The following is a 56,559-nucleotide window of genomic DNA, read 5'->3' on the forward strand; positions in this document are numbered from 1 at the left end:
ACGACCGTGACGGTCGCCTCCCCGTACCGCATCTTCTTCAGAATGCGACGAGCTGCGTACAGGCCTACGTACCCACCGCCTACTACGAGGATCCTGGGACGCTCCGTGGTGCTCATGCCATCGAGTATCCACCCCACTCCGAGGGGGTGCTCGTGAGCCCCTTCACAAGCATGGGGGGACCCTCTGCTACACTCCGCCGCCCACGTGATCCAGGTCATGACACCCCGCGGGAACACCGGCCCGGCGGCAGACGTTGCCCAGGCCCGCTGAGCTGGCCCCACGCTCCCCCGGGAAGGCGACCCGGGGCCCGTTTCACCGTGTACGCCACACGGCGGTCACCTGCCGGAGCACGGTCGAACGGGCGGAGTCGGTCACGAAAACAGGCCCGGCGGGCCCTCCGGTGGCACTTTCGACGGCCACCCGGACCCTTTTCCTTGTGAAGAACTTCACGAAGTTTCCTGCGGACGGCGCGCCGACGGCCGGAAGACACCCCCTGCTCCGGGTCGGCAGCCACCCTGTCGCGCATCAGATCAGCGCCGGTGCACCGCTCGCCCTCGCGGGCCGGGGCGGGCGACCGGCGACAACCCCACCGCCCGCCGCGACGCCCCACCCACCCGGCAGCGGCACCGCCTCAGCGCGCCCCGGCGGCGCAGCTGTGAGCGATGCCGTCGAGGATGTCGTGCTCCGAGACGACGACCTCCGGCGCCCCGGCACGGTCCATGACCGCGAGCAGCACCAGGGCACCCGCGGTGATCACGTCCACCCGCCCGGGGTGCATCACCGGGATCGCGGCCCGCTCGTCGCGGGTGGAGCGGACCAGCCGCCCGGTGATCTCCGCGACCCGGTCGCGGGAGACCCGGGAGTGGTGGATGGCCCCGGAGTCGTAAGCGTCGAGGCCCAGCGCGATCCCCGCGACGGTGGTCACCGAGCCGGCCAGGCCGACGAGCGTGCCCGCCTCGCGGATCGGCACGGTCTCCCCGGCCAGGTCGAGCGCCGCCTCGATGTCCGCCCGGACCGCGGCGATCTCCTCCGGCGCCGGAGGATCGCCGCGTATGTGACGCTCGGTCAGCCGGACGCAGCCGATGTCGACCGAGCGGGCCGCCTCGACCCGGTCCCGGCCGATGACGAACTCGGTCGAACCGCCGCCGATGTCCACGACCAGCCGCTCCTCGTCGCCCGCCAGTCCCCCGGTGGCACCGGTGAAGGAGAGTTCGGCCTCCTGGTCGCCGCTGATCACCTCGGGCTCGACCCCGAGGATGCCGGCCACACCGCTCACGAACTCGCCGCGGTTCTCCGCGTCCCGGGAGGCGGAGGTCGCCACGAAGCGGATCCTCCCCCCGCCCCCGGCGGAGGGCACCTCGATGCCGTGCTCCTCGATGACCCGGGCGTACTCCCGGCAGGCCGCGAAGGTGCGTTCCAGCGCCTCGGGGGCCAACCGCCCGGTGCGGTCCACGCCCTGCCCGAGCCGGACGATGGTCATCCGCCGGTCCAGTTCCACGAGTCCACCCGTCGAGGGGTCCACGTCGGCGACGAGCAGGCGGATCGAGTTGGTGCCGCAGTCGACGGCGGCGACGCGGGTCATGCGGCGCCCCGCGTTCCCGGGTGCGCTCCGCCGTCCGCGCGGTCGCCGGCCCCCGCCGCCACGCACGGGCCCTTGGCCCACCACTCCGGAAGCAGCGCGATGGCCTCGTCGCCCAGCGGGTTCACCCCGGGGCCGGCCGCGAGCGAGTGGGCGACCAGGACGTGCAGGCACTTCACCCGGTCCGGCATGCCGCCGGCGCTCGGGAAGCCCTTCAGCTCCTCGACCTCGTCCCGGCGCCGGAGGTAGTCCTCGTGCGCCGCCCGGTACGCCTCCGCCAGGTCGGGGTCGCTCTGCAGGCGCTCGGTCATCTCCCTCATCACGCCGTCAGCCTCCAGCGTGCCGATGGCCGAGGCCGCACGCGGGCAGGTCAGGTAGTACAGCGTCGGGAAGGGGGTGCCGTCCTCCAGCCGCGGTGCCGTCTCGACCACGTCGGGCCGCCCGCACGGGCAGCGGTGGGCGATGGCCCGCAGACCGCGCGGCGGGCGGCCGAGCTGCTCCTTGAACGCGGCGATGTCCTCCGCGGTGGGCGGGGTGGGCGCGGTGCTCGGCGGGGGCGTGTCCATGCGATGTGTACGTCTCTTCGTCGGTTCGGTGAATGGGCTGGGGACTGTCCCCGGCGCCGCGCGTCGGTCCGGTCGACGCGCGGTCGCAGTCCTGGCTAACCTCGCGCGTCGGCCCGGTCGACGCCGTCCCAGACGTTCGAGTACCAGGGCCGGCCGCGGCCCTGCTCCTCGACGCGGGGCGTCCGGTCCGCCCGCGGGTCGGCCATGATGTAACCGGTCTCGCCGGGCAGCACCATATGCAGATGCTCACGGGCCAGCCGCATGACGTACGCGTCGTCCTGGAGGCGGGCCTTCTCGTCCCGGAGCCGCTCGACGCGCTCGCGGGCCGCGGCGGCGAGCCGCCGCTGCTCGGCGATCTCGTTCCGCTGCGACACGTACGCCCGCATCGGATAGGCGAGTGCGACGATCATCGAGCAGACGACGAGCGCGAGGAAGGCGGCCCGGCCGGTGAGCCGGGAGCGCCGGGCCTGGCGGCGGGTCTGCGAACGGTAGACGCGGGCGGCGGTCTGCTCACCGAGCAGCCGCAGCCTGGTCGCGGTCGAGAACCGGTCCCGGGCCATCTGTGCGCCTCCCCTTCACGTGCGTACGTCCCCGCACACGGTACGGGACCGTGTGCGGGGACGTACGCAACCGGCCTTGCGCCGGGCCCGGGCGGAGCCGTCCGGGCCCGTGCCGGACGAAGCCCGTGAAGCGCGCGTGCCGGCTCAGCCCTCGAAGGGCATGCGCCGGGCTCAGCCCTTGAAGCGGGGGAACGCGCTGCGGCCGGCGTACACCGCGGCGTCGTCGAGGATCTCCTCGATGCGCAGCAGCTGGTTGTACTTGGCGACGCGCTCGGAACGGGCCGGGGCGCCCGTCTTGATCTGACCGCAGTTGGTGGCGACGGCCAGGTCGGCGATGGTGACGTCCTCGGTCTCGCCGGAGCGGTGGGACATCATGCACTTGAAACCGCTGCGCTGGGCCAGCTCGACGGCGTCCAGGGTCTCGGTCAGCGAGCCGATCTGGTTGACCTTGACCAGGAGGGCGTTGGCGGCGCTCTCGTCGATACCGCGGGCGAGACGCTCGGGGTTGGTCACGAACAGGTCGTCACCGACCAGCTGGACCCTGGCGCCGAGCCTCTCGGTGATCGTCTTCCAGCCGTCCCAGTCGTCCTCGAACAGCGGGTCCTCGATGGAGACCAGCGGGTAGGCGGAGACGAGTTCCTCGTAGTACTCGGTCATCTCGGCGGCCGAGCGGGTCTTGCCCTCGAACTCGTAGGCGCCGTCCTTGTGGAACTCCGAGGCGGCGACGTCGAGGGCGAGCGCGATGTCCTTGCCCGGCGTGTAGCCGGCCTTCCTGACCGCCTCGAGGATGAGGTCGAGGGCCTCCCGGTTGGAGCCGAGGTTCGGGGCGAAGCCGCCCTCGTCGCCGAGGCCGGTGGAGAGCCCCTTCTCCTTCAGGACCTTCTTCAGGGTGTGGTACACCTCGGTGCCCCAGCGCAGGGCCTCGGAGAAGGACTCCGCCCCGATGGGAGCGATCATGAACTCCTGGATGTCCACGTTGGAGTCGGCGTGCGAGCCGCCGTTGAGGATGTTCATCATCGGAACGGGCAGCAGGTGCGCGTTCGGGCCGCCGAGGTAGCGGAACAGCGGCAGGTCGGACGCCTCGGAGGCGGCGTGCGCGACGGCGAGGGAGACCCCGAGGATCGCGTTGGCGCCGAGGGAGGACTTGTCCGGCGTGGCGTCGAGGTCGAACATCGCCTGGTCGATCAGGCGCTGCTCGGTGGCGTCGTACCCGACCAGTTCGGGGCCGATCTGCTCGATGACGGCCAGGACGGCCTTCTCGACGCCCTTGCCCAGGTAGCGGTTCGGGTCGCCGTCGCGGAGCTCGAGGGCCTCGAAGGCGCCGGTGGACGCGCCGGACGGAACGGCAGCACGGCCGGTGCTGCCGTCGTCGAGGCCGACCTCGACCTCGACCGTGGGGTTGCCTCGGGAGTCCAGGATTTCCCGGGCTACGACGACGTCGATGGACGGCACGAGCATCTCCTTCTGGGATGTGACGCGTGAGGTGACACAGGCGGAGCCGTGTCGGTGCAGGGTCCCTTTGGCCTTGCGGCAAGAGCCTAACCGCCTGGCGGGCATCGGTCGGCAGATGCCCGCCCCGTGGGACGAAAAAGCGGACCGAACCGACAAAGGCCCCGGCTTGCGGCCTTCCCGGCGGCCGGCGCGAGCGCGGGGCACGGACGGGGAGGCCGCGCCGGGCCGGGGGCGGGGCCAGGCACGGGGACGAGGACCGAGACCGGGCCAGGGCCGCGCGCGGTCCGGTGGCCCGGCGGGACCACCGGAGCGCGGTCGGCCCCGGAGGCGCCGCCGGAGGGAGCCGCCCGGTCTCGCGCGCCGCCGGGCACCGGCCGGACGGCGCGGGACCGGTGCCCGGGGCCGGGCGTCAGCTCAGGTGGAGCTTCTGGCCGGGGTAGATGACGTTCGCGTCGTCCAGGATGTCCTTGTTCAGCTCGAACAGCTTCTGCCAGCCGCCCTTGACCCCGCGGTCCTCGGCGATCCTGCTGAGGGTGTCGCCGGCCTTCACCGTGTACTCGCCGTCGCCCTTCTGCACCGGGGCGGCCGGACGCTCGGAGCGCGTGGTCGGGGCCTCGGCCCGCCTGGGGGCGGGTTCGGCCTTCGGCTGGGCGGCCTTGGGGGCGGCCGGGGCGGCCGCGGCGGCGCCGTCGTACGCGGCGTTCGACAGGCCGGTGCCGCAGTGCGGCCAGGCACCCTTGCCCTGGCCGGCCAGGACCTTCTCGGCGATCTGGATCTGCTGCGCCTTGGTCGCCTTGTCGGCGGTGGAGGCGAACGCGGTCCCCCCGTAGGCGGCCCAGGTCGAGGCCGAGAACTGCAGCCCGCCGTAGTAGCCGTTGCCAGTGTTGATCGACCAGTTGCCGCCGGACTCGCACCGGGCGACGGCGTCCCACTCGGAGGCGGTTGCGGCGGACGCCGTGCCCGAGGCCATCAGCGGTGCGGCGATGGCGGCGCCGGCGACACCGGCGAGCGTGACGACACGGGTGGACCGCTGGAAGACCGTCGGGCGACGGCGCTTGCCCTTGCCGGAAAGCAGCATCGGAGTTCTCCTCACCGACGCCTGCGAGGTGAGCTGTCGGGTTCGGGCCGATGTGGTGCCCGGCCGTGCGACGAGCGCACGGCTCCACCCCTAGCCGGGCAGCCCTCCTCGGGCCGGTCCGGCACTTACCTTGGGTCCCCCGCTCCTGCCTTCGGCGCTGGCGCGACGACTGTTCCCGGCGGCCGCCGGCAGGATTCGGCGTGCGGTCGACGGGGCCCGCGTTGCGAGCGGTTCAGACGGTAGGCACACGCCTCCCCGATGTTCAAAGACGCACATCGGGGAGGAATCGCCCATATCTGATGCGACAACATGTCCGTTTTCGCAGGTGAGAACCCTGGCGATCGAAGTTGACCGCTTCGCGGCACCAGTTGACCGGAAGAGACTCATATCTCACTCGCACAGACCCGGACATAAGCGCCCGAACTACTGCGTCAACTCGCTCTCCTCCGGGCCGAGATCGAGGCTCTGGCCAGGCAGGATGAGGTTCGCGTCGGCGCCGACGACATCCCGGTTCACCTCATAGAGGGCGGGCCAGCCGCCGGGCACCTTGTTGGCGTCGGCGATCGACGAGAGGCTGTCGCCGGTGCGGACGACATAACCGTCTCCGGCGACAGCGCCGTCCCGCGCGGACTCGTCCCCCCTGGAAGCGTGGCGTCCGGAATCGCGCTCGTCGCCGGAATCGCCCGCCTGTGCCCCTTCTGCGGCCCCTTCGGCGGCCCCCTCGGCGGCCCCCTCCGCGGCGGGGACGCCCCGGTGCTTGCCCGTGCCCCCGTCGGCGGCGCCACCGGACGCCTGCGGACCCTCGCCCTGGCCGGCGGGCTCCGAGGACCCCGCCGAGGGCTCGGCGGACGGCGCGGGCTCCGAAGGCCCGGACGGCTCGGCGGACGGCGCGGAACCGGCGGCCGACGGAGACCCGGCGTCCGGCTCGGACACGGCGGCCGCCCCGTCACCGAACGAGGGGGCCTTCACCAGGCCGCCCAGCGGGTCGGTGGACGGGGTGCCGGCCGGCTGGGAGCCGCCCGTGGTCAGCCCCGTGATCACGCCGCAGCTCTGCCAGGCGGAGGCGCCCTGGGCGGCGAGCACCATCTCGGCGACGGAGATCTGCTCCGAGGGGCTGGCGAGGTCGGCGCGCGGCGCGTAGGCGGTGCCGCCGTAAGCCTCCCAGGTCTCCTGGGACATCTGGAGCCCGCCGTAGTAGCCGTTGCCCAGGTTGGCGCCCCAGTCGCCGCCGCTCTCGCAGTCGGCGACCCGGTTCCAGGTGGCGGTGTCGGCCGCTGACGCGGTGCCCGCACCGAGCAGCGGGATGGCGATGGCCGATCCGGTCACCCCTGCCGCGACGATGAGGGCGGGGGCCTGACGAGGTCGGCGGTGGCGGCCGTTCCCGGACAGCATGCGGTGTGCCTTCCGTGTGACTACAGAGAACGTCCGGGACGATCGCGGCGGTTGAAACCTCGACGGCCCGGAGTCGGGGTGAACGTAGCCGCAGTCCCGCCTCTGTCACAAGCCGATGCAGCGGAGATCACGTGAAAGTCACAAAATTGACGTAGCGTCAGATTCAGCGGGGGGTGAATTCAACGGGCAGAGTGCGCAATCCGCGCATGATGAGCCCCCCACGCCACCGCAATTCGGATGGATCGACCGCAAGCCGCAAGTCCGGCAAACGGCCGAGGAGCGCCGCCAGCGCGGTCTGCCCCTCCAGCCGTGCGAGCGGCGCGCCAAGGCAGTAGTGGATGCCGTGCCCGTACCCGAGGTGCGGGTTGTCCCGGCGGGCGAGATCGAGGGTGTCGGGCTCCGCGAACCGCTCCGGGTCCCGGTCCGCGGCGGCGAGCACGACGAGGACGGGGTCGCCGGTGGAGATGTCCCGCCCGCCGAGGGTGAGCGGCTCGGTCGCGAAGCGCCAGGTGGCCAGCTCCACCGGCCCGTCGTAGCGCAGCAGCTCCTCGACCCCGGTGGCCAGCAGGCCGGTCTCGCCCGCGGCCAGCGAGTCCTGGAGCCGCCGCCGCTGCCCCGGATCGCGCAGCAGCGCGTACGTACCGTTCCCGATCAGGTTCACCGTGGTCTCGAACCCGGCGAAGAGGAGGATGAAGGCCATGGCCGCGGCCTCGTTCCCGGTCAGGTGCTCCCCGTGGTCGGAGGCCCTGATGAGACCCGAGATCAGATCGTCACCGGGCGCCTCCCGCTTGCGGTGGATCAGCTCGGCCAGATAGCCGCGCATCCTCTTCACCGACCGGGCGACACCGCCCCGCGGACCGCCGCCGTGACGGATCATCATCCCGGCCCAGTCCCGGAAGTCGTCCTGGTCCTCACGGGGGACCCCGAGCATGTCGCAGATGGCGTAGATGGGGAGCGGAAAGGCGAACTCGTGGATGAGGTCCGCGTGGCCCCGCCGGGCGAAACCGTCGATCAGCCCGTCCGTCAGCTCCTGCACCCGCGGGGCGAACCCGGCCACCCGGCGCGGGGTGAACGCCTTGGACACCAGCCGCCGCAGCCGGGTGTGGTCCGGCGGGTCGATGTTCAGCAGATGCGTCATCAGCTCCGCCTTGCGCTCCCCCGGGATCCCCGTCTTCCCCTTCGCGTGCGCGGGCTCGTCGTGGTGCGCCGGGTTCTTGCTGAGCCGCTGGTCCGCGAGCGCCTGCCGGGCGTCCGCGTACCGGGTCACCAGCCACGCCTCGACCCCGCTGGGCAGCCGGGTCCGATGCACCGGCGCGTGCTCCCTGAGCCAGGCGTAGGCGGGGTACGGGTCGGTGGCGAACTCCCAGGTGAAGAGTTCGGGGGCGCCGGGGATGCCGGGGATGCCTCGGGCGCCGGGAGCGGCGGGGACGCGGGACGGCTGGTCGTGCATGCCTCGACGTTAACCCGAGGGCGTTCGGTCACCCGTTCGGCCGACCTCTCGCCGTTCCCCGTGGGTACGCCGACCGTACCCACGAGACTCCGTCAACCGTTCCGGTCCCGGGCCGCGGCCTCCACGGCGCGGATCGCGTCACGGTAGGCGCGGGCGGCGGCGCGGAGGGCTGCCTCCGGGTCCTGGCCCTCGGCCTCCGCACGTACGGCCATGGCGAGCAGCCGGTACCCGACGGCGCCGGCACCGTCCTCCGTGGGCGGTTCCACGTCCAGCCCGGCGGTCCGCACCCGGCCCGCCAGTTTCGCGGCGAGAGCGAGTCCCGGCTGGCCGAGCGGAACACCGTCGGTCACCGACTCACGCCGCTTCTCGACCGCCTTGGTGCGCAGCCAGTGCTCCTTGACGTCCTCCGGTGTCTCGGCACGGGCGTCACCGAAGACGTGCGGGTGGCGGTGGATGAGCTTGTCGACGATGGCCCCGGCGACGTCGTCGATCGAGAACGGCTCGTCCCCCTCCGCACCGGTCGCCTCCTGGGCGATGCGCGCGTGGAACACGACCTGGAGGAGCACGTCGCCGAGTTCCTCCCGCAGTTCGTCCCGGTCCCCGTCCTCGATGGCCTCGACGAGTTCGTACGCCTCCTCGATGCCGTACTTGGCGAGGCCCTTGTGGGTCTGCCGCGAGGACCACGGGCACTCGCGGCGGATCCGGTCCATGACCTGGACGAGATCGAGAAGCCGGGCGCCCGGGAGATCGTAGGAGCCGGGCAGAAGTTCCAGCGCGGGCATGGACACCCGGCCCGAGCCGGCGATGCGGGCCAGGCCGTCGGTGAGTGCCCGGTCGCCCTCACCCGTCGCGAGGACCACCGCGGTCCGGCCTCCCGCGCAACCGTCCAGGAGTTCCCGCGCGGTGGGCGCGGCGATCTCCACGTCCACGCCCGCCTCCCTCAGGTACGGCAGTTGCGGGTGCTCCGCGTCGGCGCACAGCACGCGGTCGGCGGCACGCAGGGTCTGCCACGCCGGCCAGGACAGCAGTCCGGGCGCGACACGGTGGCTGGCGGTGAGCAGGACGACACGACCCGGCTCGGCGGGCGCTTCAGCGTTCACCCCTCGACCCTACGTCGGGCGCACGGGCCGCCGGGGCCGGGCCCGGTGGTCCGGCTTGGACGGCCTCGGGAGCCGTCCTGCGGGGTCGCGTCCGCCGGGACGCCTCACCGGCCGCCCCGGACAACCCACCCGGACAACCCACCGGACGCCCACCGGGACGCACCACCGGGACGCACCACCGGACGCACCACGGTCGGCGGGACCGGACGCCCGCCGGCCGCGCCACCGTCCGGCGGGACCCCGCGCCTCGGGGACGGCTTCCCGCTCGACAGGGCCGCAGCCCACCGGGACGCACACCGGCCTCGCGGGCGGGCCGCCGTCCCCGCTCCCACCGGAACTCCGAACCGGCCCGGCGGGACGGGGCGGAGTGGTGCAGGGCGGGACGGGACGGGACGGGGCAGGGCGGGACGGGGCGGCGCCGCGTCCCGGGCGGCTGTGCTACGCCCCGGCCTGGATTCCCTCCCGCGGCCCGGTGACCTGGGTGATCCACGGAGCCTTGTAGTCGCCGAGCTGGATCTTGGTGTCATCCCAGGTGCCGTACCGCGGGTTGACGTCGATGGCGAGTTGCCTGGAAGCGGCCGTCAGCGCGGCACCGACCTTCTGCTGGCCCTCCGGGGTGCCGAGGTCGGCACCCAGCGCCCGGGCCAGCCCGGTCAGCAGGACCTCCTCACGCACCGCCCGGTCGATCTGGTCCGGGGCGACCCCGCGCTGCTGAAGCAGCATCGCGGCGAGCTGCTCCTCTCCGCCGGACTGCCCGGCCGCGGCCGCCCGGGCGTCCTGGACCTGCTTGCGTGAGGCGGTGACGCCGTTGTCCGAGGCCGCCTGCTCCAGGATGCGACCGAAGATCATCCCGTGCAGCTTGGCCCGGCTGAGCTGCCCGGTGTTCCTGATCAGCTGAGCGCCCTCGGGCGACGCCTCCTGGGCCGCCCGCACGTCCCTCACCTCGGCCTGGAGCGCCGACACCTCGATGCGGTCGGCCCCGACGACGGCCGCGGCGCCCGGGCGCGCCTCGTTACCGCAGGCGGCGAGCAGGGGGACCGCCGAGACGAGCGCGGCGGAGAGGGCGAGCGCGGTGCGACGGCGGCGGTGCAAAGGGGCCTCCCGGCGTGCGGTGGTGATCGTGACGCGCAGCGTTCGTGACGCGGAGCGTTTGTGACTCGGTGCACAAAGACCTTGCGGTGATCGATGGTAGGCAGTCGGCGTGGTGCAGGCCACCACTTCGCCGTCACCGGTTCGGTCAACGACTCGGGAGCGCCCGGGGTGCGGGGCCGCGCACCGGTTCCGTGCCGGCACGCCTGAACGGCGACGGCCGGGGCATCCGTAGGACGAGAGGGAGGCCGGGCTATGGGTGCGGTGAGGTCTGTGTCGTGGTGGGTGAAGGTGCCGGTCGGCGTCCTGCTGGTGGCCGTGCTGCTGCTGGCGGGGGCACAGCTTCGAGGACTGCCGGGGCTGCCCGGGCTCGGCGAACTGTTCGGCGAGCAGACGCGGGACCGCTCGGGGCCGGCGGTCCTGGAGTCCGTCCAGGACCTGAGCCGCTACCAGGCGGCCACGGGGAACTTCCAGGTCGTGGTGGACCTGGAGAAGGACACCAGATACGTGCCGGACGCGCTGCGGGGCACCCGGGTCCTGTACGTCGGGGCGGGCAGCGTCGACGCGTATGTCGACATGGGAGCGCTCGGGGAGAAGGACGTCACCGTGGACGAGGAGCGCACCTCCGCGACGATCCGGCTCCCGCATGCGGTCCTGGACCGACCGGCGCTGGACCCGGACCGCTCCTACGCCGTCTCGAAGCAGCGCGGACTGCTCGACCGGCTCGGCGACCTCTTCTCCGACAACCCCAACAGCGAGCAGGCGGCCCAGCAGCTCGCGGTGCGGCATATCGCCACCGCCGCGGAGGAGAGCCGCCTGACGGCGCAGGCGGAGCGGAACACGAAACGGATGCTGGAGGGGCTCCTGCGCTCGCTCGGGTTCAGCAGGGTGACGGTGGTCTACGGGGCGTGAGGTCCGGACGGCGGGGGCGCGGGCGACCGGGCACGCGAGCGCTCGGACGACCGGTCGAGTCCGTGCTGCCCCGCACCGGCATCACCGACCGGCACGCGAGCGCGCTGGCGACCGATCTGGGTGCCCGTTGTCCCTGCCGGCCTGCGCGACCGGCACGCGAGCTCGCGGGCGACCGGGCGACCGGGCGCGCGGGCCTCTGCGGCGCGGCCGAGCGAGGCGGTGAGCCGACTCGGCGCGCGCAGGCGCACATCAATCGTGGTGTCCTGGCCGTCCTCATCCTCGATCCTTCGAGCCGGCTAAGCGCGCGCGCAGGCGCGCAGGCGCGCGGGCCTCCGTCCGCCGGGCCCTGAGGATCGCCAGGACCGTGAGGACGGTCGGGGCCGTCAGGGCCGTCAGGGCCGCAGTGGAAGGCAGGGCCGTCGGGGCAGCAGTGCGGGCAGGACAGCAGTGCAAGGCAGGACAGGGCCGGGCAGGGCAGGGCCGGGCAGGTGCGTCGGCGCCGTCGGCAGAGGACGCGGCGGCGGTACCGGCCCACCCGTGACGAGGACCGAGCCGTTACCCGCTGTACGGGACGGCCAACGGAAAGACACCGAGACTTCACCCGAATGGCCCCCGTTGGTGGCCCCTTGAGCGGAAATCGCGGCGTAACCTCCCGGCCATGCCTTCCCTCCTGAGCAACCGGCTGGCGAAGCGAATGCTGCGTCCGGCGTTCTCACTGGTGGAACAGCGCCTGGAGCGTGCGACCACCGCACTCCAGGCAGACCTCGACGCCCTCCACCACGAAGTAGCCGACCTGCGGCGGCAGAGCTACGGGCTCGGGCTGCTGCTCGACCACGCGGGGCGGGACGGCCACCGGATGGCCACCGCCACCCAACTGGACACGCTGGTGCGGGAGGTGACCACCGTGACCGGCGCGTCCTGCGAGCACGCCCGCCGCGATCTGACGGTGGCCTACCGCACGGTGGTGGCCCTCGAGGCGCTGGGCGTCGGCCGGATGGCGGGCTCGACCTCGGACATCTGCGGGAAGCTGGCGACCGTGCCGCTGCTGGCTCCGCCCAGCGAGGAGGTGCTGGAGATCGGCACCCAACACGGGCTGTTCGCGGCCGCCCTGCTGCGCATGCTCCACCGCGCGGGAGTCGAGCCGCGGCTGACGGTCGTCGACCCGCTGGCCGGCGCCCTCGCGCCGCCGGGCACCGCGCCCGTCCCGGTCAGGGAGGACGTCGTGCGTGCCAACCTGGCCCTGTGCGGTAGTCGTTCGGGAGCCCGGGCCCGGCTGCTCCGGGGCGGGTCCGGCGACGCCGACGTACGCGCGGCTGTGTCCGATCGGCGGTACGGCGTGGTCGTGCTGGCCGGTGCCCCCTCCGTGGCGGGTGTACTGGCGGATCTCCGCCTCGCCGAGGAACTCGCCGACGACGGCGCCGTCGTCGTCCTCGACGGACACGGGGACGACACGCGCCCCGGCGTCGGCGAGGCCCTGGCCAAGCGCGTCGCCGACGGTTCGCGGCTGAGGACCCTGGGCGTGGTCGCGGGAACGGCGTACCTCCGGGCCGGGTGAGGCCGGGCCGGGTGACGACGTATCTCCGACTCGGGTGGCGTACCTCCGGGCCGGGTGACGGCGTACCTCCGGGCCGGGTGACGGCGTACCTCCGGGCCGGACTGAGTGAAAGCCCGACCGACGGTCTTCACATTCTTCGAATTCCCCTCACATTCCCTTCACAGCCGGAGATACTCTCTCCGGAAGCTCGACGTCTGCCGTTCGAGCGCTGCACCGACCTGGGGAGGGTCCTTGAAGCTCCGCTACGCCGCCTCGGCCGCCGCCGTCGCCGCCGCAACCGCCACCGGTCTGCTGACCGCCACTCCGGCCCAAGCCGCCGGGGGCGTGAGCATCTACCGCGTGTACTACAACTCGCCCGGTTCCGACACCGGTTCGAACACCTCGCTGAACGGCGAGTGGGTCCAGCTCTACAACTCCAGCTCCTCCACCCTCTCCATCCAGGGCTGGACGCTGCGTGACGTCACCGGCTACACCTACACCTTCAGCGGCAAGATAGGGCCGAGGTCCTACGTCAAGGTGCACACCGGCAAGGGCTCCAACACCGCCGGATACCGGTACTGGGGACGCTCCTGGTACGTCTGGAACAACACCGGGGACACGGCCTACCTGCGCAAGTCCACGGGCACGCTGGTCGACTCCTGCAAGTGGGGCTCGACCGGTTCCTCGAAGTACTGCTGACGCGCCACCGCCGCCCGGCGCCGCGCACACGCGCCTCGGAGCGGCTCCTCGGCCGGGTACCGCCGGGAGGCCGCCACCCCCCGCGCGCGGCCCTGCGCCGCCCCGCACCGGGCCCGTCGCACCCGCGGCCGGCCCGGCGCCCGGACGGTGCCCGGACGGTGCGGTCTCCGGCGTGTCAGCCCCCGCACTGGCGCAGCATCGTCCCCTTGTCCGCCGCCGTCACCGGCAGTTCGTACTTGAGCGCCACCTGAGCGAATCGGACCGCGTACGCGCACCGTATCCGGCGGTCCGGGGGAAGCCAGGAGGCCGGACCCGAGTCCCCCTTGGCGGAGTTGGCGCGGCCCTCGACGGGCAGGAGGTTGAGCACGTCGTTGGCGAACTGCCGTCGTCTGCTCTCCGGCCAGCGGGACGAGCCCATCTGCCAGCTGTACGACAACGGCACCACATGGTCGATCTGCACCTCTGCCGCATCCTGTTTGCGCCACTCGACGGTCTTCCCCGTGTACGGGTCGTGAAGCGTCATGGAAACGACGACACAGTCGGAACCGGCACGGAACCGGACGTTCTGCCCGTGCAGTTTCAGCAGGTCGTTCCGCGTGTCACAACCATTGCGGGCCAGTGGTACGCCGTCCGCCGTGTCCATCCACGCGTAGCCGAACTCGTCGCGGTCGTAACCCGTCCTGGGGCCGCGGCCCTTGGTCTTCAGCCCCTCCACGACCTCGCGTGCCGCCGCTCGCTCCGCCTCCGCCGTCAGGGGCGCGAGACCCGGCTTCGTACCGTCCGGGTTGTCGAGCGGGACGGCCGCGCCCCCCGCCGGCGGTCCGGGCGCGGACTCCGCTCCCCCGGAAGCCCCGGAAGCCCCGGAAGTCCCGGAAGTCCCGGAACCGGGGACGCAGCCCACGAGGACGGCGGCGGACAGGACGACGGCGGACAGCGCCGGGCGGGTCATGCGCAGGGGATCGGGCACACCGGGGATCCTAGGGGTTCGCAGGGGACGGCGGTCGGGGCGAGGAACAAGGAGCAATCAGGAGCCCCTCCGCTTCCTCCACCTCCGCCGCCTCCACCGTCTCCGCTTCCTCCACCTCCGCTTCCTCCACCTCCGCTTCCTCCACCTCCGCTTCCTCCACCTCCGCTTCCTCCACCTCCGCCGTCTCCGTCTCCGTCTCCGTCTCCGTCTACCGTGCCGGGGCGGCGGGCCCGGGACTCGGCGGACGGACCATGACGATCAGCTGGTGGCCGCTCTCCTCGTCCAGCCGGCGTCCCCGCTCCGCGAAGCCCATGCGCTCGTAGAAGCCGCGAGCCCTCGCATTGGCCTCGAACACCTCGAGCCGCAACTCGCCGCCGCGCAGCTCCGCGGCATGCCGCACCAGCTCACGCCCCACCCCGCGCCCCTGCGCCCGGGGGTCGACGAACAGGCCGCCGATCTCGTCCCCGAGCAGGCCCAGCAGGGCGACGACCTCTCCGTCCACCTCCGCGACCCAGTTCTCGGCCGCGCGGAGATAGACCTCCCGGAGCTTGCGGGCCCGCTCTCCTTCGCCCTCGCCTTCGATGAACGGGTGCGCGAGCTTCGCGGCACGCGACCACAGATCCACGACCACGGCCTCGTCCGACGTCTCATAGCGCCTGATGCAGGTTCTCGTCTCCACCCCGTGGACGCTAGGCAGGTCCTCCGCCGCGCTCAAGTGCTTTTGGCCGGGTCGCTCATCGCGACCGGCGGAGCGTCAGCCGACGCAGCCCCGCACGGAGTCGGTCGGCCGGCAGTTGTTCGGTGTGTTGAACACGACCTGGGACCCGAGGAGCCGGACGGTCCCGGATCTGCGGAAGACGCCGCCGCCGTCGATGGCGCGGGTGCCGCTGACGACGGTCCGGTCCAGCGTGGACGTGCCGCCCGCGTGGTAGAGGCCGCCGCCCAGCGCCGTACCCTCGCGCGCGGTGACGCGGTTGTCCACGATCCTCGACCGTGTGGTCGCCAGCGTGCCGCCCTCCGGGTTGTCGAGACCGCCGCCCCGTGCCATCCCCTCGGCCGCGTCGACGACATTGGCGGCGACCGAGCTGCGCAGCAGCTTCAGCTCGCTCCCCGGCCCCAACCGGATGCCGCCACCGCGCGCCGTGCCGCCGCGCGCCGTCACGGTGTTGCCGCTGACGTGCGTGTTGTCGACGGTCATCAGGGCGGAGTTGGTGATACCGCCGCCCTGCGCCGTACCGTCCGGGGCGTCGGCGACGTTGCCGCGGACGAAGCTGCCGGTGACGGTCATCCGGGCGGTCGGGCCGGGTGCGCTGTTGCTGAGCGCGGCGCGGGCGAATCCGCCCGGTGCGTACGCACGGTTGTTCCTGATCACGGAGTTCTTGACCGTGCTCTGCGCCATGCCGGCCAGACCGGAGCCGAACGCGAAGCTTCCGGTGCCCTCCCTCACCCGGGCCAGGTTGTCGATCACCTGGGCGCCCTCGACGGTCAGCGGGCCGTCGTTCGCGATACCGCCGCCCGCCGCCGCTCCGTCCCGCTCGTCCCCGGTGTAGGCGACGGTGTTGCCGCTGACGATCGAGCTGCGGACGGTCGCGTTGCCGGGGTTGTCGATACCGGCGCCCTGCGCGTACAGCTCCGACTCCGCCCGGTTGCCGGTCACCCGGCTGCGGGTCAGGAACATCCGGCCCAGGTTGGCGATCCCCCCTCCGCAGACCATGCCGGGCACGTCCGGGTAGGCCGGGCAGTCGGTCGCGCTGCCGCCGCTGATCGTGGTGTCGTGCAGCGTCAGCCGCCCCGTCCCGGCCACGAGCAGGATGCGGAACCGCGGCGCGGTCGCGACGCGGGTGATCGTCGCGCCCTGCCCCTGGACGGTCATGGTGCCGGTGACCACCGGCAGCCCGTTGACGGGGTGGAAGGGGTTGGCCCCGGCCGTGAGCCGGTAGGTGCAGCCCGGCGCCAGCCGCAGGGTCTGCGGGGTGGCCGTGCCGTTGGCCGCGCGGACCGCGCTGACGAGATGGGGGACCGAGCACGGTACGTCCACGATGCCCGGAGCAGCGGGCGGCTTCGGCGGCGTGGCGGGAGTGGCCGGAGCAGGGGGCCTGGCGGGAGTGGCCGGGGCGGCGGGCTTGGCGGGAGCAGCGGGCTTGGCGGGAGCGGCCGGGGCGGCGGGCGCTGCGGGGCCCGGGGGCTTCGGCCCCTGAGTCGTGCCTCCGGACGCGGCGGGTGCGGGGGCGGCGGCCGGCGGCGCCTGCGGCGGAGTGCCCTGTGGAGGAGGCGCCTGCGGCGGAGGGGCCGGGGAGACCGGCGGGGCGGCACCCGGGCCGGGGACGGCCGGGGCGGAAGGCGCGGTCCCCACCGCGGGCGGGTCGGCGGCGGCGAAGCGGGTGGTGCCGCGCGGGCCGAACTTCCGGGTCGTCTCGTCGTGGACCTTGATCTGCCGCTGGGAGGCTGTCGACGGGTTGAAGACCTTCTTCCCGGTCGTCTCGCCTCCGGTGGCGAAGTTGTCGGTCACGGCGGAGCGGAGCACGCCGACCGGCGCGGCCAGGGATTGCGAGGCGGCGTCGACCGCGGTGGCGTACCCGTCGTTGTCGAGCACGATCTGCGGGAGCTGCTTCGGATCGTCTATGTCGACGGTGGCCTCTTCGTCCTGACCCGCGCCAGGGAGACGGCAGGAACCCGATCGCGTGGCTGTGCATCTCCGCACCGCGCGGCGCCACCGGGGTCCGCCCGGTGGGGGCGCGGGACCGCCGGCCGAAGCCGGACGGCCGCCGGGTGCCGGCAGGCCGGACGGCGGAGGGCCGGGGGTCGGCAGGTCGGTTGCCGGGAGGCCGGATACCGGCGCCTGGCCGGGCGCCGGGGAACCGGACACCGGACCGGTACCGGCCGCCCCCTGGACCGCAGGCCCCCGCCCGTCCTGCCGGGGGTGCGGCTCCCCCTCCCCGGCCGCCGGCCGCGACGGCTCGTGCCCCGGTGCCTGCGGGCCCGCCGCCGGCTCGTGGCGCGGCGGAGCGGGAAGGGACGGCGGAGCGGCGAGCAACCGGTGGGGTACGGACGTCACGGCCCGGGTTCCGCCGTACGGCGAGGCGGCCGTCAGTTCCACGCTGAAGCCCAGTTCACGGCTCCACCGACCGGCGCAGGCCAGCCCGAGGCGCGGCACCGCGCCGAGCCGGGCCAGATCCGGTTCGTCCCGGAGCCGGGCCGCGGCCTGCGCGAGGACGTCCGGCGGCATGCCGAGGCCGGCGTCGTCGATCTCGACGACCGCCCCCGCCGCCGCCTCCCGCACGGTGACCACGACCGGGGTGCCGGACGGCGAGAACACCGTGGCGTTCTCGAGGAGTTCGGCGATGACGTGCACCAGCCCCTCGACGGCGGGCGGCGCGACGTGCAGGGTCTGACCGCCGCGCACGTCGACACGGCCGGACTCCACGATGCGGGACCGGGCTCCGTGCACGCAGTCGTGGAGGGACACGGCCCGCCGCTCCCGCCGCACGGGCCAGATCCCGCACAGCACGAGAAGGGTCTGCGCCTTGCGGTTCATCCGGGCGGCCGCGTGACCGGCCTTGATCACCTCGGCCGCCAGCCGGGGGTCGTCGAGAGAGCGTTCGACACGGTCCAGCGCCTCCTGCTGGACGGTCGCCATGGCGTGCACGGTGCGGGCGACGGATTCGAGGGCGGACCGCACGGAGTCCCGCAGGGCGCGCTCCCTGCGCACGGCCTCGTCGGAGCCGAGGGCGGCGACGACGGCGGCCAGGGCCCTGGCGAAGTCCGCGCCCGTCTCGGAGTCCGGACCGACGGGGCCCGGTACGCCGTCCAGCAGACGCCCGGTGCGCGTGCGTTCGGCGATGGCTGGGGCCCGGACGGCGGCGAGGTGCGCGATCTCCGCCTCACGCGCGGCCGCGAGCCGTTCCGCCCCCGCCCGCGCCCGCTGTTCGGCCCCGAGTCTGCGGCGAAGCGACAACGCCCAGATGAGCATCGCCAGGGCGGCGGCCCCACCACCCCCGGCGATCAGCAGCCCGACCATGACACGACGCCTCCGGATAGCGCGAACACGCCCGAACGAGTCCCTTCCAGATCGCCTACGGGGCTCCCCCGGCGATCGGGGGTATCCCGATCCTACGGTCAACCGGCCAATCTTCGAACACCCGTTGTGCCACTCCCGTCACTTTCCGCCAACGCGGTTGCGGGAATCCGACGGCGTTTCGGGGCGGTCCGTCGCATAGTGTGAACTCCGCACCGCCTCGCCGCCGCGAGCGCGGAAGGGCGGTACGACAGGGGGCGGTTCATGCGTGCGCAGCGTGTGCCGGCCGCCCTCGGCGCCCTGCTCGCAGCCCTGCTCTTCACCCTCCTGGGGTCCCTCGCCGGTGCGCCACCGGCCGCGGCGGCGATCGCCGCCGTCAGCACGGCGCCGGCGCCGGTATCCGAGGCCGCGCCGGACGCGGCCACCACGTCCCGGCACACCGCGCGAGACGACATGCGGTACCGGCACACCGCGCGCGCCGTGCACACCGCGCGAGTCGACATGCGGCACCGGCACACCGCGCGCGCCGTGCACACCGCGCGAGACGACATGCGGCACCGGCACGACGTGCGGCACCTCTACGGCGGGCCACTGCGCACGACGGCCGAAGAAGCCCGCGGTGCGCGCCCCTCGCCGCTCCCCCCGGCGCCCGGCGGGCACCCGTCCGACGCGACCTCGCCCCAGCCCGCCACGCACGGCACGGTCCGGCCGGCGTCGGCCCGCGACACGGTGCGGACGTCCGCCCGTGCCGAACTCCCCGATGTGCGGGGGCCTCCGGGGACGGCCGGTCACCGGTCCCGTCCCATATCAGCGCCGTCCCGCCCCTTCTGAGGGCGCCCGGCGCCCTCAGGAGGAAGCTCATGACTCGCACCACCGTGGTGCGGGCAGTTCTCGCCGTGCTCGTACTGCTCGCATCCCTCTTCGTCGTACTCACCCAGTCCCCCAGACTCGGTCTGGATCTCCAGGGCGGCACCCGTATGGTGCTGGAGACCCGTGACACCGCCGCCGCGCAGGCGGACGCCGCCACCACCGATCGCACCATCGAGGTACTGCGGCAGCGCATCGACGCGCTGGGCGTCGCGGAGCCGGTCCTGGCCCGCTCCGGCGAGAACCGCATCGTCGTGGAACTGCCGGACGTCCAGGACCCGCGCCGTGCCGCCGAGGTCCTCGGCCGCACGGCCCAGCTGGCCATCCATCCCGTCGAGGAACCCCCCGAGGAGGGGACGGCCGAGGAGGGGACGGCCGGGCGGCGGGTGCTGCCCGACGAGCAGGGGAGACCGGTCGCCCTCGGCGCCGCGGCACTGTCCGGAGCCGGCGTGCAGGACGCGGAGGCCCGGTTCGACCCACAGCAGGGCACGGGCTGGCATGTGGCCCTGGACTTCCGGGGGGACGCGGCGCGCGACTGGGCCGCACTGACCGGGCGGGCCGCCTGCCACCCGGTGGGGGACGACCGGCGCCGGGTCGCGATCGTGCTCGACGACAAGGTGATCTCGTCGCCGCAGGTCGATCCTTCGGTCGGCTGCGGCTCCGGGATCGCCTCCGGTGCCACCCGGATCACCGGTGCGTTCGACGCGGCGGAGGCCAGGGAACTGGCCCTGCTCATCAAGGGCGGTGCGCTGCCGGTGCCGGTGGAGACCGTCGATCAGCGCATCGTGGGGCCGACGCTCGGCGCGGCGGCGATCAGCGCGAGTGCCCAGGCCGCCGCCGTGGGGGTGTCGCTCACGGCGCTGTTCGTCACGTTCGTCTACCGGCTCTTCGGCGCCCTGGCCGCCGTGGCGCTGGCCGCCTACGGAGTGATCTCGTACGCCGCCCTGGTGGCCCTCGGCGTCACGCTGACCCTGCCCGGACTGGCCGGATTCGTGCTCGCGATCGGCATGGCCGTGGACGCGAACGTGCTCGTCCTCGAACGGGCCAGGGAGGAGTACCAGAACCGGTCGCGCCGGTCGCCGCGGTCGCTGCGCAGCACCATGTCGACGGCCTCCCGCAAGGCGTGGACCGCGGTGGCCGACGCGAACGCGACCACGCTCCTCGCGGCGGGGCTGCTCTTCCTGCTGGGCTCGGGGCCGGTGAAGGGCTTCGGTGTCACACTGGCGATCGGCGTCGCCGTCTCGATGTTCTCGGCGCTGGTCGTCGCGCGGGCGCTGACCGACGTGGCCGCGCGGTTCCCGTTCGTCGACCGTTTCCGCACGGTCAGCGGCGTGGGGGCTCCGGGCCGGGTCAGGACGTTCCTCACCCGCCGCCGGCCGCGGCCCATGCGCACCCCCCGGCGCTGGCTGACGGTGTCGGCCGTGCTGGTCGCGGTGGCCGTCACGGGCATCCTGGTACGCGGGCTGAACCTGGGGGTCGAGTTCACCGGCGGCCGGCTGGTCGAGTACGCGACCACTCGGACGGTGGACGCCGACACGGCCCGGTCGGCCGTGGCGCAGGCGGGCTTCCCCGACGCGGAGGTGACCACCGCCGACGGCCGGGACGTCTCCGTGCGGGGGGCGGGCATCGACGACGACGGGGTGGCCGCGATCGGCGACGCGCTCGCCGGGGAGGGCGGAGGCACCGCGACGAAGCTCCGCGACGAGCTGATCGGCCCCAGCATGGGCGAGGAACTGCGGCGCAACGCCATGATCGCCCTGGGCATCGCGGTGGTCGCGCAACTGGTCTATCTGACCGCGCGGTTCCGCTGGACGTTCGCGGCGGGCTGCGTGGTGGCGCTGGTGCACGACGTGGTCGTCGTGGTCGGCGCCTTCGCCTGGCTGGGCCGACCGGTGGACGGCGTGTTCCTCGCGGCGCTGCTCACGGTCGTCGGCTACTCGGTCAACGACTCGGTCGTGGTGTTCGACCGGGTCAGAGAGCTGTGGCGGAGAGAGCCGCGCGGTGCGCTGCCGGCCCTCGCGGACTCGGCGGTACTTCAGACGGTGCCGCGCACGGTGAACACGGGCGCGGGAGCCCTCTTCATCCTCGCCGCCCTGGCGGTGCTCGGCGACGGCGCCCTCGCGGACTTCGCGATCGCGCTGATCGTCGGGGTGTGTGTCGGCACGTACTCCTCCGTGCTCACCGCCGTTCCGGTGGCGCTGCTCCTCGAGGCTGGCCGGCCCGCGCCCGCCGCCGCGGGCCGCCCGCGCACCGGCGCGCCCCGCCGCACCGCACGGGACAACGGCGCGGTGGTCTGACGAGGGAGCGGCGGTCCGGCGAAGGAGACGCCCGCCGCACCCGACTGCCCGGCTGCCCGGCTGCCCGGCTGCCCGGCTGCCCGGCTGCCCGGCCGGATGATCCGGCCGGGTGAACGGGATGCGCGAGGGCGCGGAGAGCCCGCCGGGCGAAGTCCGCCGGGCGGCGGGGCCGGGACCCGGGGCCGGCGGACGCCGGCTCCCCGGGGCAGCCGGCGGACGCCCGGGTTGCGGAGGGCGCCCGGGTTACGGCGGACGCGCCGGGCTCAGGAGGTGCCGGCCGACTCGATCGCCTTCGCCAGCTTGGCGGTCTGACGGCCGTGCAGGTCCTCGGGGAGGTCGGCCTTCTTCGGGTCGAGGAGGTTGAGCGTGAAGAACACCGCCACGTTGCGGCCCTGCCGGACGGCGGTGATCTGCATGGGCATCGACGAACCCTGTGCGGTGCCGGTCATCCTCCAGGAGACGGCCTCGTCGCCGCCCTCGGGGGCTTCCTCGGCCTTCACCGCCACGTACTTCACCGCGGAACCGCCGGTGTTGCCCGTGGTGGTGAATCCGGCGCCGCAGGTGGCGAGTGCCTTGCGGACGTCCGCGAAGGTGCGCCTCGCGTCGTCGCCCTCGTAGGAGAAGAGGCTGACGGTGGTGGTGAGGCCGGGTGTGGCCGTGGAGACGAAGGAGCGGCCGGCGAAGTCGGCGGCTTCCGGGGTGCGGGCCGTACCCGAAGCGGTCATGTCGGCGAGAGGCCGGCACTCCTCCCGGTCGGCGGTGGGCCGCGTGCTGGGCGGGCTGATCTCCTGGGCCTGGTACGAGCGCAGTTCGGTGTCGGTGACGAGAGCCTTCCTGATCGTGTCGCCGCGGAGCACGGCCATGCCGGCGCCCGCCTTCTCCGGTCCGGCGAGCGGCTTGCCGGTCGGGGAGGCGGAGCTCTCACGGTCGCCGGAGGAGGTGCAGCCGGTCAGCAGCGCGGCGGCGGCGAGCGCGAGCGCGCCGCCCCGCCGGAGGGCCGTGCGTGTGATGAGGGGCATGGGAATCCTGTCGGTTCGGTACGGCGGCGGGCGGCCCGCGGTTCGCATGGCGCCGGGCGTCTGTTCCCTCGGGCCGGCTCCGCCGCCGGCGGAGGACGGGTGGCGGGGAGAGTGTGTCCCGGATCGGCCGGTGGATCCGGGAGGGGCCGGGCGTGGTTGGGCCGTTCCGGTGGCCGTGCGCTCCGGATTTCACCGGACCCGCCGTACGGCGGGTCCGGCGGCCTGCTCCCCGCGGGTGGGGCCGGGCCCGCGCCGGTGGCGCGGGACCGCTATCCGACCGGTGCGGGTTCCCCCGCGTCGCGCAGGACGCCGATCAGCGCGGTGACGGTCTCGGCCATCGCACGGCGCCCGAGGGACAGGTACTTCCGCGAGTCCACGGCGTCCGCGTTCGCGGCCAGGTAGTCCCGGATGGCGCTGGTCATGGCGAGGTTCAGGGCCGTGCCGATGTTGACCTTGGCGATGCCTCCGGTGACGGCGGCCGTCAGTTCCCCGTCCGGTACGCCGGACGAGCCGTGCAGCACCAGCGGTACCGGCAGCACCCCGGCGAGCCGGGCCAGGAGCCCATGGTCGAGCGTCGCCGTACGGGCGGTCATCGCGTGCGAGCTGCCGATGGCGACCGCGAGAGCGTCGACCCCGGTCCCCTCGACGAACGCCCGTGCCTCCTCGGGGTCGGTGCGCGCGCCGGGTGCGTGGGCGTCGAGCGGCGGGACGCCGTCCTTGCCGCCCACCTCACCCAGTTCGGCCTCGATCCAGAGTCCGTTGGCGTGTGCCCAGTCGGCGGCGGACCGGGTCGCGGCGAGGTTCTCCGCGTACGGCAGGTGAGCGGCGTCGTACATGACCGAGCTGAACCCGGCGTCGGCCGCCTCGCGCAGCAGCCGGGCGCTCGTGACGTGGTCGAGGTGGAGGGCGACGGGCACCCCGGCCTCCGCCGCCGCCTCGGCGGCGGCCCTGGCCAGCGGCCGGACCCGGCCGTGGCGGTATTTCACCGCGTTCTCGCTGATCTGCAGGACGACGGGGGAACCGGCGCTCTCCGCACCGGTGACGACGGCTTCGGCGTGCTCCAGCGTGATGATGTTGAAGGCGGCGACGGCACGGCGTCCGGCGGCGGCCGCGGCGACGAGCGTTCCGGTCTCGGCGAGTGGCACGGTCAGGCTCCGGACAGGATCACGGAGCGGGTGAGGTGCCGGGGGCTGTCCGGGTCCAGGCCGCGTACCCCGGCGAGGGCGACCGCGAGACGCTGGGCGCGGACCAGCTCGGCGAGCGGGTCGAGTCCGCCGGCGACCCACATCCCGCCGGTGGTGCGGACCTCCTCGGCGAGCCCGGCGGGCGCGTCGCCGATCATCCAGGTGGCGGTACCGCGGGTGGTGACGCTGATGGGGCCGTGCCGGTACTCCATGGCCGGGTACGCCTCGGCCCAGGACGCCGACGCCTCGCGCACCTTGAGCGCGGCCTCGTTGGCGAGGCCCACCGTCCAGCCGCGGCCGAGGAAGGTGAACTGCGAGCAGGCGGTGAGCCGTTCGGGAAGCGGTTCGGCGAGCGCCTCCGCGCAGTCGTCGAGGACGGCGCCGGTGTGCAGGCCCCAGTGGGCACGCAGCAGGGTGAGGGCCGTGGTCGCGAACCGCGTCTGGACCACGGACCTCTCGTCGGCGAAGTCCAGGACCACCGCCTCGTCTGCCGCGGTCATGACCGGCGTGGCGGGGTCCGCGGTGATCGCCGTGGTACGGGTGCGTCCGCGCAGCCGGCCGAGGAGCTCGAGTACCTCGGTGGTGGTACCCGAGCGGGTGAGGGCGACCACCCGGTCGTAGGGGCGGCCGGCGGGGAACTCGGAGGCGGCGAAGGCGTCCGTCTCGCCCTGCCCCGCGCCCTCGCGCAGGGCCGCGGCCGCCTGGCCCATGAACAGGGAGGTGCCGCAGCCGACGAACGCCACCCGCTCCCCGGCGGCCGGGAGTGCCCCTCCCTCGGCCGCGGCGAGTTCCGCGGCCCGGATCCAGCAGTGCGGCTGGCTCGCCAGCTCCTGCGCGACATGGCTCATATGCGTACTCCTTCCCTCGAAGGTGTGCGTGTTTCTGCAACATAGCGCGGCTTTTCAAGCACCTTCAAGCACCTTCACGCACCCTCACGCACCCTCACGCACCCGGTGCTCGTGCCCGTGGCGCGGTGGGCGGACCGCTCCGGCGGGGCAGGCCGTGGCCTCCGGCGTGAGGGGCCTGCCCGGGCGCAGGGGAGCCGGGCCCGGCGTTGCGGTCGCCGGGGTGCTCGCCGGTCAGGGCTTCCCGGGCCGGGGAGGCCGGGCCGGGGGCGCCGGGCCGGGGGCGCCGGGAGCCCGGTGCCGGGGCCGTCCCGGGCGGAGGACCACCCTCGCACCGGACGCACTCGGGTCGCGCGGCGGACGCACTCGGGTGGCGCGGCGGCGGAGCGAGAGGCCGTGCGGGGTGCCGCGGCCAGGTGTGCCCTTCCGGCCACGGGCTAGGGTCGCGACGTACGTTCGAGGAAGGGAGCGGTGGATGTCGCGCGACGCCCGCTGGAAGGCGCTGCTGGAACTCCTGGTGGAGCAGGGCCGGCTGGACGTCGAGGAGGCGGCGGCGGCACTGGACGTCTCGGCCGCGACGATCCGGCGCGACCTCGACCGGCTGGCCGAGCAGCAGATGCTCGTACGCACCCGCGGGGGCGCTGTCGTGCACGGCGTGTCGTACGAACTGCCGCTGCGCTACAAGGCGTCGCGGCACGCGGCGCGGAAGCAGCGCATCAGCGCGGCCGTCGCCGCGCTGATCTCGCCGGGCGAGGCGGTCGGCCTCACCGGGGGCACGACGACCACCGAGGTGGCCCGCGCCCTGGCCGCCCGGCCCGATCTGGCCTCGGGCAGCCCGGCCCTGACCATCGTCACCAACGCCCTCAACATCGCCAACGAACTGGCGATCCGGCCGCAGTTCAAGATCGTGGTCACCGGCGGGGTGGCCCGTCCGCAGTCGTTCGAGCTGATCGGCCCGCTCGCCGACGGGGTGCTCGGCCAGATCGCCCTGGACGTCGCGGTGCTCGGGGTGAACGCCTTCGACGCGGTGCACGGTGCCGCGGCGCACGACGAGGACGAGGCCGCGATCAACCGGCTGCTGTGCGAGCGGGCCCGGCGGGTGGTCGTCGCGGCCGACTCCACCAAGCTGGGCGCGCGGGCCTTCGCCCGTATCTGCGCGACGGAGCGGGTGGACACCCTGGTCACCGACTCCGCCGCCGCGGACCGTACGGCGGCCGCGTTCACGGAGGCCGGGGTGAGGGTCGTCCGAGCGTGAGTCCGGATGCCGGATGCCGGGTGCCGGGCCGTCCGGTGCACGCCCCCGCGGGGCTATAACTGACACATGATCATGCATGTGGTTCCGCTCGACGACTGGCTCGCCATCCCGGAGCGGCCGTACGCGCCCGCTTCGCTCTCCGCCGAGGGCTTCGTCCACTGCTCGCCCGACGAGGCGACCACGCTCGCGGTCGTCAGCGCCTTCTACCGCGATGTACCGGGCCCGCTGATGGCCCTGCTCATCGACGAGACCCGGCTGCTCGCGCCGGTCCGGCTGGAGCCCGCGGCACCGGTCCCGCCGCCCGGAGTCGCGTCCGGCACCCTGTTCCCGCACGTCTACGGGCCGATCGACCGCTCGGCGGTCGAGGGCATGCTGGAGGTCCAGCGCGACGGGACGGGCCGGGCGGTGGGCTTCGCCCCCTGGGCCTGAGCGGACGCGCCAGGCCCGCCCCGGACCGTGCGGCGGCTCTCCACCCGACGGCTCCCCACACGACGGATCTCCGACCGGCGAGCCCTCCACCCGACGGCTCCCCACACGACGGATCTCCGACCGGGCGCCGCGGGCCGCCGCTGTGCGCGGCGGCCGGCCGGCCGGTCGGCGGTGGCGGCCGGCCGGTCGGCGGTGGCGGCCGCGGCTCCGTGCGGCGGCCCTCCGCTTCCGCGGTAACGGCCGGAGCCCGGCCGCGGCCCACCCGCTCCGGCGCCGCGGGCGGCTGACGCCGGCCCGGATCCCGCCCGCCGTCAGAGGTCCTCCGGGGGAGGCGGCCTGCGGTGGGCGGTGTCGCCGCCCGGCACCAGCCGGTCCACCAGTTCGGCGAGTTCGGCGCAGGCCAGCTCGATCTTGCGGCGGACCGTGATCTGCTCGGTGACGATGGCGGAGAGCAGCAGACCGGTCAGTGCCACCGAGCCGTTGAGGGCCTGGAGGACGCTCATCACGCCGAGCGTCCCATGGCCTTCGAAGGGCCCCAGCTCCTCGGTCGCGGCCGAGATCGCCATGACGGACACGATCAGCGCGCAGGGGGCCGCCCCGGACAGCTGGAACCGCAGCGCGGCCCACATCAGCAGCGGGAAGACGAGGAAGAGCAGCGGGACGAGCGAGCGGGTGACGGCGTACGCCACGACCACCACCGTCACCAGCAGGCAAGCGGCCTCGGCCCAGCGCCCCGGGGATGCGCCACCGGGCCACCGGGCCGTCCGGCAGACGAGCAGCAGGGGGGTCACCACCAGTACGCCCATCGCGTCGCCGACCCACCAGGCCGACCAGATCGGCCAGAACGCATCGGCATGGATGTCGCGGGACAGCAGCAGCAGGCCGGACCCCACTGTGGCGCTGATCAGCATGCCGGCCAGGGCGCCCAGGAACACCAGTGCCAGCCCGTCCCGCAGCCGGTCCAGCTCGGTGCGGAATCCGACCCGCCGCAGCATCAGGTACGCGCAGAGCGGAGCGACGCTGTTGCCCACGAGGATGCCGATGGAGCGGGCGGACGAGCTGACGTTCAGGATGACGAGCAGCGCGCCGAGCACCACGCCCGGCCAGGCCCGCAGACCGAACCAGAGCAGGCAGGCCAGGGCGATCCCGGTGGACGGCCAGAGCGGTGTGACGACCGCCCCTTCCACGGCCAGCTGCTGCGTGAACCCGATGAGCCCCGCCGCGAAGTAGGCGGCGGCGATGCCGAGCGTCAGGAGGACGGCCGCGCCGGGGCGGCGGAGGAGCTGGTTGCGGGCCACGGCAGCCATCACACAACGCCGCGGCGTCCCGGCGCGCCGTGACACGCGCCGGGGCGCCCGCCGGATCGGCCGGGCAGCGGGACCAGGCCGGCGGCGGGACCCGGCGGGCGACGGGACCCGGTCGGCGGGATCAGGCGGACAGCGGATCGGCCGGGCGGCGGGATCAGCCGGGCGGCGAGGGCGGCCGCGGTGCGCCCGCCGCGGCCTCATGGCTGAGGACGAGCACCGCGGCGTCGTCGGTGTGGCCGGTGAACTCGGCCGCCTCCATCACCTCGGCGGCCAGTTGCTCGGCGGTCGCCGCGGCGGCCGCGCCGGCCGCCACGACCCTGACGACCCTGGCGAGTCCGGTCTCGATCGGTACGGAGGGCCCCTCGACCACCCCGTCCGTGAGCAGGACGAACGCCCCGGCCTCGGTGAGCCTGCGCCTGGTCACCGGGTACACCTCCCCCGGTTCGACGCCGAGCGGGAGGCCACCGGGGTCCTGCACGGTCTCGCAGCGGCCGTCCGCCGTGGCCCGGACCCCGGGGACATGGCCTGCGCGGGCGCTCTCCACCACCCACTCCACGGGGTCGAAGCGGAGGAAGCTGCAGGTGGCGAACAGGTCGCGGGCCACGGACACCAGCAGGTCGTTGGCCAGCGCGAGGACCTCCCCCGGATCGGTGGCGGCCAGCGCCACGGCCCGCAGCCCGATCCGGACCTGCCCCATGAACGCAGCGGCCTCGACGTCGTGGCCCTGGACGTCCCCTATCGAGAACCCCAGCGATCCGTCGGCCATCACGAAGCCGTCGTACCAGTCGCCGCCCACGTCGAGCCCGTCACGGGCGGGCGTGTAGCGCGCGGCGGTCTGGAGCCCCGGGGCGGAGGGCAGGCTCTCGGGCAGCATCTCCCGCTGGAGGGCTTCCGCGAGATCCACCCTGGCGCGCTGGCGTTCCGCGCCCTGCCGTGCCTTCGCCGTGAGGAGTCCGAGCGTCGTCAGGAGGTCGTCGGCGCTCGCCGAGCGCGGAGGACGACGGCGCGTCATGGACCTCTCCGGAGCATCTGTGCCTACCGAGTTCCGTCGTTCATCCTACGTGCGGTACCGCCGGGGCGCTTGATGAACGACCCTCTTATTCAAGAAGATGACTACTCATATTGTTGAGTATCTACGGGTCGGGCACCGGCCCGGCACGCAGTCGCCCGACGAAGGGAATCCCGATGGAGACCACCGACCGCTTCCGCGCCGCCGTGGAACAGCGCGACCTGTCCGCGCTGGACGAGCTGTTCACCGAGGACGTCCGCTTCTACAGCCCCGTGAAGTTCACCCCCTTCGAAGGGAGGCCGATGGTCCTGGGGCTGTTCGGCGTGCTGCTGCGGACCTTCGAGGACTTCCGCTACGTCGGGAGGTTCGGCGGCACGGCCCAGACCAGCGCGGACGGCGGCGAGGCGCCCTCGGAGATCCTGCTGTTCCGGGCGGCGGTCGGCGGCAGGGAGGTCCATGGAATCGACCTGCTGCACTACGACGAGACCGGCCGCGTCAAGGAGTTCACGGTGATGGTCCGCCCGCAGTCGGCTCTTCAGACCCTGAGCGAGGCCGTCTTCGCGGGCCTCGTCGCCGACGGACTGGTACCCGGCCCCGCCTGACGCCGCCCAGGGCCCCGGCCGACGGCGCGGGCCGGCCGGCCGGACGCCCCCGGGCCGGTGGAACGGCCTCCGGGAACCGTCCGCCGGCACCGGGGAGGGTCGCCCGGGCCCCGGGCTGAGCGGCTCGGCCGGCCCGGGACCCCTCGGTCAGCGGACACCCGGCGGTCAGCGGGCACCCGGCGGGATGAAGGCCTCGGCCGCCAGCCCGCGCCGTACCCGGCGCTCGTGGTACAGGCGTCCCACGAGTGCCCCTCCGTACACCACGAACCCCACGCCGACCAGCCAGGACTGCAGCACCAGCACCGTACCGATCGGCCCGTACGTCACCGCGTTGGCGGCGATCAGGGGCGAGAAGACGAACTGCGAGAACACCCGCAGACCGAGCAGCCCGAAGGCGGTGAAGGCGGCCCCCGGGGCCAGCGCCCGCCAGCGCAGCCGGCCGCAGAGCAGCAGATGCTGCGACCACCAGAAGAACAGGAAGGCGCCGACCAGATCGGCGGCGGGGATCAGCGCCTGCACCACGACGGGCGCGCGGGGCGGGGTGGGCGTTCTGACGAACAGCAGCAGCACCCCGACCAGTACCGCCAGCCAGACGACATGCCGCCACATGGTGTGCCAGCGCGCGGTCGGCAGGTCCCACACCCGCTCGTAGCCGGTCTGCACCGCGGAGCCGAACGTCACCCCGAAGGCCGCGAGCGCGGCGAGGCCGAGCGCCGTGGTCCGCTGAAGGGCCTCCCCCGGCAGGCCGAAGAGCTCCTGGACCTCCTCCTGCGAGACCTTCGACACCCCGAGGCCCTGGATCAGCCACCTGGCGAAGCCCTTCCCGCTCGCCGGGTCGGCCGCGGCGACGACCACCAGCAGCGGCACCAGGGTGAGGAAGCAGAGCGCGGCGAAGCCCATGGCGCGGTGCAGCAGCTCCGTCTCGCGCCCGCGGTCCCAGACGAGCCCGACGACGGAGGTCCGCACCCGCCGGTGCAACCGTGCGAACAAGCGGCCGGTCCGGCCGTCGTCCGGCTCACCGAATCTGAAGGGCATGTGCCGTCGCTACCCCCAAGTTCGGCCCCGGCAGCCCGGAGTGCCGCCGAACGGGTGCCCCGCCGCGGCTCCCGGGCTCCCCTCAGCGCCCCGCCACGGCTCCTCAGCGCCCCGGGGCGGCCCGGCCCGGGCTCCCGCTCGCCCCCGGCCGGCCCCGGACCGCGACCGGTCGCCCGGGAGGGCGGCCCGGTGCTAGAACTGGGAACATGATCGGACGTCCCCGCCGGTCCTGGCTGACGGCAGTGATGCCGTCCGGCCGCGCGCGAACGCCCGGCCGGCCCGAACGCCCCGGGTGGCGCCGGCGTCTGCGGTCCCTGCTCAGCGTGCACAGCCTGGCCACCCAGGTCTTCCTGCTGCAGGCCCTGGTGATCCTCCTGCTGGTGGTCGCCGCGGCCGTCGCCCTGGCCCTGCAGGCGCGGTACGACAGCTACGAGGACGCCCGCAACCGCTCCCTCGCCGCCGCCGAGGCGTTCGCGTACGCCCCGGGCACGGCCGAGGCCCTCGAATCCCCCGATCCGTCGGCCGCCCTCCAGTCCTCGGCCGACAGGGCCCAGCGGGGCGCCCGGGTCGACTTCATCTCCGTACTGAGCAAGGACGGCGTCCGGTACACCGATCCCGAGCCGCAGCTGATCGGCCGGCGCGTGGCGGGGGACATCTCCAGGGCTGCCGCGGGCGAGGCCTTCACCGAGACCTTCGAGGGCGAACCGCAGGACGCGGTCCGGGCCGTCGTCCCGGTACTGGACGGCAGCCGGAGGGTCGTCGGCCTGGTCGCCGCCGGGATCCAGGTCGAGAACGTGGGCGACCTGCCGTACGTGCAGCTGCCGATCGTGCTGGGCGCGGCCGCCGGTGCGCTGCTGCTGGCCACCGGCGGGGCGGCCCTGGTCAGCCGGCGGCTGCGGCGCCAGACCCACGGGCTGGGCCCCGCCGAGATGACCCGGATGTACGAGCACCACGACGCCGTCCTCCACGCGGTGCGCGAGGGGGTGCTGATCATCGGCGGGGACGGCCGGCTGCTGCTCGCCAACGACGAGGCCCGGCGCCTGCTCGGACTGCCGGCCGACGCCGACCGCAGGCCGGTGACCGAGCTGGGCCTCGGCCCGGGCATCACCCGTCTGCTGGTGTCCGGCACGGAGGTCTCCGACGAGGTGTTCCTCTCCGGGGACCGGCTGCTCGCCGTCAACACCCGGCCCACGAGCCCGTACGGCGGTGTGACGGGACTGGTCGCCAGCCTCCGCGACACCACCGAGCTGCGCGCCCTGTCGGGCCGGGCGGAGGTGGCCAGGGAGCGGCTGACGCTGCTGTACGAGGCCGGGGTGCGGATCGGCACCACCCTGGACGTGCGCCGTACCGCGCGGGAACTGGCCGATGTGGCCGTACCCCGGTTCGCGGACTTCGTCACCGTGGAACTGCTCGACCCGGTGCTGCGCGGCGACGAGCCGTCCGGTCTCGGCGCGATGCGGCGCACGGCGCTCAGCGGCGTCGCCGACGACCATCCGCTGCAACCGGTCGGGGACGCCATCCGGATCAACGTCACGCCGATGAGCACGGCGCTGGAGAGCGGGAGGGCACTGCTCGAACCCGACCTGGCCTCGTCGGCGACCTGGAGCAGCGAGGACCCGGAAGGGCGCCGGCAGGCGCTCGAGTACGGCATCCGGTCGCTGATCACGGTGCCGCTTCGGGCGCGGGGCGTCGTTCTCGGACTGGTCAACTACTGGCGGTCCGGCGACACCCCGCGGTTCGACGAGGACGACACCTCGTTCGCCGAGGAACTCGCGGCCCGCGCTGCCGTGGCCATCGACAACGCCCGGCGGTACACCCGCGAACACGCCATGGCCGTCACGTTGCAGCGCAGCCTGCTGCCGCGCGACCTCCCGGAGCAGGACGCCCTCGAGGTGGCCTGGCGGTACCTGCCGGCGCAGGCCGGCGTCGGCGGCGACTGGTTCGACGTCATCCCGCTGCCGGGGCTCCGGGTCGCCCTGGTCGTCGGGGACGTGGTGGGGCACGGGATGCACGCCGCGGCCACGATGGGGCGGCTGCGCACGGCGGTGCTGAACTTCTCGTCCCTGGACATGCCGCCCGCCGATCTGGTGGCCCGCCTGGACGACCTGGTACTGCGCATCGACGCGGACCAGCCCCCGGGGACCGACACCGAACGCGCGCCGGTGACCGGTGCGACCTGCCTGTACGCGATCTACGACTCGGTGAACGGGCGCTGCACCCTCGCCCACGCCGGTCATCCGTCGCCGGCGATCGTCGATCCCGGGGGCCGGGTGGTCTTCCCGGAGCTGCCCGTGTCACCTCCGCTCGGCGTGGGAGGACACCCGTTCGACGAGACCGAGCTGGACCTCGCCGAGGGCAGCCGGCTCGTCCTCTTCACGGACGGTCTGGTGGAGGACCGGTACCGGGACATCGACGAGGGGCTGGCAGGACTCCGCGCCGCGCTCGAGCGGCCCGGGCTGGAACCCGAGGAGACCTGCTCGGCCGTGATGAGCGCGCTGCTGCCCGACCAGCCGAGCGACGACATCGCCCTGCTGGTGGCCCGTACACGGCTGCTCGACCGGGACAGAACCGCGGAGTGGGAGGTGCCGCTCGACCTCTCGGCCGTGCCCCGGGTGCGGGCCGAGGCGGGCCGGCGCATCTCCGAATGGGGCCTGGGTGACTCCGCCTTCGTCGCCGAGCTGGTCCTCAGCGAACTGCTCACCAACGCCATGCGGTACGCGGCGGAGCCGGTCCGGGTGCGGCTGCTGCTCGGCCGGACGCTGGTCGTCGAGGTGTCCGACGGCAGCAGCACCTCCCCTCATCTGCGACGCGCCGCCGCGACGGACGAGGGGGGCCGGGGGCTGTTCCTGGTGGCCCAGTTCTCACAGCGCTGGGGAACGCGCTATGTCACCGGGGGGAAGGTCATCTGGGCGGAGCTGTTGCTGGGCGGGGAGCTGCCCGCGGAAGCAGTGATGACGTTCGTTCACGAGGAACCCGCCTGGTGAGCCCGCCGGCCGCGGAGGGTCCCGCGGCCCTCCGCAGCCGGGTGTGCGCGGCGGCCCCACCGGGACCCCCGGACCCGTCGGACGCCCGGACCCCCGGACCCGCGGACCGCCGGACCCTCTGGACCCGCCAGACCCGCCAGACTCCCGGACCCCCGAACCGCCGGACCCCCGGACCCGCCAGACCCCCGGACCCGCCAGACCCGCCGGACGCCCGAACCCCCGGACCCCCGGACCCCCCGGACCCCCGGACCCGCCAGACCCGCCGGACCCCCGGACGGCCGGACCCCCGGACCCCCGAACCGCCGGACCCGCCAGACCCGCCGGACCCCCGGGGCCCCGGACCGCCAGACCCGCCGGACGCCCGGACAGCCAGACCCGCCGGACCCCCGGACCCCCGAACCGCCGGACCCTCCGGACTCCCGGACCCGCCAGACCCGCCGGATTCCCGAACTCCCGGACCCCCGGACCCGCCGGCCCCCCGGACGGCCGGACCCTCCGGACCCTCCGGACCCCCCGGACTCCCGGGCCCCCGGACCCGCCAGACCCGCCGGACTCCCGGACTCCCGGGCCCCCGGACCCGCCGGACTCCCGGACAGCCAGACCCGCCAGACGCCCGGACGCCCGGACGGCCGGACCCCCGGACCCGCCAGACCCGCCAGACCCGCCGGACCCCCGGACCCCCGAACGGCCGGACCCGCCGAATTCCCGAACCCCCGGACCCGCCAGACCCGCCGGACCCCCGGACCCCCGGACAGCCAGACCCGCCAGACGCCCGGACGGCCGGACTGCCGGACCCCCGGACGGCCGGACGGCCGGGTGGGAGTGCCGCGGGCGGCCGGGCGTGGGCGCGGCGCCCGCCGGGCCGGCGGGCGCCGCTGACACGGCCCTGGGGGCCCGGTGAAACCTTGGTCAGGGCTGGACCACGGGCCTGGCCTCGACGCCGGACGCGGGTTGCTGGTGCCCGCCGCTGGCGATCATCCGCACCTCACCGCGGTCGCTGATCTCCGCCTGGACGATGCCGGTGTCGTCGGCGTAGATCGGGTGCCCGCCCGGCCCCTTGCGCTCGGTGCGGTGTACGACCACCGCGTCCTCGCCGTCGGTCGCCGAGGCGACACCTCCCGCGAAGACCAGTTCGAAACCCTCGTCGCGACCCATGAGGCCTCCTCTGCGATACGCCGCACATCATGTCCGGCTGCAGCACTGAATGGCCATTATGCGACTTTTATTCTATTTGCTCTCCGCGAGGCCGCCCCCTCCCGTGCCGCTCGGCCATTCCGCCCCCGGGACACCTCGGGCGGGTCGGGCACCCCGGGCACCCCGCAGAGACCGGGCAGGGGCGGGCCGGACGGGCCGGGAAGACCGGAGCGGGCCGGACGGGCCGGGAAGACCGGAGCGGGCCGGACGGGCCGGGAAGACCGGAGCGGGCCGGACGGGTCGGGAAAGCCGGAGCGGGGCGGCCCACCCGGGCTCCGGGCCGGGGCCCCGAAGGTCCGCGCACCGTCACCCCGAGGCGGACCCGGCCCGCGTCCACAGGGGCGACGAACCCGCCGCGAGGGCCCGTCCATATACCCCTGGGGGTAATGATGCTACGGTGGACGCAATACCCCAGGGGGTAATTTCCGTGCGAAGGGAGTATCCGCGTGTTCTTCGTCGACACCATCGAGCTGGAAGGTCTCGGCAACCGCAGCTACCTGGCAGGCGGTGAGCACACCGCGGTGGCCGTGGACCCACCGCGCGACATCGACCGGGTGCTCGCCGCGGCCGCCCGGCGAGGTGTGCGGATCTCCCATGTGGCGGAGACCCATATCCACAACGACTACGTCAGCGGCGGCCTGGAGCTGGCCCGGGTCACCGGGGCCGAGTACCTGGTACCGGCGGGCGCGCACGTCTCCTTCGCACGCGTCGCGGTGTCCGACGGCGACGCGGTCGCGATCGACGCGGGAGTGACGCTGCGGGCGATGGCGACGCCAGGTCACACACCGCACCACACCTCCTATGTGCTGCACGACGGGGACCGGCCGGTGGCCGCGTTCACCGGTGGCTCCCTCCTCATCGGCACGGTCGGCCGGCCGGACCTGGTCGAGCCGCGGCTGACCGAGCGGCTGGCCCGGGCGCAGCACGCCTCGGCGCACCGGCTGGCCGCCGAGCTGCCGGACGCCACGGCGGTGCTGCCCACACACGGTTTCGGCAGCTTCTGCTCCTCGGCGCAGGCCGAGGGGGACACGACCACCATCGGCGAGCAGAGGGCCGGCAACCCCGCGCTCGGCGTCGACGTGGACACCTTCGTCGCGGACCTGCTGGCGGGTCTGGACAACGTGCCCGCGTACTACGCCCACATGGGCCCGGCCAACACGGCCGGCCCGGCGCCGGTGGACCTGACCCCGCCCGCCGTCGCCGGCGCCGAGGAGATCGCCGCCCGCCTCGCGGCCGGAGAGTGGGTCGTGGACCTGCGCAACCGGGTGGCCTTCGCCGAGGGGCATGTGGCCGGCTCGTTCAACTTCGAGGCCGAGGGCAAGCTCGCCACGTACCTCGCCTGGATGGTCCCGTGGGGCAAGCCGGTGACCCTGCTCGCGGAGTCGGCGGAGCAGCTGGCCGACGCCCAGCGCGAACTCGTCCGGGTGGGCATCGACCGCCCGGCCGCCGCAGCCACCGGAGGTCCCGGCCGGTGGCTGCGCAGGGGTGAGGCGGCCGCCTCGTTCCCCCGGTCCACCTTCGCCGGACTCGCCGAGCGGGGCGCCGGGCACGTGGTGGTCCTCGACGTGCGCCGCGACTCCGAGCGCGCCGGCGGCCATATCGAGGGATCCGTGCACATCCCGGTCCACGAGCTGCACGGCCGCCTCGGCGAGGTCCCGGGCGGGACTGTGTGGGTGCACTGCGCGGGCGGTATGCGGGCGGCCATCGCGGCCTCGCTGCTGGACGCCGCCGGCCGTGACGTGGTCGCCGTGGACGACGGCTTCGACGCCGCCCGCGACGCCGGCCTGCCCCTGGCCTCCGGCTGACTCCCCGCCGCATCCCCTAACCCAGGAAGGAGCGCGATGTCCCTCTTCCACCGGCACCAGCCGCGCGTCACGGTCGACGCGGCCCTCCGGCAGACCAGCGGTGACAGGCCCGACGCCGTACTGCTGGACGTCCGCGAGCAGCCCGAGTGGGACGACGGCCACGCCCCGGACGCCGTGCACCTGCCGCTGTCGCGGCTCCTCGCCGGAAGCGCCCTGCCACCCGGCGCGGCGGGCCGGACCCTGCTGGTGATCTGCCGCAGCGGGCGGCGGTCCCGGGAAGCGGTACGGCTCCTCGCCGCACGCGGAGCGCGGGCGGTGGACGTCGAGGGCGGCATGATCGCTTGGGCCGCAGCCGGGCACCCGGTCGCCGACGGACACCCGGTCGCCGGCGGACACCCGGTCGCCGGCGGACAAGGGGACGGCGGCGGACAAGGGGACGGCGGCCCGACGAAGTGACCCAGCTCGTCCTCGCCCTCGTCGCCGGAGCCGTCGTCGGCCTCGCACTCGGGGCCCTCGGCGGTGGCGGCGGGGTGCTCGCCGTACCGGCACTGGTCTACCTGCTCGGTTTCACCCCGGCGGCGGCCACGACGGCCGCCCTGGTCATCGTCGCCGCCACATCCGCCACCGCCCTCTACGCGCACGCGCGCGAAGGGGACCTGGCGTGGCGGACCGGGGCGCTGTTCGCCGCGGCGGGCATCGCCCCCGCCTTCCTCGCCGGAGCCGCGGCCGAACGGCTCCCCGCGGCGGTACTGACCGCGGCCTTCGCAACGGTCGCCGCCCTCGCCGCCCTGCGCATGCTCCGCCCTTCCGAGGCCGCGGCGCCGGCCCGGGTCCGCACCGGCGAGGTGGCCGCGGCCGGGGCGGGCCTGGGTGCCGTGACGGGGCTGCTGGGAGTGGGCGGGGGCTTCCTCGCCGTCCCGGCGCTGGTCAACGTGCTGGGGCTGCGGATGCGCCAGGCGGTGGGCACCAGCCTGCTCGTCATCACCGTCAACTCCCTCGTCGCGCTCACGGCGCGCGCGGGAACCGGCGGGGATCTGCGATGGGAGCTGGTCGCGCCCTTCGCCGGGGCCGCGATCCTCGGCGCGTGGGACGGCAAACGGCTCGCCGCAAGGCTCTCCGGCGCACGGCTGCGGAAGATCTTCGCCGTCGTGCTGCTCACGGTTGCCGCGCTCATGTTCGTCGACGTGATCGTGTGAGCCGGCCGCTCTCGGGGCCGGTCAGGCCAGTGAGAGGAAGAGCTTCTCGAGCCGGCTCCGCATCTCGTCGCGGTCCTCCACTGAGCCCCGGCCGTCCTCGATGTCGGTCAGGCACTGCTGAAGCCCCGTCGCGATGATCGCGAAACCCGCCCGGTCCAGCGCCCGGGAAGCCGCGGCCAGCTGGGTGACCACCTCCTCGCAGTCCCGGCCCTCCTCGATCATCCGGATCACTCCGGAGATCTGGCCCTGCGCCCGGCGCAGCCGATTGAGGACCGCCTTCAGTTCGGCTCCCGCCAGATCAAGCTCCACCGCAACTCCTCACGAAATACCCCCAGGGGTAATATAGAACCCCTGGGAGGAACCGTCGACACCCAAGGATGACACCCGCCATGACCACACCCGCCACCCTCGGTATCGAAGAGGCCCGCACCCGCCTGCACGAGCTGACCGTCATCGACGTGCGCACACCCGGCGAGTTCGCGGGAGGCCATCTGCCCGGCGCCCTCAACATCCCCCTCGACCGGATCCGGCGCGCGCTCCCCGACATCCGGCACGCCGCGGAACGCCGCGACGTCCTGATCGTCTGCGCGTCCGGCGCCCGCTCGGGAAACGCCTGCAGGATCCTCGCCGAGAACGGTGTCGCCGCCGCCACGCTCTCCGGGGGAACGGCGGCCTGGGCGGCCGTCGGCCACGGACTGAGCCGCCCCGAGGGGGCCGCACGCGCCTCCTGGGGCATGGAGCGGCAGGTCCGATTCACCGCCGGCACCGTCGTCCTGCTCGGCCTCCTGCTCGGGCTCCTCGTCCACCCGGCCTTCCAGTTCCTCTCCGCCGCGATCGCGGGCGGCCTGGTCTTCTCCGCCCTGACCGACACCTGCGGCATGGCGGCGGTGCTCGCCAGACTGCCCCACAACCGGCCCCGCGCCGCCGACCTGGGCGCCACGCTGGAGGTACTCCGCGGGCGCTGACCGGCCCGCCCCCGAGGCGGGCCGGAAACGCACGGACCCCACCGCTGACCGCCCCCGAGGCGGCCGGAAACGGGACGGACCCCACCGCCCTCGCCCTCCCTCCGGGGCCCTCCCGGGCACCGTGCGGCCCGCCCGGCCGACGGGGCACCCGCGCGCCCCCGCTGAAGGCACCCCTCCGAGCCCGCGGGCGTACCGAAGCGGTACCCCCGCGGGCCCGGCGGACGGACCGGCGCCGGAAGACCGCGGGTCGGCGGCATGGCCCGCACCGGTTGCCGGTGCATCCCCCGTCCCGTGTGATGGAGACGAGCCCGCCCGACCGGTACGGGGAGGACGGGCCCGCCCGGCGTTCACCGAGGCCCGGCCGCCGCGCAGGCGGCGCCCGCGTCCCGGGTCTGCGGGAGAGGAGTCGATGTGCGCGGCCAGCAACGTGATCAGCACGCGGCCGGATCGGTGGTGGTGGGCGTGGTCGAGGCGGAGGGACAGGAGCAGGTGGCTCTCCGTGCCGCCCGGGAGGCGGCCCGCGCCGGTACGGGGCTGCGCATCCTGCACGCCGTCGAGTGGCCGCCGCCGGGGACGGCCGACGACGGCACGGCCCCGGAAGCCGACGGGGACGGCAGGACGCCTCCGGATCGCGCGGAGCGCGTGGTCGCCCGTTTCTCGGAGATCGTCCACCAGCGGTTCCCTCGTCTGGCGATCGAGCCGGACCACGTGTCCGGCTCACCCGCGCCGGCCCTGATCGACCGGTCCGCCGAAGCGCCGCTGGTCGTGGTCGGCCATCGTGGGACGGGGGGCTTCCCCCGGCTGCCGCTCGGCTCGGTGAGTCTCCAGGTGGCCACCCACTCGCGCTGCCCGGTCCTCGTGGTCAGACCCGGGGAGGGCACCGAGCCGGTCGGCAGCCGGGTCGTGGTCGGCGTCGACGTCGACGACGTCCAGCCGCACGTGATGGAGTTCGCCCTGCGGGCGGCGGGCAGCCGCGCCGCCCGGCTCGACGTCGCGCACGCCTCCACACGACCCGAACTCCTCAGCACCGGCCCCACCGGTCCCCTCCTCGTCGGCCGCGAGACACGACCGATCGCGGCGAAGGACCTGCTGGAGCAGGAGCTTGCGCCCTACCGTTCCCGCTGGCCCGACGTGGACATCCGTACACGCGTCGAACGGTGCCGGCCCGCGCACCTGCTCGTCGAGTCCTCACGGGGCGCGGAACTGGTCGTGGTGGGGACCCACGGCCGCACGGGCTTGCGGAGACTGGTGCTCGGCTCGGTGAGCGGCGAAGTGCTGCGCACAGCCGAGTGCCCGGTCGCCGTGGTGCCCGTCCCCGCCGCCGGGGAGTGACCGGGCAGGCCCGTGAGAGCCGTCTGAGCAGTCTGAGACGTCTGAGACCGAGAGCCGCGGGCCGGGTGGTCAGGGTGGTCCGGGTGCGGCCGCGGACGACGCCGGCGAGGTGGCCGTCCCCGTTTGCGACGGCATCCGCCCCAGGCGGGAGCACGGCCGACCGCGGCGGGCTTCCCCGCCCGGTCTCCGCCGCTGCCACATTCCCGGCCCGCCGGCGGCGCCCCGGGCCGGTCGGCCCTTCCGGGGGCCGACCGGACTCTGCCTCCGCGGCCGCGGACGGGGGATGCTGAGCTTGCTGAGGTTGTTCGAGCTTGCTGAGATCGCTGAGCTTGTTCGAGGTTGCTGAGGATGCGGCCGCCGGGCAGCCATCGCTCCGAGGAGTCCGACGATGCCCCGTCATGTGACCGCCGGTCTGGACGGATCGGCCGAGAGTGCCGCAGCGGCCGAGTGGGCCGCCGGTGAGGCGCGGTTGCGGCAGGTCGCGCTGCGCCTTCTGCTCGTGTCGGACGACCCGGCGCCCTCGCGCCCCGCCGCGGAGCACGGTGGCGCCGGGGGCGGGCGGTATCCGGGCGCGGAGTTCCTGACCGGCACCGCGGACGCGCTGCGCGGCGGGCACCCGGGTCTCGAGGTCCGCGCGGAGCGGCTGACCGGCAGGCCCGCGGCCGTGCTGGCCCGCGAGGCGGCCGGTGCCGACGTGATGGTGCTCGGCTCCCGCGGCCTGGGGAGTGTGCGGGGCTTCCTCCTCGGGTCCGTCGCGACGGCGACGATCGTCAGGACCCGCCGTCCGGTCGTCCTCGTGCGCCCGGGGCACCGACCGGGGCAGGGGACCCGCGGGGAGTACGGCGATGCCGACGATCCCGAGGCTGCTGCCGCTGCCGCCGCTGCCGCGGGCAGCGTGGTCGTCGGTGTGGACGTCCGCGAGACGTGCGACGCCACCCTCGACTTCGCCTTCGGCGAGGCCGCGCTGCGCGGTGGCCGCCTCCGGGCGGTCCACTGCTGGTCGCTTCCGCCGTTCGGGAGGGACGCACTGGCTCTCGACATGGCCCGGCGCGAAATGCGGCCGGACATCGCGAGAGCGCTCAGGAACGTCCTGGCCCCCTGGCGGCAGAGGTACCCGTCGGTCGAGGTGGCCGAGTTCACGCCGGTCGGCGGGGTCTCCGACCGCCTGCTGCACTCCGCCGCGGGCGCCGCGCTCCTGGTCGTGGGCCGGCGGATGCGCACCGCACGTGCCGGGGTGCGCCTCGGCCCCGTCGCCCATGCGGTGATCCACCACTGCGCGGCCCCCGTGGCGGTCGTGGCCCACGACTGAGCACGCACCCGCCGCCGGGGCCCGACGGGCCCCAGGCGCGCGCCTTCGCCACCCGCGCCTTCGCCACCCGCGTCCTCGCCACCCGCGCCAGGCCCGTACGAGCAGTGGCGGTACGCCGCCCGCGCGCGGCCTTCGCAACCTCCGCGAGGTCCTCGGGCGGCCCTGGCGTGTCCCGCCCCCCACCACACGGCCCCGCCGCGATGCTTGCGCCATGAACACCGCCGTCGCGGTGCCGGCCGCCCTGCTCTCCGCCCTCAGCTTCGGCATCGGATCGGTACTCCAGCAGCAGGCGGCGAGAAGGGTGCCCGCGGCGGCCTCCCTGCGGCCCCGGCTGCTGCTGGACCTCGTCCGCCGTCCTCGGTGGCTGGCCGGGATGGCGCTCGTCGTCTCCTCGTTCGCGCTGCTGGGTCTCGCCCTGGCCTCCGGCCCGCTGGTGCTGGTCCAGCCGCTCGCGGCGACGGACCTCGTCTTCGCCCTCCCGTTCCTCGCCTGGCGCCGCCGCGTCCCGCTGACCCGTGCGGAGGCCGCGGGAATCCTGTGCACCGCGGGCGGTGTGGCGCTGTTCCTGACGGTGCTGCCGGAGCCCGTCCCGGGCGCGGTCCCGGACATCGCCGACTGGGTGCCCGTACTCGCCGCCGTCGGCGGCGCCGTGGCCCTCCTGGCTCCCGCCGGCCTGCGGCGCCGCGGCACGACGAGGACGGCCCTGTTCGCCGTCTGCGCCGCGCTGCTGTTCGCGCTGCTCGACAGCCTGACCAAGAGCACCGCCGAGAGGTTCCAGAGCGAGGGCACGGGCGCGTTCCTCGCCTGGGAGCCGTACTCGCTGATCCTCGTCGGCGTGCTGGGCCTGACCATGTCGCAGAGCGCCTACCAGGCCGGTTCGCTGGCCGTCAGCCTGCCGATCATCGACACGCTGGAACCGATCGGTGCCGTGCTGATCGGCATCGCCGTCTTCGGCGAACGACTGGCGCAGTCCCCCGCGGCGCTGGCCGTGCAGATGCTGGGCGCGGCCGTGGCCGTGGCCGGCATCGTCGTCCTCGACCGCTCGCCCCTGGCCCGCGTCTGAGGGAGCCGTACCCCGCCCGCGGCGTGCCCCGAGGGGCCCGGCCTCCGCGCGGCCGCCCCAGGGACGGCCGGGTGTCCGGGGCTCCGCCCCGGCGGGCCCGAACGTCCCCGTGCAGGGACGTTCGGCCCCTCACCCTGCGGACCGCGTTCGGTGACAGTGGAACCAGTCACCGCCGGCCGTACGCGGAGGCCGGCCGGGTGTCGCGGAGGCGGGCCGGCATGACCGAGTACGTGTACGACTTCACCGAGGGCGGCCGCGGCATGGCGGACCTCCTCGGCAGCAAGGGCGCCAACCTCGCGGAGATGACCCGCCTGGGACTGCCGGTGCCGAGGGGGTTCACCATCACCACCGCGGCATGCCGCGTCTTCCTGTCGACGGGTGAGCCTCCTCCCGAACTGGAGCGGCAGCTCGCCGAGCACCTCTCGGCGCTGGAGTGGGCCGCCGGGAAGCGGCTCGGGCAGGCGGACGACCCGCTGCTCGTCTCGGTCAGGTCCGGGGCCCGGGTCTCGATGCCCGGAATGATGGAGACGGTCCTCGACATCGGACTCAACGACCATTCGGTGCTCGGGCTGGCCGCGACGTCCGGGCGGGAGCGGTTCGCCTGGGACTCCTACCGGCGGCTGGTGCAGATGTTCGGGACCACGGTGATGGGGGTGGACCCCTCGCTCTTCGAGGAGACGCTCGCACGCGTCCGGGAACAGCACCATGTCCCGGACGACAGCCGGCTTGACGTCTGCGACCTCGTCAGGATCGTCGAGTCCTTCAAGGACCTGATCGCCGAACGGACGGGCCGCCGGTTCCCGCACCCCGCCGCGGAACAGCTGCGGCAGGCGGTCCTGGCCGTGTTCGCCTCCTGGAACGGCGAGCGCGCGAAGCTGTACCGGCACCGCGAGCGCATCCCCGACGACCTGGGCACCGCGGCCGTCGTGCAGACCATGGTCTTCGGCAACCTGGGGCGGGACTCGGGCAGCGGTGTGGCCTTCACCCGGGACCCTGCGACGGGCCGTGCCGGGATGTACGGCGACTACCTGCCGAGTGCGCAGGGCGAGGACGTCGTCTCCGGGGTGCGCAACACGCTGCCCCTCCGGGAGCTGGCCGAGCTGGACCCGGTGTCCTTCGCACGGCTCCGGCAGCACCTGGACCGGTTGGAGGACCACTACCGCGACCTGTGCGACGTCGAGTTCACGATCGAACGCGGCACACTCTGGGTGCTGCAGACACGCGTCGGGAAGCGCACCGCCCAGGCGGCGTTCACCATGGCCTCGGACATGGCCGACGAAGGCCTGATCACGAGCCGTCGGGCCCTGACCCGCGTCGGGGGTGAGCAGCTCGCGCAGCTCATGTTCCCGCGCTTCGACACCACCGGCGCGTCCGACGCCCTCGTCAGGGGCGTCCCCGCCTCCCCGGGAGCCGCCGTGGGAGCGGTCGTCTTCGACTCGGCGGAGGCGGTACGCAGGGCGGACGCCGGGGAGCAGGTGGTACTCGTACGGAACGAGACCACGGCGGCGGACCTGCCCGGCATGATCGCCGCCCGGGCCGTGCTCACGGCCCGCGGGGGCAAGACCAGTCACGCGGCGGTGGTCGCGCGCGGCATGGGCACCGTGTGCGTGTGCGGTGCGGAGGACATGATCGTGGACACACGAGCGCGCTGCCTCGTCGCCGGCGGATCGACCGTCGTCGAGGGCGCGGTGGTGTCCGTCGACGGCTCGGAGGGCGTCGTGCGGCTGGGAGCCCTGCCGCTGGTCGAATCCGACGTCATGCGCTACTTCGACGGAGCCGCGCCCGCCCGGGACGGGGGTGTGCCGGATCCGGTGCGCCCCGTGCACCGACTGATGCAGGAGGCCGACGCGGCACGACGGCTGCGGGTGCGGGCGAACGCGGACACCCCGCAGGACGCGGCCCGGGCACGCCGCCACGGAGCGGAGGGAATCGGTCTCTGCCGCACCGAGCACATGTTCCTCGGTGACCGGCGGCGGCTGGTCGAGGCCGTGGTCCTCGCTGGCGGCGACGCGGAGCGGGAGGCCGCGCTCGGCGCGCTCCTGCCCCTCCAGCGCGCCGACCTCGCCGGCATCCTGGAGGCGATGGACGGGCTCCCGGTCACCATCCGGCTGCTGGACCCGCCGCTGCACGAGTTCCTGCCCGACCTGACGGACCTGGCCGTCCGCGCCGCGGTGAGGGAAGCCGCCGGAGAGCCGCGCAATCCGCGGGACGCGGCCCGGCTCGCGGCCGTCACCCGCATACACGAGGCGAACCCGATGCTCGGGCTGCGGGGCGTACGCCTGGGTCTGGTCGTACCGGGGCTCCTCGCCGTGCAGGTGCGTGCCATCGCCGAGGCGGTCGCGGAGCGCAAGCGCGCGGGTGGGGCACCACGCGCCGAGATCATGGTCCCGCTCGTGGCCGCGGTGGAGGAACTGCGCCTCGTCCGGGACGAGGCGGCGCGCGTGCTGGCGGAGGTCTCCGCGGAGAGCTGCGTGGACGTCGCGTGCCCGGTCGGCACGATGATCGAGCTGCCGAGGGCCGCGCTGACCGCGGGCGAACTGGCCCGGGAGGCGGACTTCTTCTCGTTCGGAACGAACGATCTGACCCAGACGACATGGGGTTTCTCACGCGACGACGTGGAGGGCGCGTTCTTCCCCGCCTATCTGGAGCGGGGCGTGTTCCAGGCGTCCCCGTTCGAGGAGATCGACCGCGACGGGGTGGGCCGGCTGGTGCGGATCGCGGTCGCCGGGGGTCGTGCCGCACATCCCGGACTGGAGATCGGCGTGTGCGGAGAGCACGGAGGAGACCCGGCGTCGGTGCGCTTCTTCCACGAGGCGGGGCTCGACTACGTCTCCTGCTCGCCGTTCCGCGTCCCGGTGGCACGGCTGGAAGCCGGCAGGGCAGCCGTACCGGACGAGGCCGCCCCGGACCGCTGAGAGGCCTGCCCCCGGCCCGACGCCTCACCGACCTCCCCGGCCACCCGGGAGTGCCCTGAAGATCCTGGAATCGCGCCCGGCCTGCACCAGTTCACGGCGATCGACATCCACCGGCGGCCCGGAGCGGTCCGGGTCGCCGCAGCGGAGTCCTCATCGGTGTTCTCGTGGTGGTTGCGGTGAGGCGGGGGAAGCGGGCCGCCCCCGCCCTTACCCCCTTACCCCCTTACCTGCGCCAGGGTCGGCCCGCCCTTGCTGCACCCGCCCGGCCCGGCCCGGACCGGGCGGCCGTTCGTGCTCACCGTGGCCGTATTCCCGCCGGCCGGCGAGGCTGCCTTCACGCGGCCGCCGTCTCCAGTCCCGGAGTGGCGTGGTCCGCTGCGGCCGGCGCGTTTCCCGCCCGTACCGGAGGCGCCGAGGGCTTCGCCTCGGAAGCTCCCGGCACGAGGGTCCGCTGTGCGGTTCCGGTCATACGGTGCCGGCGATCCAGCCGACGGTTTCGGTGGTGTGCGTGCCGTCCGCGGTGACCTTGCCGTGGGCGTGGAGTTCGTTGATCCGGATCTTGAAGCCGACGGTGGTGACGTCGGCGATGCGCAGCCCGGGCGTGTCGGGGCCGTTGAAGGTCTGGACGAACGGGACCACCACCACCGTGGAACCGTCGGGGAACGCCGCCGGGAAGGTGACCTGCGTGAAGGAGGACGTGTCCCCGCCCACGGTCGCGACGGGGTGGGAGGAACTCAGCTGGAGTTTGCCGGTCTGGAACATGCTCACGGGCATCCGCCTCTCAGCAATCGGTACCGGCGGGACCGTCGACCGGCCTCGCGGTACCGGTGTTTCGGCCGCTTCTCGTGAACCGGCCAGAGAGGAACTGCCCACAGAAATACCCGTTTACCGGCCTATTCACCTCTTCAGCTGTTCTTTCCGGGAAGAACCCCGCTCACGTCCGTCGGGATGCTGTATCGGCAGGCCGGCTGCGATCCCGGCGCGGCAGCCGCGGGGGTGCGGTGACCCGCTTCCTGATCGCCGACAGGCAGCGGCCGCCGGCCCGCTCCAGGACGAAGGGGTCGGTGCAGGATCCGGTGTCCCCGGACAGCACGGCCACGGGGCAGGCGATGAGTTCCGCGATGGCCGGCAGCAGCCCCGGCGACGGCGCCACCTCGGGCGCGAGCCGCGCCGCAGCGGCGTCGTGGCGTCGTGGCGTCGTGGCGTCGTCTGAGGTCTCCACGGCGAGGAGGCAGTCGACGCCGAGCCGGACCAGGGGCGGTGGCGGTGGCGGTGGCGGTGGCGGTGGCGGTGAGGAAACGGTCCGGGATACGGGCAGCTCCCGACGTACGGTCGCCGTGCCGATCACGGCGACGCCTCAGCGGCCTCGGACGATCACCCTGCGGACAGGCGCGGGCGAGCCCAAGGGCGTCCTGGGCAAGCTCGCGCCCGTCGGCGGCTGCGACGTGGCGATGGGTACGCGTACCGGACCCCGGCGGTCGGTACGGCCTCCTCGCCCACCGCGGCCCGGAGGCCCGGGCACGTCGCGCGGTGATCGGTCGCGTGCCCCCGTCGCACGTACCCGCGGGAGTGCGTCGGGGCCGTGGCGGACGGCTCGTCAGGAGGAGTCGGCCCCGTCCGCCCGGGACTCGGGGGCCGCAGGGGTCTGGGGGTCCGCGCTGGACTCGGAATCGGCCCGGGACGCGGGGTCCGTCCGGGACGCGGGCGGACCGGCGAACTCGCAGCGGACCTCGACGACTCCCTCGACCACCTGGGCCAGCCGGCCGACGACGGAGGCGAGGTCGCCCTCGCCGAGCGTGCCGCCGAGGGTGACGACCCCGTCGTCGACGGCGACGCGTACCCCCCGGAGGGAGCCCGCGAAGAGACGGTCGACCAGGCCCTGGACGTCCGCCGCGATGTCCTCGTCGGGGCGGAGGAAGACCTTGAGGAGGTCCGCCCTGCTGACGACGCCCCGCAGTACGCCCCGGCCGTCCACCACGGGCAGCCGCTTCACCCGGTGCCGGGCCATGAGACGGGCGGCGTGGGGCAGGGTCGCCGCGGCGCGGACCGTGATCGGCGGAGCGGTCATGAGGTCCCCGGCCCTCACGACCCCGGCCCTCACGACCCGGTCCCCCGCGGCGCTACCCGGCCGCTGCTGGTCCACGGGCGCCGGATCGGCGCCGCGGAGTTCCTCCCTCCGGAGGAGGTCGGCCTCGGAGACGACCCCGACCACGCGCCCGCCGTCGTCGACGACCGGGACCGCGCTCACCCGCCACCGGCCCATGGCCGCCACGACCTCCTTGAACCGCGCGTGCGGGGCGACCGCGACGACGGTCCTGGTCATCACGTCCTCGACGGAGTACGGAGCGGAAGGCGTCACGGTGTGCCTCGCAGAGGAGCAGGCTGCCGACAGTTCGCGGGCGGACCCGGCTTCACGGTCACCCGCGAGCACTGTCACACGCAGGGGCCGCGTCCCGGATGGGCCGACAGGGGTCGCCTCAGGGCCGTCCGGCCCAAGCGCCGCCCGCTGCGCCCGGGAGACCCTGTCGGTGGAGGTACCCGAGGGCGGGGAGGGCGAGAAGGGCGAGGAGGGGGCGCGGCCGGGACGCCTCGTCCCGTACCGCGCGGACGGGCAGCGGGACTCGCTCCGCCGCAGGGCCGCAGGGCCGCACGAGGCTCCGCGGGACGGCCCGGGGCCGCGCCCGGCCGCCTGTGGTGCCCGGGCCCCACGAGGAGAGGTGTACCAAGATGCCCAGCACACCCGCGCACGGCTCCGGGGCCGCTGCGCCGTCGCACTCGCGTACCGACCTCGGTCGCCGGCTCGCGGCCCGGCGCGAGCAACTCGGCCTGAGCCGGGACGACGTGGCCGAGCGCAGCGGTGCCGCCGCCAGCTACGTCCAGTACCTGGAGGAACGGCCCGCGGCACCCGACCCGGCCGCCCTGCGGCAGATCGCCGCCGCCCTGGAGACCACGGTGGCCGAACTGGCCGGAGGGAAGGCGGACCAGCCGCCGGGGCCGGGCGCCGCCCTGCGGGGTGCCGAACTCGCCGAGCTGGACGAGGCGGAGTGCCGGACCCTGATGGCCGGCCACGGCGTCGGGCGGATCGGGGTGCTCACGCCCGAGGGGCCGGCGGTGGTGCCGGTCAACTATGTCGTCGACGGAGCCTCCGTCGCCTTCCGCACCTCGCTCGGCAAGGTCCCGTCCTTCGCCGCGGGAAACGAGATCGCCTTCGAGGTGGACCGTATCGACGACGCCTTCAGCAGGGGCTGGAGCGTCCTCGCGGTGGGGCGGGCACGGGCCGTCACCGACGAGGACGCGATCCGCCGGCTGACCGGACTGGCCCCGACGACGCCGTGGGCGGGAGGTTCCCGCGACCTGTGGATCGAGTTCGCGCCGTCCCGCGTCACCGGACGCAGAATCGTCGCCCCGGACGGCTGAACCGGCACGTCCGGACGGTGTGCCGGCCAGTGCGCCGGACAACGCGCCGGCCAGTGCGCCGGGCCCCGGCCAGTGCGTCGGGCCCGGCACAGCGCGCCCCGGATCGCGGCGGAACGACATCGGACATCGCGGCAGCGGCGTCAGGCCCGCGGGAGCAGCGCGGGAGCAGCGCGGGAGCAGCGCGGGAGCAGCGCGGGAGCAGCGCGGGAGCAGCGCGGGAGCAGCAGAGTACGTCAGGCCATCTCCAGCACGTCCTCGACCGGGCGGCGCGCGGACCTCGGGCCCTCCGGGCCGTACCCGAGTCGGATCACCATTTGTACGTGCCCCATCGAGGAGGCGGGGTCGCGCAGGGCCCAGCGCAGCTCGGGCCATTCCAGGGCCTGCGACGTCAGGGACGTGACCAGGCCGTCGAGAGTGGCCTGCAACAGCACCCGTTGCAGTGCCTGTCCGGCCGTGAGCCAGTCGGCGGGGCCGTCGTGGGTCGTTCCCAGCAGGGCGAGCTGGGGGCGCTTCTCGAACGTGGCGCTGCCCCGGCCGACCACCGTCCGGCCGGCGGCGAAGTCCCTCACCGGGGCGGTGACATCGTGCTGCCGGGGGCCGAAGGCACTCGCGGGGACGCCCTCCCCCGGCGGGGTCGCGCCGCCCATGCCGGTCCAGCGCCGCAGCTCCTCCCGCGCCTCCGGGTCGAGCGACTCGCGGCTCTCCGCGTCGTGGAGCAGGTGAAGGACCTCCTGGACGTGCCAGGCGCCGGGCACTTGGAGCCGTGCGCCCTCCGTCCGTGCGGCGGCACGCAGTCGGTCCAGCACACCGGTGGGGATGCCCTCCCCGGTGAACGGGAAGCGACTGGTGCGGCGCCGGTGAATCGCGGGGTGGAGCGCGGCGAGGTCGTCGTCCTGCCGTACCGGGCGGTCCAGCCGCACCTCCGCCAGCAGCCACGGATCGGCCGGGTCGGGGAGCAGCACGGTGTACGGCTCCCTCCCCGCGGAGGCGGCCGCCACCCTCAGGTTGAACAGCGCGGCGCCGCAACCGAGATGCAGCGCGCGGTGGTCCGGGTCGGACTTCGCCATGGCGCGTTCCGGATCGCCGAAGAGGCGGATCGCGCAGCGGGCCGCGAGGTACCGGAACCGCCAGGGCTGGGCGTTGTGCACGGACGGAGCCGCCGTGGCGTCCCGGACGAGGGAGGTGACGACGGTCGTCTCGAGGGGTTCTGCGGTCATGAAGGGCTCCAGGGCCGGAGGTCAGTCATGGGCGATGACGGCCACCGGAGCGGTGGCGTGGTGGAGTACGGCGTGGGCGACATGCCCCAGATGCCCGCCGACCGGAGGGCGCCGGATGCGGCGGCCGACGGCCACGAGACCGGCGTCGGCGGCCTCGTACAGCACCTGCTCGGCGGGGGCCCCGACCAGGACCCTTTCCTCGGCCTTGACCGACGGATAGCGCGCCCGCCAGGGGCGGAGCCGCTCGCTCAGCTCCTCGGCGACGTTGTCGGCCGCCTCCTGGCGGACACCGGGATCGAGCTGCGGCGCGTAGCTGAACGCGAACGGCAGCGACCATCCGTGCACGGCGCGGACGGAGCACCCCCGCCGTGCGGCCTCTTCGAAGGCGAAGGCGAGCAGCGGGTCGGTGTCCGCCCGGACGTCCACCCCCACCACGACATCCCGGTTCGGGACCGGGGCCGCCGGTGGCGGGACCGGCTCGCCCGGCGGGCGCACCAGCACGACCGGAGTGACTGTGAGCCCGACCGTCGCGATACCGACGGAGCCGAGCAGGAACCCCCCGACCACGCCGCGCCCGCGCGACCCGAGAACCAGCATCTGCGAGTCGGCGGCCTGCACCGACAGGACCGCGGCGGCCCTGCCCGGCATCCGGCGCGCCGACACCGGGAGGCCCGGATAGCGCCGGCGCACGTCGTCGGCCACCTCCTCCAGCACCGCGCCGGCGCGGCGGCGCAGTCCCTCGGCCCCCACCGGGCCGGCGTTCTCCAGCCGCTCGAAGGCGGGCGCGCACGGCACACCCGCCCAGTCCTCGACGTGCACCAGACGCAGCGGCGCCTCTCTCAGCACGGCCTCACGCGCCGCCCAGTCCGCGGCGGCCCGGCTCTCCGGAAACCCGTCGACACCCACGGTCACAGGGGGAGTCATATCCGTGCGCCTCCTTTCGGGCCGCGACTGCGGCCACGTCCATCGCGGTCGGGCCGGCAGGTCCGCCCGACCCCACCGGATACGCCCTCCCTCTCCGCGTTCGCCGCTTCCGCAGCTCCCACCGCGTTCGCCGCTTCTGCTACTCCCACCGCAGTCGCCGCTTCCGGCGCTTCCGGCGCTTCCGCCGCCTCCGCTGCTTACCAGGGGTTCCTTCTCCACGATGCGACGGCGCGGCGGCGACCGCGAGAGGCCGAACGGTCCCCCGGCGGGACCGATAGCCCCGTCCTCGGGCGGGCTCCACTCCGCGGCGCCCGGACACCCGGCTGACGGACACTTCGATGCCGTGCCGTGTCTCAGCCTCGTGGCCGCCGGGCCGCCGGGCCGCCGGGCCGCCGGGCGGCGGGGTGATCGGGGTCCGGGGTCCGGGGTCCGGGGTCCGGGGTCCGGGGTCCGGGGTCCGGGGTCCGGGGTCCGGGGTCCGGGGTCCGGGGTCCGGGGTCCGGGGTCCGGGGTCGAGCGCCCTGTCCAGATCCCGCCTCAGTTCTCGGAACGGGCGGCGCCGGCGGTCAGGTCCAGACGGATGTCCACCACGCCCTCGACCGCGCGGACGGCCCTGGCCAGCAGCGGAATCAGGCTCCTGTCCCTCAGGCCCCCGCGGAGCGTGACCACACCGTCCGTCACGGACGCCTCCACCCCCGCCGCAGCCGGAAGGTCATCGAGCACCGTGCGGCGGATCTCCCCGGCGAGTTCCTCGTCCGTGCGCAGGAACACCTTCAGCAGGTCGCTGCGGCTGACCACGCCCTCCAGCACACCCACCCGGTCGACGACCGGGAGCCGCTTCACACGACGCCGTGCCATGATCCGCGCGGCCTCCGCGATCGTCGCTCCCGGATGGACGGTGACGGCGGGGCTCGACATGAGTTCGCCCGCGGTCACGGCACCCGCCTTCCACTGGTCGGGGCGTGCCCCTTCGCCGAGTGTGGGGGTGTCCAGGCGGTACTCCTCCTTCGGCAGGAGGTCGGCTTCGGACACCACTCCCACCACCCTGCCGTCGCCCTCCACGACCGGCAGGGCGCTGACCTTCCACTGGTCCATCACCTCCACGATCTCCTTGTACGCGGTGTGGCGGCCGACCGCGAGCGCGGTGTGGGTCATGACGTCGCTCACGGTGCGCGGGGAACCCGGGGAAGCCGGGGAACCGGTCATGGCGGTGCCTCCTCCTGCTGCCGGCGGCAGTCCTCCCGGGCACGGGAACCGCCGCTCCGAAAGCGGGCTGCACGGTGAGCGGACGCGCTGCCTCGCCCGGCCCGGCAGCGCGGTGCGGTTCGGTGCGGTTCGGTGCGGTCGTCGCACGCGCCCTCCTCCGCCCACGCTGGCCCCCGCCGAGACCCGGGTCCATGGGCCGAACGGCCCTCGGGCGGGGCCGCCCCGCCCGTGCAGAGGCCGCACTCCGGCCTACCCGTGGATCTCGGCCCCGTGAGTACACGACCCCATGTACAAACGCCCCATGTGAACACCACCCACATGTATGCGACCCATGTGCAGGTGACCCATGCGGGCTCCGGGCTAGAGACAGGCGTACGCGATCCGATCCGCGCGGGCACGACTCGTGCGGGCACATCGAGTCGGGCACTTTCCCACGGTCCCACCGTGCTCCCTCACGACCGGTCCCTCCCGCCCCGCCGCTCCCCCTCGGGAGACATCTCCCACCACGCCGAGGAGGAGCAGGTCCCCACTCCACCGCCCTCCGCCCCCGACTGGACGGGCGCAGCCCCGCCCGCGGCGGCTGGGCGTCCGGACGGGCGCCCGCGCGGACCGGCCGACGGAACCCTGCCCACCGCGGGAGACGGGTGATCCAGGGACGGTGGCCGGGTGGGACCATCGGGCCCCGCTACGGGCTGTTCGGCCCCTGGGGGGCGGGTTCGCGCGGCGGTTCACTGGTCGTGTCACAACAACAAGACCGAGGAGGCCGGATCATGGCTGTACTCGCACGGAAGCAGAGGTTCCCGTTCTCCGACCTGCCGGACTGGTTCGAGGACTTCCCCGCCCGGTTCAGCATGCCGGGCATGGCCGATCTGCACAGCATGAGGATCGAGGAGTACGCGGAGGGCGGCAGGTACGTCATCCGCGCGGAACTCCCGGGCATCGAGGTGCAGGATCTGGACGTGACCGTGGAGGACGGCATCCTCTCCGTCAAGGCGGAACGTACCGAGCGCGAGCTGGACAAGCACCGCAGCGAGATCAGGTACGGATCCCTCACCCGTGCCATCGCCCTGCCGAAGAGCGCCGACGAGAACGACGTCCGCGCCGAGTACACGGACGGCATGCTCACGGTGAGCGTGGGGATGGGCGAGGAGAGGACGGAGCCCAGGCACATCGAGATCAAGCACGCCGAGTGAACGGTGCGGCGCCTGCCGCCACGTCCGGACGGGCCGTCGCACGGCGATCCGTCCGGCGGCTTCGGAACCTCGGCCACGGACAGCGCTCGGCGCTCGTACGAGGCCCGTCCACGGGCGGCGCGGAGCATGGCGCCTGACCGCCGTACGCGCCGAGCGCCGAGCGCCGAGCGCCGAAGGACGATGCCGTCGTGCCGGATCTCGCGCCCCTCGGCCCATGCGCACTCCCCCGCCGCGATGCCGCGATGCCGCGCTCGTACGCGCCCAGGCGAGGACGGCGTACAGCCGCAGCGCCGGGGCAGGGCAACGGGCAACGGGCAACGGGGGCAACCGGAGGGGAACCGGAGGGGAACCGACCAGAGGCACCGGAGGGGACCCGCCCATGGAGTCGATCCTGACGGCCGACGGGATCATCCGGAATGATCGCCGCTCCACCGACGGCCGCTCCACCGGTCGGCCGCACGCGCCCGATCACTCCCCGCGCCCGATTCCCCGGGGACCGATCACTCCCCGGGCCCGCTCACTCCCCGGGCGGGTCGATACGGCGTCCGGTGATGCGCCGGGGCTGGATGGAAACCCACATCTCCCGCTCGCCGCCCGCCCATGGCCGGGTGTGTGCAGCCTCGGTCAGCCGCCGTACCGCGCCGGGTTCCGTGACGTGCCGCGCCGGGCCGACGACGAGGACACTCCAGCCCCGGCTGGCGGTCTCGTCCAGATGATCGACCTCGAACGCCACCTCGCTGCCCGCGGCGGCGGCGGGCACCGATCCGGGCGCGGACCGGAAGGCGATCCGGTCGTCGATGACTTCGTAGTTCACCGGCACGACCGCCGGGCCGTCCGGGGTGGTGACGGCGACGCGGCCCACCCCGTGGGTGGAGAGCCGGGCGCGGCATTCGTCCGTGCCGAGTTCGCGGAGCCGGGGACGGAGCAGGGCACGGCCCTGTCCCGGTGGCAGGTCGGTGCCGCCCCCGCGGAGCGCCTCCACACTCGTGCCCAGCGCGGCGGCCAGACGCGCGAGGGCCGCCAGCCCGGGGTCGGCCGGGCCTTCCTCGAGGTAGGCCAGGTACTCCGGCGCCATGGCGGCGCGGCCGGCCACGGTGACCCGGGTGAGCCCCTGCCGCTCGCGTTCGGCGGCCAGGCGCGCGCCGATGCCGGATGTACCGGGACCGGCAGGCTCGTCCGGCCCAGGTCCTCCGGTCGCCGCGCCCGCCACCGTGCCCGGCGCACGAGCGCCCGCCGCCGTCCCCCGCGCACTGCCGCCCGACGATCGACCGCCAGGCGCCGCGCCCGGCCCGGAAGGCCGTGGCGCGGCCCCGGGCTGGTGTTCGGGATGCTGCGGATGCTCAAGATGACGGAGCCGGGCGTCGGCCCCGGGAAACACCAGCGTCACCTCGTCCGTGTCCGACCAGCGCACGTCGTAGGGAGGTGTTCCGTCCTCGTGATGGAGCCCGACGATTTCGCCCTCGCGCCTGGTGGCGCCGGTCGCAGGACTCTGGACGACGAGTCGGTCGCCGAGGTGCGCTCGCATGGTGGCCGCCGTTTCCCCAGACTGTTCCTGTATCCAACCTGCCACTCGCGGCGGGTCGGCGCACGGGCCGGAGGGCCCTCGTCTCGGGGCCGGTCGGACCGCCCCCGAGACGGCCGGGCGCGGGCACGGACCGCCCGCCCGAGGGCGGGCCGGGTCCCGGCACTCCCGGTACACGACCCTGACCACCGTCACCAGACTCGAAGGGACGGGTGACATGCAGCACCGAACGGTCGCGGAACTCATGACCCGGCACGTCGTCCGGGCACGGCACGATCTGCCGTTCAAGGAGATCGTCAAGCTCCTGTCGGACAACGACGTCACCGCCGTGCCGGTGGTGGACGAGCAGGACCGCCCCATGGGGGTGGTCTCCGAGGCGGACCTGCTGCGCAAGTCCGCGGACCAGGAGGACCCGTCCGGCCGTTTGCCGATCCCGCGTCCGGAGGCATGGGAGAGGGCCAAGGCCGAGGGGATCAGGGCCGAGGAATTGATGTCGGCCCCCGCGGTGTGCGCGCGCCCGGAGTGGAACGTCGTCGAGGCGGCCCGCCTCATGGAGGTGCACGGCGTCAAGCGGCTGCCCGTCGTGGACGAGACGGACAGACTCCGGGGCATCGTCAGCCGGAGCGACCTGCTGCGGGTCTTCCTGCGCCGCGACGACGCCATCCGGGAAGAGATCACCCGTGACGTACTGCGGCAGACGCTGGGCCTCGCACCCTCGGCGGTGGCGGTCGACGTACGGGAGGGCCAGGTCTCCCTGGACGGATCCGTCGAGTCCAGGAGCCTGGTCCCGATCATCGAACGCCTGTGCAGAAGCGTGGACGGGGTGGTCTCGGTCTCGGCGAAGGTCACGTACCGTACGGACGACACCGGGAGGAGCGCCGCGGGCATGTGACGCCCGCGTGCCCGGGGAGCCGGCCATGGCGGCCTCCGGAGTCAGCGCCGCCCGCACGGGCCGCCGCCGCCCGCACGGTATGGGGACCGCGCGCCCGGTACCGCCCCCGACCGGCTCCTCCACCACACGACACCCGGCACACGCCGGACCGGTCCTCCGGGTGTGCCGCGGTCACGGGTCCGCGGCGGGCGCGCGCCCGGTCACCCGCGGAACCACGCGTGTGTGGCGAGTTCGGGGCGGACACCGCGCCTCACCCGGGCGAGGACGACCGCGGTGGACATCAGGCCGACATGGCTGATCGCCTGCGGGAAGTTGCCGAGGAAGGAACCGTCGGACGGGTCCACCTGTTCGGGCAGCAGCCCGAGCGGGCTCGCGTAGGAGCACAGCCGTTCGAACAGTTCCGCGGCCTCGTCGACACGGCCCTGCCCCACCAGGTTGTCGGCCATCCAGAAGCTGCACAGGAGGAAGGCCCCTTCGGGCTCGTCCACGCCGTCCGGAGAGACTCCCGGGAGGTAGCGGTAGAGCAGGCCGCCGCCGGCGCCGAGGGTCTCCGCGACGGCTCGCACGGTGGCGGCCATCTTGGGGTGGTCGGCCGGAACCACCCGTCTGAGCGGAAGGGCGAGCAGGGAGGCGTCCAGTCCGCCTCCGCCCAGATGCTCGGTGAGGGCTCCCGCCTTCTCGTCCCACGCCTGCTCCAGGATCCGGCGGGCGAGGCTCCGGGCGTCCCGCCGCCACCCCTCGGCATCGCCGGGCAGACCGAGCCGCCAGGCCAGGCGCGCCGCCCGGTCGAGAGCGACCTGGCACATCGCGGCGGAGTAGGTGAAGGGCCTCCCCGGCGTACGGACCTCCCAGATGCCCTGGTCGGGTCGGCTCCACGCGGTACGGGCGCGTTCGGCGAGCTGAGCGAGGTGTTCCCACCGCCCGGGGTCGAGGCGCCCGCCCGTCGCGGCCCACTGGAACGCGCAGTCGAGCAGCTCGCCGTACACATCGTGCTGCACCTGCCGGGCAGCGGCGTTGCCCCAGCGCACCGGGGCGGACCTCCGGTAGCCCTCCAGGTACGGGTCCTCCACCTCTTCGGGCGGCGGCAGCCCGTCGACGTCGTAGAGGACCAGGGGCTGTGTGCCGCGGCTCGCCGCGTTCAGCGCCCAGTTCAGGAAGCCCTTGGCCTCCGCGGGCAGTCCGA

The 56,559-nt window shown here is 74.4% G+C and carries 50 protein-coding genes and 1 riboswitch (2 of these 51 running past the window's edge); of the genes, 20 read left to right on the forward strand and 30 right to left on the reverse strand.

The features are described from left to right. The 10 genes from DDQ41_RS09100 to DDQ41_RS09145 all read right to left on the reverse strand — a co-directional run. Positions 1-116, reverse strand: the start of a protein-coding gene (locus DDQ41_RS09100) for an NAD(P)/FAD-dependent oxidoreductase (protein WP_109294033.1). The gene continues 1,264 nt to the left of window position 1, outside the view; only the first 116 of its 1,380 coding nucleotides appear in the window; its start codon is at positions 114-116; the stop codon falls past the left edge of the window. A gap of 515 nt (positions 117-631) precedes the next feature. Beyond that, positions 632-1,582, reverse strand: a complete 951-nt coding sequence (locus DDQ41_RS09105; protein ID WP_109294034.1) for a Ppx/GppA phosphatase family protein — start codon at positions 1,580-1,582, stop codon at positions 632-634. Next, entirely contained in the window at positions 1,579-2,145 is a 567-nt protein-coding gene (locus DDQ41_RS09110) for a DUF501 domain-containing protein (RefSeq protein ID WP_109294035.1), read from the reverse strand. Before DDQ41_RS09110 ends, DDQ41_RS09105 begins: the two co-directional genes overlap by 4 nt. A gap of 95 nt (positions 2,146-2,240) precedes the next feature. Next, the gene (locus tag DDQ41_RS09115; RefSeq protein ID WP_109294036.1) at positions 2,241-2,705 is read right to left on the reverse strand and encodes an FtsB family cell division protein; all 465 of its coding nucleotides are present in this window, start codon (positions 2,703-2,705) and stop codon (positions 2,241-2,243) included. Positions 2,706-2,876: 171 nt separating this feature from the next. Continuing rightward, positions 2,877-4,157, reverse strand: a complete 1,281-nt coding sequence (eno, locus tag DDQ41_RS09120; protein ID WP_109297633.1) for a phosphopyruvate hydratase — start codon at positions 4,155-4,157, stop codon at positions 2,877-2,879. 409 nt (positions 4,158-4,566) lie between these two features. After that, a complete protein-coding gene (locus DDQ41_RS09125) occupies positions 4,567-5,235 on the reverse strand; it encodes a transglycosylase family protein (RefSeq protein ID WP_109294037.1) in 669 nt (222 codons plus the stop codon). Positions 5,236-5,238: 3 nt separating this feature from the next. Continuing rightward, a riboswitch (cyclic di-AMP (ydaO/yuaA leader) is annotated at positions 5,239-5,408 on the reverse strand. 250 nt (positions 5,409-5,658) lie between these two features. Beyond that, on the reverse strand, positions 5,659-6,627 hold the full coding sequence (locus DDQ41_RS09130; RefSeq protein ID WP_109294038.1) for a transglycosylase family protein: 969 nt from the start codon (positions 6,625-6,627) through the stop codon (positions 5,659-5,661). Between the two features lie 163 nt (positions 6,628-6,790). Continuing rightward, positions 6,791-8,077 (reverse strand): cytochrome P450 family protein, encoded by a 1,287-nt coding sequence (locus tag DDQ41_RS09135; RefSeq protein WP_109294039.1) that lies wholly within the window; start codon positions 8,075-8,077, stop codon positions 6,791-6,793. A gap of 92 nt (positions 8,078-8,169) precedes the next feature. Continuing rightward, entirely contained in the window at positions 8,170-9,177 is a 1,008-nt protein-coding gene (locus DDQ41_RS09140; protein WP_109294040.1) for a nucleoside triphosphate pyrophosphohydrolase, read from the reverse strand. 438 nt (positions 9,178-9,615) lie between these two features. Further along, positions 9,616-10,269, reverse strand: coding sequence for a SurA N-terminal domain-containing protein (locus DDQ41_RS09145; protein ID WP_109294041.1), 654 nt, complete (start codon positions 10,267-10,269; stop codon positions 9,616-9,618). Positions 10,270-10,521: 252 nt separating this feature from the next. On the opposite strand from DDQ41_RS09145, the gene DDQ41_RS09150 reads away from it, so the two are divergent. The 3 genes from DDQ41_RS09150 to DDQ41_RS09160 all read left to right on the forward strand — a co-directional run bounded on the left by DDQ41_RS09150 (position 10,522) and on the right by DDQ41_RS09160 (position 13,411). Further along, positions 10,522-11,178, forward strand: a complete 657-nt coding sequence (locus DDQ41_RS09150) for a DUF4230 domain-containing protein (protein WP_262508402.1) — start codon at positions 10,522-10,524, stop codon at positions 11,176-11,178. 658 nt (positions 11,179-11,836) lie between these two features. Continuing rightward, the gene (locus DDQ41_RS09155) at positions 11,837-12,733 is read left to right on the forward strand and encodes a class I SAM-dependent methyltransferase (RefSeq protein ID WP_109294042.1); all 897 of its coding nucleotides are present in this window, start codon (positions 11,837-11,839) and stop codon (positions 12,731-12,733) included. A 231-nt stretch (positions 12,734-12,964) separates the two neighbouring features. Beyond that, positions 12,965-13,411 carry a lamin tail domain-containing protein gene (locus tag DDQ41_RS09160; RefSeq protein ID WP_109294043.1) on the forward strand — a complete coding sequence of 149 codons (447 nt, stop codon included), beginning with the start codon at positions 12,965-12,967 and terminating at the stop codon, positions 13,409-13,411. Between the two features lie 175 nt (positions 13,412-13,586). Here the strand turns inward: DDQ41_RS09160 and DDQ41_RS09165 are convergent, their stop codons facing one another. The 4 genes from DDQ41_RS09165 to DDQ41_RS32335 all read right to left on the reverse strand — a co-directional run bounded on the left by DDQ41_RS09165 (position 13,587) and on the right by DDQ41_RS32335 (position 18,396). Beyond that, positions 13,587-14,360 carry an HNH endonuclease family protein gene (locus DDQ41_RS09165; protein WP_394342178.1) on the reverse strand — a complete coding sequence of 258 codons (774 nt, stop codon included), beginning with the start codon at positions 14,358-14,360 and terminating at the stop codon, positions 13,587-13,589. Between the two features lie 28 nt (positions 14,361-14,388). Further along, positions 14,389-14,553 (reverse strand): hypothetical protein, encoded by a 165-nt coding sequence (locus DDQ41_RS31205; RefSeq protein WP_162602639.1) that lies wholly within the window; start codon positions 14,551-14,553, stop codon positions 14,389-14,391. Positions 14,554-14,586: 33 nt separating this feature from the next. Beyond that, the gene (locus tag DDQ41_RS09170; protein ID WP_174720275.1) at positions 14,587-15,057 is read right to left on the reverse strand and encodes a GNAT family N-acetyltransferase; all 471 of its coding nucleotides are present in this window, start codon (positions 15,055-15,057) and stop codon (positions 14,587-14,589) included. A gap of 75 nt (positions 15,058-15,132) precedes the next feature. Then, positions 15,133-18,396, reverse strand: a complete 3,264-nt coding sequence (locus DDQ41_RS32335; RefSeq protein WP_262508403.1) for a sensor histidine kinase — start codon at positions 18,394-18,396, stop codon at positions 15,133-15,135. Between the two features lie 261 nt (positions 18,397-18,657). Here DDQ41_RS32335 and DDQ41_RS09180 point away from each other — a divergent pair, with 261 nt between their 5' ends. After that, positions 18,658-19,224 carry a hypothetical protein gene (locus tag DDQ41_RS09180; protein WP_109294045.1) on the forward strand — a complete coding sequence of 189 codons (567 nt, stop codon included), beginning with the start codon at positions 18,658-18,660 and terminating at the stop codon, positions 19,222-19,224. A 29-nt stretch (positions 19,225-19,253) separates the two neighbouring features. Continuing rightward, positions 19,254-21,557, forward strand: coding sequence for a protein translocase subunit SecD (gene secD, locus DDQ41_RS09185; protein WP_109294046.1), 2,304 nt, complete (start codon positions 19,254-19,256; stop codon positions 21,555-21,557). A gap of 263 nt (positions 21,558-21,820) precedes the next feature. Here secD and DDQ41_RS09195 read toward each other — a convergent pair whose 3' ends face one another. From DDQ41_RS09195 to DDQ41_RS09205, 3 genes are all read right to left on the reverse strand, one after another. Beyond that, positions 21,821-22,576, reverse strand: a complete 756-nt coding sequence (locus DDQ41_RS09195) for a sensor domain-containing protein (protein ID WP_109294048.1) — start codon at positions 22,574-22,576, stop codon at positions 21,821-21,823. A 269-nt stretch (positions 22,577-22,845) separates the two neighbouring features. After that, complete coding sequence (locus tag DDQ41_RS09200; RefSeq protein WP_109294049.1) at positions 22,846-23,721, reverse strand: class II fructose-bisphosphate aldolase; 876 nt, start codon at positions 23,719-23,721, stop codon at positions 22,846-22,848. Positions 23,722-23,723: 2 nt separating this feature from the next. Beyond that, positions 23,724-24,608 (reverse strand): SIS domain-containing protein, encoded by an 885-nt coding sequence (locus DDQ41_RS09205; RefSeq protein ID WP_109294050.1) that lies wholly within the window; start codon positions 24,606-24,608, stop codon positions 23,724-23,726. A 472-nt stretch (positions 24,609-25,080) separates the two neighbouring features. On the opposite strand from DDQ41_RS09205, the gene DDQ41_RS09210 reads away from it, so the two are divergent. Both DDQ41_RS09210 and DDQ41_RS09215 read left to right on the forward strand, forming a co-directional pair. Next, positions 25,081-25,860 (forward strand): DeoR/GlpR family DNA-binding transcription regulator, encoded by a 780-nt coding sequence (locus DDQ41_RS09210; RefSeq protein WP_109294051.1) that lies wholly within the window; start codon positions 25,081-25,083, stop codon positions 25,858-25,860. Between the two features lie 66 nt (positions 25,861-25,926). Continuing rightward, a complete protein-coding gene (locus tag DDQ41_RS09215) occupies positions 25,927-26,289 on the forward strand; it encodes a DUF952 domain-containing protein (protein WP_109294052.1) in 363 nt (120 codons plus the stop codon). Positions 26,290-26,600: 311 nt separating this feature from the next. Here DDQ41_RS09215 and DDQ41_RS09220 read toward each other — a convergent pair whose 3' ends face one another. Both DDQ41_RS09220 and DDQ41_RS09225 read right to left on the reverse strand, forming a co-directional pair. Next, positions 26,601-27,587, reverse strand: a complete 987-nt coding sequence (locus DDQ41_RS09220; protein WP_109297636.1) for an MASE1 domain-containing protein — start codon at positions 27,585-27,587, stop codon at positions 26,601-26,603. A 163-nt stretch (positions 27,588-27,750) separates the two neighbouring features. Further along, on the reverse strand, positions 27,751-28,608 hold the full coding sequence (locus DDQ41_RS09225) for a PP2C family protein-serine/threonine phosphatase (RefSeq protein WP_109294053.1): 858 nt from the start codon (positions 28,606-28,608) through the stop codon (positions 27,751-27,753). Positions 28,609-28,781: 173 nt separating this feature from the next. Here DDQ41_RS09225 and DDQ41_RS09230 point away from each other — a divergent pair, with 173 nt between their 5' ends. After that, positions 28,782-29,207 (forward strand): nuclear transport factor 2 family protein, encoded by a 426-nt coding sequence (locus DDQ41_RS09230; protein ID WP_109294054.1) that lies wholly within the window; start codon positions 28,782-28,784, stop codon positions 29,205-29,207. 165 nt (positions 29,208-29,372) lie between these two features. On the opposite strand, the gene DDQ41_RS09235 is transcribed toward DDQ41_RS09230, so the two are convergent. Beyond that, positions 29,373-30,242 carry a YhjD/YihY/BrkB family envelope integrity protein gene (locus DDQ41_RS09235; protein WP_109294055.1) on the reverse strand — a complete coding sequence of 290 codons (870 nt, stop codon included), beginning with the start codon at positions 30,240-30,242 and terminating at the stop codon, positions 29,373-29,375. A gap of 245 nt (positions 30,243-30,487) precedes the next feature. On the opposite strand from DDQ41_RS09235, the gene DDQ41_RS09240 reads away from it, so the two are divergent. Beyond that, the gene (locus tag DDQ41_RS09240; RefSeq protein ID WP_109297637.1) at positions 30,488-33,226 is read left to right on the forward strand and encodes a SpoIIE family protein phosphatase/ATP-binding protein; all 2,739 of its coding nucleotides are present in this window, start codon (positions 30,488-30,490) and stop codon (positions 33,224-33,226) included. A gap of 909 nt (positions 33,227-34,135) precedes the next feature. Here the strand turns inward: DDQ41_RS09240 and DDQ41_RS09245 are convergent. Continuing rightward, a complete protein-coding gene (locus DDQ41_RS09245; RefSeq protein WP_109294056.1) occupies positions 34,136-34,381 on the reverse strand; it encodes a DUF6296 family protein in 246 nt (81 codons plus the stop codon). Between the two features lie 485 nt (positions 34,382-34,866). Here DDQ41_RS09245 and DDQ41_RS09255 point away from each other — a divergent pair, with 485 nt between their 5' ends. From DDQ41_RS09255 to DDQ41_RS09265, 3 genes are read left to right on the forward strand one after another with little or no spacing between them, the layout of a single operon-like run. Beyond that, complete coding sequence (locus DDQ41_RS09255) at positions 34,867-36,225, forward strand: MBL fold metallo-hydrolase (RefSeq protein ID WP_109294058.1); 1,359 nt, start codon at positions 34,867-34,869, stop codon at positions 36,223-36,225. Between the two features lie 36 nt (positions 36,226-36,261). Continuing rightward, on the forward strand, positions 36,262-36,681 hold the full coding sequence (locus DDQ41_RS09260; protein ID WP_109294059.1) for a rhodanese-like domain-containing protein: 420 nt from the start codon (positions 36,262-36,264) through the stop codon (positions 36,679-36,681). Beyond that, on the forward strand, positions 36,678-37,421 hold the full coding sequence (locus DDQ41_RS09265) for a sulfite exporter TauE/SafE family protein (protein ID WP_109294060.1): 744 nt from the start codon (positions 36,678-36,680) through the stop codon (positions 37,419-37,421). Before DDQ41_RS09260 ends, DDQ41_RS09265 begins: the two co-directional genes overlap by 4 nt. A 21-nt stretch (positions 37,422-37,442) precedes the next feature. Here the strand turns inward: DDQ41_RS09265 and DDQ41_RS09270 are convergent, their stop codons facing one another. Then, a complete protein-coding gene (locus DDQ41_RS09270) occupies positions 37,443-37,730 on the reverse strand; it encodes a metal-sensitive transcriptional regulator (protein WP_109294061.1) in 288 nt (95 codons plus the stop codon). 80 nt (positions 37,731-37,810) lie between these two features. Between DDQ41_RS09270 and DDQ41_RS09275 the strand changes: the two genes are divergently transcribed. The 5 genes from DDQ41_RS09275 to ppdK all read left to right on the forward strand — a co-directional run bounded on the left by DDQ41_RS09275 (position 37,811) and on the right by ppdK (position 45,005). Continuing rightward, positions 37,811-38,386 (forward strand): rhodanese-like domain-containing protein, encoded by a 576-nt coding sequence (locus DDQ41_RS09275; protein ID WP_109294062.1) that lies wholly within the window; start codon positions 37,811-37,813, stop codon positions 38,384-38,386. A 411-nt stretch (positions 38,387-38,797) separates the two neighbouring features. Beyond that, positions 38,798-39,718, forward strand: a complete 921-nt coding sequence (locus DDQ41_RS09280; protein ID WP_262508404.1) for a universal stress protein — start codon at positions 38,798-38,800, stop codon at positions 39,716-39,718. Between the two features lie 388 nt (positions 39,719-40,106). Further along, the gene (locus tag DDQ41_RS09285; protein WP_109294063.1) at positions 40,107-41,027 is read left to right on the forward strand and encodes a universal stress protein; all 921 of its coding nucleotides are present in this window, start codon (positions 40,107-40,109) and stop codon (positions 41,025-41,027) included. Between the two features lie 211 nt (positions 41,028-41,238). Continuing rightward, complete coding sequence (locus DDQ41_RS09290) at positions 41,239-42,090, forward strand: DMT family transporter (RefSeq protein WP_109294064.1); 852 nt, start codon at positions 41,239-41,241, stop codon at positions 42,088-42,090. 218 nt (positions 42,091-42,308) lie between these two features. Beyond that, a complete protein-coding gene (gene ppdK, locus DDQ41_RS09295) occupies positions 42,309-45,005 on the forward strand; it encodes a pyruvate, phosphate dikinase (RefSeq protein WP_109294065.1) in 2,697 nt (898 codons plus the stop codon). Positions 45,006-45,470: 465 nt separating this feature from the next. Here the strand turns inward: ppdK and DDQ41_RS09300 are convergent, their stop codons facing one another. From DDQ41_RS09300 to DDQ41_RS09310, 3 genes are all read right to left on the reverse strand, one after another. Continuing rightward, positions 45,471-45,767, reverse strand: coding sequence for a hypothetical protein (locus DDQ41_RS09300; RefSeq protein ID WP_245990870.1), 297 nt, complete (start codon positions 45,765-45,767; stop codon positions 45,471-45,473). A gap of 172 nt (positions 45,768-45,939) precedes the next feature. Next, positions 45,940-46,227 carry a hypothetical protein gene (locus tag DDQ41_RS09305; protein WP_162602640.1) on the reverse strand — a complete coding sequence of 96 codons (288 nt, stop codon included), beginning with the start codon at positions 46,225-46,227 and terminating at the stop codon, positions 45,940-45,942. Between the two features lie 375 nt (positions 46,228-46,602). After that, on the reverse strand, positions 46,603-47,364 hold the full coding sequence (locus DDQ41_RS09310) for a CBS domain-containing protein (protein WP_262508405.1): 762 nt from the start codon (positions 47,362-47,364) through the stop codon (positions 46,603-46,605). A gap of 368 nt (positions 47,365-47,732) precedes the next feature. Here DDQ41_RS09310 and DDQ41_RS09315 point away from each other — a divergent pair, with 368 nt between their 5' ends. Next, positions 47,733-48,422 (forward strand): helix-turn-helix domain-containing protein, encoded by a 690-nt coding sequence (locus tag DDQ41_RS09315; RefSeq protein ID WP_109294067.1) that lies wholly within the window; start codon positions 47,733-47,735, stop codon positions 48,420-48,422. A gap of 233 nt (positions 48,423-48,655) precedes the next feature. Here DDQ41_RS09315 and DDQ41_RS09320 read toward each other — a convergent pair whose 3' ends face one another. The 3 genes from DDQ41_RS09320 to DDQ41_RS09340 all read right to left on the reverse strand — a co-directional run bounded on the left by DDQ41_RS09320 (position 48,656) and on the right by DDQ41_RS09340 (position 51,769). Further along, a complete protein-coding gene (locus tag DDQ41_RS09320; protein WP_109294068.1) occupies positions 48,656-49,639 on the reverse strand; it encodes an Acg family FMN-binding oxidoreductase in 984 nt (327 codons plus the stop codon). Positions 49,640-49,660: 21 nt separating this feature from the next. Continuing rightward, entirely contained in the window at positions 49,661-50,563 is a 903-nt protein-coding gene (locus tag DDQ41_RS09325) for a universal stress protein (RefSeq protein ID WP_262508406.1), read from the reverse strand. A 537-nt stretch (positions 50,564-51,100) separates the two neighbouring features. Continuing rightward, positions 51,101-51,769, reverse strand: a complete 669-nt coding sequence (locus DDQ41_RS09340; RefSeq protein WP_167450244.1) for a CBS domain-containing protein — start codon at positions 51,767-51,769, stop codon at positions 51,101-51,103. 770 nt (positions 51,770-52,539) lie between these two features. Here DDQ41_RS09340 and DDQ41_RS09345 point away from each other — a divergent pair. After that, positions 52,540-52,962 (forward strand): Hsp20/alpha crystallin family protein, encoded by a 423-nt coding sequence (locus tag DDQ41_RS09345; protein ID WP_109294070.1) that lies wholly within the window; start codon positions 52,540-52,542, stop codon positions 52,960-52,962. Positions 52,963-53,479: 517 nt separating this feature from the next. Here the strand turns inward: DDQ41_RS09345 and DDQ41_RS09350 are convergent. Beyond that, the gene (locus DDQ41_RS09350; protein WP_109294071.1) at positions 53,480-54,487 is read right to left on the reverse strand and encodes a pyridoxamine 5'-phosphate oxidase family protein; all 1,008 of its coding nucleotides are present in this window, start codon (positions 54,485-54,487) and stop codon (positions 53,480-53,482) included. 214 nt (positions 54,488-54,701) lie between these two features. Between DDQ41_RS09350 and DDQ41_RS09355 the strand changes: the two genes are divergently transcribed. Next, positions 54,702-55,376 carry a CBS domain-containing protein gene (locus DDQ41_RS09355; RefSeq protein WP_109294072.1) on the forward strand — a complete coding sequence of 225 codons (675 nt, stop codon included), beginning with the start codon at positions 54,702-54,704 and terminating at the stop codon, positions 55,374-55,376. A gap of 200 nt (positions 55,377-55,576) precedes the next feature. On the opposite strand, the gene DDQ41_RS09360 is transcribed toward DDQ41_RS09355, so the two are convergent. After that, positions 55,577-56,559 carry the 3' portion of a glycoside hydrolase family 15 protein gene (locus DDQ41_RS09360; protein ID WP_109297642.1) on the reverse strand. Its footprint extends 865 nt past the window's final position, so 983 of the gene's 1,848 nt are visible here — the last part of the coding sequence; its start codon lies beyond the right edge, outside the window; its stop codon occupies positions 55,577-55,579.

It is taken from the genome of Streptomyces spongiicola, from assembly GCF_003122365.1.
Lineage (GTDB): Bacteria > Actinomycetota > Actinomycetes > Streptomycetales > Streptomycetaceae > Streptomyces > Streptomyces spongiicola.

Bases quoted from the DNA above. Each gene is read 5' to 3' on its own strand.
- DDQ41_RS09105 (WP_109294034.1), bottom strand. From the start codon at position 1,582: ATGACCCGCGTCGCCGCCGTCGACTGCGGCACCAACTCGATCCGCCTG.
- DDQ41_RS09110 (WP_109294035.1), bottom strand. From the start codon at position 2,145: ATGGACACGCCCCCGCCGAGCACCGCGCCCACCCCGCCCACCGCGGAG.
- DDQ41_RS09115 (WP_109294036.1), bottom strand. From the start codon at position 2,705: ATGGCCCGGGACCGGTTCTCGACCGCGACCAGGCTGCGGCTGCTCGGT.
- DDQ41_RS09125 (WP_109294037.1), bottom strand. From the start codon at position 5,235: ATGCTGCTTTCCGGCAAGGGCAAGCGCCGTCGCCCGACGGTCTTCCAG.
- DDQ41_RS09130 (WP_109294038.1), bottom strand. From the start codon at position 6,627: ATGCTGTCCGGGAACGGCCGCCACCGCCGACCTCGTCAGGCCCCCGCC.
- DDQ41_RS09135 (WP_109294039.1), bottom strand. From the start codon at position 8,077: ATGCACGACCAGCCGTCCCGCGTCCCCGCCGCTCCCGGCGCCCGAGGC.
- DDQ41_RS09150 (WP_262508402.1), top strand. From the start codon at position 10,522: ATGGGTGCGGTGAGGTCTGTGTCGTGGTGGGTGAAGGTGCCGGTCGGC.
- DDQ41_RS09155 (WP_109294042.1), top strand. From the start codon at position 11,837: ATGCCTTCCCTCCTGAGCAACCGGCTGGCGAAGCGAATGCTGCGTCCG.
- DDQ41_RS09165 (WP_394342178.1), bottom strand. From the start codon at position 14,360: ATGACCCGCCCGGCGCTGTCCGCCGTCGTCCTGTCCGCCGCCGTCCTC.
- DDQ41_RS32335 (WP_262508403.1), bottom strand. From the start codon at position 18,396: ATGGTCGGGCTGCTGATCGCCGGGGGTGGTGGGGCCGCCGCCCTGGCG.
- DDQ41_RS09180 (WP_109294045.1), top strand. From the start codon at position 18,658: ATGCGTGCGCAGCGTGTGCCGGCCGCCCTCGGCGCCCTGCTCGCAGCC.
- secD (WP_109294046.1), top strand. From the start codon at position 19,254: ATGACTCGCACCACCGTGGTGCGGGCAGTTCTCGCCGTGCTCGTACTG.
- DDQ41_RS09195 (WP_109294048.1), bottom strand. From the start codon at position 22,576: ATGCCCCTCATCACACGCACGGCCCTCCGGCGGGGCGGCGCGCTCGCG.
- DDQ41_RS09205 (WP_109294050.1), bottom strand. From the start codon at position 24,608: ATGAGCCATGTCGCGCAGGAGCTGGCGAGCCAGCCGCACTGCTGGATC.
- DDQ41_RS09210 (WP_109294051.1), top strand. From the start codon at position 25,081: ATGTCGCGCGACGCCCGCTGGAAGGCGCTGCTGGAACTCCTGGTGGAG.
- DDQ41_RS09215 (WP_109294052.1), top strand. From the start codon at position 25,927: ATGATCATGCATGTGGTTCCGCTCGACGACTGGCTCGCCATCCCGGAG.
- DDQ41_RS09225 (WP_109294053.1), bottom strand. From the start codon at position 28,608: ATGACGCGCCGTCGTCCTCCGCGCTCGGCGAGCGCCGACGACCTCCTG.
- DDQ41_RS09230 (WP_109294054.1), top strand. From the start codon at position 28,782: ATGGAGACCACCGACCGCTTCCGCGCCGCCGTGGAACAGCGCGACCTG.
- DDQ41_RS09235 (WP_109294055.1), bottom strand. From the start codon at position 30,242: ATGCCCTTCAGATTCGGTGAGCCGGACGACGGCCGGACCGGCCGCTTG.
- DDQ41_RS09240 (WP_109297637.1), top strand. From the start codon at position 30,488: ATGCCGTCCGGCCGCGCGCGAACGCCCGGCCGGCCCGAACGCCCCGGG.
- DDQ41_RS09245 (WP_109294056.1), bottom strand. From the start codon at position 34,381: ATGGGTCGCGACGAGGGTTTCGAACTGGTCTTCGCGGGAGGTGTCGCC.
- DDQ41_RS09260 (WP_109294059.1), top strand. From the start codon at position 36,262: ATGTCCCTCTTCCACCGGCACCAGCCGCGCGTCACGGTCGACGCGGCC.
- DDQ41_RS09275 (WP_109294062.1), top strand. From the start codon at position 37,811: ATGACCACACCCGCCACCCTCGGTATCGAAGAGGCCCGCACCCGCCTG.
- DDQ41_RS09285 (WP_109294063.1), top strand. From the start codon at position 40,107: ATGCCCCGTCATGTGACCGCCGGTCTGGACGGATCGGCCGAGAGTGCC.
- DDQ41_RS09290 (WP_109294064.1), top strand. From the start codon at position 41,239: ATGAACACCGCCGTCGCGGTGCCGGCCGCCCTGCTCTCCGCCCTCAGC.
- ppdK (WP_109294065.1), top strand. From the start codon at position 42,309: ATGACCGAGTACGTGTACGACTTCACCGAGGGCGGCCGCGGCATGGCG.
- DDQ41_RS09300 (WP_245990870.1), bottom strand. From the start codon at position 45,767: ATGTTCCAGACCGGCAAACTCCAGCTGAGTTCCTCCCACCCCGTCGCG.
- DDQ41_RS09315 (WP_109294067.1), top strand. From the start codon at position 47,733: ATGCCCAGCACACCCGCGCACGGCTCCGGGGCCGCTGCGCCGTCGCAC.
- DDQ41_RS09320 (WP_109294068.1), bottom strand. From the start codon at position 49,639: ATGACCGCAGAACCCCTCGAGACGACCGTCGTCACCTCCCTCGTCCGG.
- DDQ41_RS09325 (WP_262508406.1), bottom strand. From the start codon at position 50,563: ATGACTCCCCCTGTGACCGTGGGTGTCGACGGGTTTCCGGAGAGCCGG.
- DDQ41_RS09340 (WP_167450244.1), bottom strand. From the start codon at position 51,769: ATGACCGGTTCCCCGGCTTCCCCGGGTTCCCCGCGCACCGTGAGCGAC.
- DDQ41_RS09345 (WP_109294070.1), top strand. From the start codon at position 52,540: ATGGCTGTACTCGCACGGAAGCAGAGGTTCCCGTTCTCCGACCTGCCG.
- DDQ41_RS09350 (WP_109294071.1), bottom strand. From the start codon at position 54,487: ATGCGAGCGCACCTCGGCGACCGACTCGTCGTCCAGAGTCCTGCGACC.
- DDQ41_RS09355 (WP_109294072.1), top strand. From the start codon at position 54,702: ATGCAGCACCGAACGGTCGCGGAACTCATGACCCGGCACGTCGTCCGG.